This window comes from Ruminococcus sp. RTP21358st1_G6_RTP21358_211008, from assembly GCF_040908885.1.
Lineage (GTDB): Bacteria > Bacillota > Clostridia > Lachnospirales > Lachnospiraceae > Blautia_A > Blautia_A faecis.
Genome location: NZ_JBDGDM010000031.1, coordinates 1 through 50420, shown reverse-complemented (window position 1 = coordinate 50420; position 50420 = coordinate 1). Strand labels below are relative to the sequence as shown.

Sequence of the window (50420 nt, the reverse complement as noted above, 5' to 3'; positions counted from 1 at the left end):
TTTTTCCAAAACAGAATATTTTTTTATTTGAAAGAAAAGTTCATAATCACCGGTATCTGGTTCAAAACGATCCTTTATAAAGACACGCAGAAAGCGGTATGCCGAAGCAGCCGTATTTTCATTTTTTTGATTGATGCATGCCAAAAGAGCATTCAGGTATTCTGCATCGATATCGTCAACCGCCCGCTCCTTATCCGGAAGGCTGGGTTCAATGACATTGAAGATCATCCAGTAGTAGTAAGCAGCCGTACTGCTGCTGGTTGAATTCGAAAGACATTTGTTCTGGTACCAGCTCTCCAGGTAATTAACAAAAGTAGTTGCAGCAGGTTCGTTCCTTTTCTCTTTTTTCATTGTTGCGGCTGTAACAGCCATTTCTTTTGATTCTTTTCTCATTCTTTTTTCCTTTCTGCCATCATTGGCTAAGCATTTAACTATATTTCAGTTATATATTGTCCGATTTTCGCTCAGAATCCGATCTTTTATGAAAATTTTTGACAAAATTCTAAAAAAATGACATATTAATCCTGTAAGGTGGATGTCCATACAAAGAAATATATTTATAGAATACTTACACATTTAGTATGTAATATTTTTAAGAATGGTTATTTAAGAAAGGGTTTTCCAGGAAAGCAGATAACCACAAAGAAACAAGTACCCCGACATTTTTTGACAGAAACAAAAAATATGACATATTAGTATTGAAAAAAAGAATCTTGTAAAAAAGGAGTGACAGCAGACTATTTTCACCAATTTTCACCATTTCCACAAAAGCACACGATTTCTCTTGAATTTCTGAAATGACCTGTATTATAATAGGATAATTAACGGCATATACCACAGCCGGTACCGCAGTGACCAAATGCCGTTTTCGGGGTAAAAATAGGTTCAAAAATGAGCATTATTTTTCCCACTTATTCAGAAAAAAAGTCACTATCCAAATCTAAACAGAAGAAGTTCTGTATTTGGCAAATAGTGACAAATTGCGAAAGGAAAAGAATGAGAAAATTAGCACTTAGTGATGAAATATTGCTCAGTGTTGACAAAGCAGCCCGCTATATCGGCGGGGAGGTCAACTCTGTGATGAAAAATTTAGACGGGATAGATGTCCGTGTGGCGTTTTGTTTTCCGGATGTCTACGAGATCGGCATGTCCAACCTTGGTATGATGCTTCTTTATAATATGTTCAATAAACGCCCTGATGTCTGGTGTGAGCGAGTTTATTCCCCATGGCTTGATCTTGATAAGCTTATGAGAGAACAGAATATCCCGTTATTTGCCCTGGAGTCCCAGGATCCTGTCAGGGATTTTGATTTTCTGTGCATCACACTTGGATATGAAATGTGTTATACTAACGTACTCCAGACACTGGATCTTTCCCAGATTCCACTGAAAGCAGCTGACCGTGACGAATCATGTCCTATTGTAATCGGAGGCGGTGCGTGTGCATATAATCCAGAGCCATTAGCAGCCTTTTTTGACCTGTTTTATATTGGCGAAGGAGAAACTGTGTATGATGCGCTTTTTGATGCATACAAGGCCAATAAGGAAGCCGGAGGCAGCAGGGAGGAGTTCCTTCTGAAGGCAGCTCAGATTCCGGGAATTTATGTTCCGGCATTTTATGATGTCACATACAAAGAAGACGGTACAATTGCATCCTTTGCACCAAATCGTCCGGGAGTTCCCGAGAAAGTCCAAAAGCAGCTGATCGTAGATATGGATAAAGGATATTGCCCGATTGAAAAACCGGTTGTTCCTTTTATTAAAGCTACACAGGATCGTGTCACTTTGGAAATCCAGCGTGGATGTATCCGTGGCTGTCGTTTCTGCCAGGCTGGTATGATCTACAGACCTCTCCGTGAACGTGATGTAGAAGAACTGAAGGAATCTGCAAGAGCTATGCTGAAGAATTCCGGTCATGAGGAAATTTCCCTCAGTTCCTTAAGTTCCAGTGATTACACCCATCTGGAAGAGCTGGTAAACTTCCTGATCGACGAATTTAAATCTGCAGGTGTTAATATTTCCCTGCCGTCACTTCGTATTGATGCTTTTGCCCTGGATGTTATGAGCAAGGTTCAGGATATTAAGAAAAGCAGCCTTACTTTTGCCCCGGAAGCTGGTTCCCAGAGACTTCGTGATGTAATTAACAAAGGACTTACCGAAGAAGTGATCCTTCACGGTGCGCATGAGGCATTTGTTGGAGGATGGAACCGTGTGAAGCTTTATTTCATGCTTGGGCTTCCTACTGAAACAGAAAAAGACATGAAGGGAATTGCTCATCTTGCAGAGCGTATTGCAGAAGAATATTACGATACCGTTCCAAAGGAAAAACGCCATGGAAAGGTTCAGATCGTAGTCAGCACATCCTTCTTTGTGCCAAAGCCATTTACCCCATTCCAGTGGGCTCCAATGTATACAGAACAGGATTTTATTGACAAGGCAAAAGTAGTAAAAGAAGAAATCCGTGCACAGCTGAACCAGAAGAGTATTAAATACAACTGGCATGAACCGGATGTAACCACACTGGAAGGCTTCCTTGCAAGAGGTGACCGCCGTGCTTCTGAAGTTATCTTAAAAGCCTATGAAAAAGGCGCCCTTTACGATGCCTGGTCAGAAAGCTTCCGCTACGACATCTGGAAAGAGGCTTTTGCAGAAACAGGAATTGACATTGAATTCTACACACTCCGAGAGAGAAGCACAGATGAAATCCTCCCATGGGATTTCATAGATGCAGGTGTTACCAAGGAGTTTCTGATCCGTGAGTGGAAACAGGCAAAAGGCGAAGTGGTTACACCAAACTGCCGTCAGAAATGTGCAGGCTGCGGAGCAAGACGTTATGAAGGAGGCGTATGTTATGAAGGTAAGAATTAAATTTACGAAAGAAGGGCCTATGAAATTTGTAGGACATCTTGACACCATGCGCTACTTCCAGAAAGCCATCCGCCGCGCAGAGCTTCCAATTGCTTTTTCTGGAGGTTACAGCCCTCATATGATCATGTCCTTTGCTGCCCCTCTTGGAGTTGGCGTTACCAGTACAGGGGAATATTTCGATATGGAGCTTACCGCTACGATTCCTACTGATGAAATCTGTCAACGTCTTAACAGCCAGATGGTAGATGGTATTCATGTTTTAAGTGCCCGCCAGGTGGAAGATGGAAAAGCGAGCAAGGCAATGTCCCTGGTGGCAGCAGCTGATTATCTGGTGGAATTTCGTCCTGGAAAAGCACCGGCAGATGGATGGCAGACAAGAATTACGGAGTTTTTAAAGCAGCCTGAGATCCTTGTTACAAAAGAAACCAAAAAAGGCGAAAAACAGGTAGATATCCGACCTTTTATTTACAAAATGAATTTACAGAATGACAACCGCATTTTCTTAAGTCTTGCTTCTGCAAGTGCCAACTATACCAAACCAGATGCTGTAATGGATGCATTTACCAGCTGGCTTGGACAGGAGCTTCCGGAATTTGCCTGCATGATTCATCGTCTGGAAGTATATGCAGATCTTGGAAATGAGAAAAAACATAAATTTGTATCGTTGGAATCCCTTGGCGTGGAAGTTCAATAAACTTAAAACAGGTGAATCAAGTGACGAAATTAATTCTAACAACCATGGAACTTTGCGGTAACAAATGTCATGCCTGTGCAATCGAGGAAGAAGGTCAGATTATGGAGCTTCGCCTGGAGGCAGCCGCCCGACAGTCCATTCTCGGAAATATTTATGTAGGACAGGTGGAAAATATTGCTTCTAATATCCAGGCAGCATTTGTTCTTATTGCACCTGGAGTACGCGGTTATTTTCCTCTTCAGGAAGCAGAGCAGGTTATCTATGCCTCCGGGAAAGCACCTGGCAGTCCCTTGCGTCCGGGTGACCAGATTCTGGTGCAGGTAAGCCGTGATGCCATGAAGGGCAAGCTGCCCGCACTGACTGCAAACTTAAATTTTACCGGTAAGTATCTGGTGCTCACCACAGGAGAAAAAAAGTTCGGACTATCCGGTAAGCTCTCTGGTTCAGAACGCCACACTTTATCCGGCTGGCTGGAAGCAGAGGCTGCACGTCCGGATAAGGAATATGGCCTGATTGTCCGCACCAACGCAGCCCAGGCTGAAAAGGCTGAAATCCTTCAGGAACTTTCTTATCTGAAATCACTGTATGAAAAAGTTGCTGTCAACGGCAAAAGCCGCAACTGTTTCAGCCTTCTCTACGAAACAGAACCGGTTTACCTTACCACTCTCCGTGATATTTACAGCGAAAATCTCACAGACATTGTAACAGATGATCCTGAAATTTTTCAGCAGATCACTTCTTATTTGAAAGAAACAAGTCCGGAGGAAGAAAGCAAAGCCCGTTTTTATCAGGACAAGCTTCTTCCGTTATACAAGCTTTCCCGCATGGAAAACGCGCTGGATGAGGTTCAAAAGGAAAAAATCTGGCTGAACAGCGGCGGGTTTATTGTGATCCAGCAGACAGAAGCCTTTGTCTCCATCGATGTAAACAGCGGGAAATTTACCGGAAAGAAAAAAGCCGAAGAAACCTATCGCAAAATCAATCTGGAAGCAGCTAAGGAAATTTCACGACAACTGCGGCTTCGCAACCTGTCCGGAATTATTCTTATTGATTTTATCAATATGACAAACCCAGATCATAACAACGAGCTTTTTCATGTATTGCAGAAATATCTGAGGAAGGATCCGGTGAAATGTAAAGCCATAGATATTACACCGCTTCACATTCTGGAGATGACACGAAAGAAAGTCAGAAAACCGGTAATAGAGGAGATCAGGCAGATAAAGTCAGGAGATTTTTCAAACACTCTCTAAGTAAAACTATAAGAAATTTCTTTTTCGTATTTTCGAAATTATTATAAGCAGCAAACCCGAAATATGGATTTTCATTTTTATTTTTTTACAATTTTTTTCGCAAAACCTCTTGACGAAACCAAATCTCCCTGTTATTATAATCGAGTATGCCGCACAAAGAGGTTTAAGAGTCGAGAGACCACCATATTTGGCGAGTAAAGTCTATAGGAGGTGCCACAAATGTACGCAATTATTGCAACAGGTGGTAAACAGTACAAAGTTGCTGAAGGCGACGTAATCAGAGTTGAGAAGCTCGGAGTTGAAGCTGGTGAAACCGTTACTTTTGATTCTGTAATTGCAGTTAGCAATGACGGATTAAAGGTTGGAGAAGACGTTAAGGATGCCAGTGTTACCGCTTCTGTAGTTGAGAACGGAAAGGCTAAAAAAGTCATCGTTTACAAGTACAAGAGAAAAACTGGATATCACAAGAAAAACGGTCACAGACAGCAGTACACCAAAGTTAAAATCGAAAAGATCAACGCTTAATCAGGTGCTGTTATGATCAATATTACAGTTAAGAAGAGAAAAGGCTCTTATCTGGATTTTCTGTCCAAAGGACATGCAGGCTATGCCGAAGAGGGACAGGATATTGTATGTGCTGCCGTATCAGCCTTGATCATTACTACCGTGAATTCTCTTGAGGAATTTACGGAAGAGCAGATTGAAGCGGAAGCGGATGAGGGATATGTATCCATCCATTTTAAAACAAATCCGAATACTGAGCGTGGGAAACTGCTTATGGATTCCCTGATTCTTGGATTAACAGAAATTGAGCATAGTTATAACAATCGATATTTGACAGTAAGAGTCAAGGAGGTGTAACAACAATGATGAAGATGAACCTTCAGTTATTCGCACATAAAAAAGGAGTTGGTTCCACAAAGAACGGTCGTGATTCCGAGTCCAAGAGATTAGGTGCGAAGAGAGCAGACGGACAGTTTGTTAAAGCCGGCAACATCCTTTACAGACAGCGCGGAACTAAGATCCATGCAGGCGAGAACGTAGGATGCGGAAAAGACTATACATTATTTGCACTGACCGATGGTGTTGTAAGATTCACCAGAAAAGGCCGCGATAAGAAACAGGTTTCTATCGTACCAGTAGAGGCAGAGTAATTCGTAGAGCAGGAGGCTTCAAATCTATAAAGGTTTGGAGCCTTTTCTTATAAAGGAGATTTAATGTTCGCAGACAGAGCTACCATATATATCCGTTCCGGTAAGGGCGGCGACGGCCATGTAAGCTTCCGCAGGGAAAAATATGTACCTGACGGCGGTCCGGATGGCGGCGACGGCGGCAAGGGCGGAGACGTCATTTTTGAAGTTGACGAGGGACAGAATACCCTCGGTGATTACCGTCATAAAAGAAAATATAAGGCAGAAGACGGTCAGGAGGGCGGCAAAAAGCGCTGCCACGGTGCCGACGGTGCCGACATTATATTAAAGGTACCGGAAGGTACTGTTATCATGGAGGCTGAATCCCGTAAGGTAATTGCAGACATGTCCGGTGACAATCGTCGTCAGATCGTTCTGCGCGGTGGACGCGGCGGTAAGGGAAATCAGCATTATGCAACCCCTACCATGCAGGTTCCCAAATATGCCCAGCCTGGACAGCCTTTTCAGGAGCTTGAAGTGCTTCTGGAGCTAAAGGTGATCGCAGATGTAGGACTGGTAGGTTTTCCTAATGTTGGTAAATCTACATTTCTCTCACGTGTTACAAATGCGAAACCGAAAATTGCCAACTATCATTTCACAACCTTAAGCCCGAACCTTGGTGTTGTAGATACTGAGAATGGCGGTTTTATCATCGCAGATATCCCTGGACTGATCGAAGGTGCTTCTGAAGGAGTCGGTCTTGGTCATGAGTTCCTTCGCCATATTGAGCGTACCAGAGTTCTGGTGCACATTGTGGATGCAGCTTCCACAGAGGGACGAGATCCTATTGATGATATTTATAAGATTACCAAAGAACTGGAGAAATACAATCCGGAAATTGCAAAGCGTCCTCAGGTAATTGCAGCCAATAAAGTGGACTGTATTTTTGACGACGGTCAGGAGAATCCTGTAGACAGACTTCGCAAAGAATTTGAACCAAAAGGTATCAAAGTATATCCCATTTCTGCAGTTACCGGACAGGGTGTACGCGAGCTTCTTTTCCATATCAAGGAACTTCTGGACAGTTGTCCGAAGAAAGCAATCGTATTCGAGCAGGAATTCTTCCCGGAAGATATGCTGATCAATGAGAGCCTTCCATTTACCGTACAGGTTGATGAGGAAGATCCCTCTGTATTTATCGTAGAAGGACCACGTATCGAGAAAATGCTTGGTTATACCAATCTGGATTCTGAGAAAGGCTTCGCCTTTTTCCAGCGTTTCCTGAAAGAGGGCGGCATTCTGGATGAACTGGAAAACGCCGGTATTCAGGAGGGTGATACGGTTCGTATGTATGGATTTGAATTTGATTATTATAAATAAATAGCAGCTATTCAGCAGGTATTCAGGAGATAAATTATGACAAGTAAGCAAAGAGCATATTTAAAAAGTCTGGCAATGAAAATGGATGCCATTATCCAGCTTGGCAAGGGCGGTCTTACACCGGAGAACACCAAGGCTGTTGACGAAGCACTTGCAGCGAGAGAGCTGATTAAAATCAGTGTGCTTCAGAACTGTCTGGAGGATCCTAAGGAAATGGCACAGGTTCTTGCAGAGCGCACCCATTCCCAGGTTGTACAGGTGATCGGTAAGAAGATCGTATTATACCGCGAAGGTAAAAAAGAGAAAAAGAAAATTGAACTGCCAAAATAATCGAAAAAAAATCGGGATCATGGGCGGTACCTTTGATCCCATCCATATGGGACATCTGATCCTGGGTGAGCAGAGCTATGAGCAATTCCAGCTGGATAAGGTTCTGTTTATGCCTTCCGGCAACCCGCCTCATAAACGGGACCGTGCTGGCAGAGCCTCTGATAACCAGCGTGTGGATATGGTCCGGCTTGCAATTGAAGATAATCCCCATTTTGAGTTGTCTCTTGCAGAAATGCACGAGACCGGGTATACCTATACCTATCGCACTCTGGAAGAGCTAAAAGAATACAATCCGGACACAGACTATTATTTTATCATTGGTGCAGATTCTCTTTTTGCTTTTGACGAATGGATGGAACCAGAGCGGATCTGTCGGGCCTGTACTCTTGTGGTGGCTGTCCGGGATCATGCGTCCTACGCTGAACTGAATCGGGAAATCCAGCGTCTTTCTGCAAGGTACAACGGAAATTTTGCCCTTTTGGATACTATGAATATTGATGTGTCCAGTCATCAGATCCGTCAGTGGATTTCAGAAGAAAAAAGTCTGAAATATTACGTCCCGGATAAGGTGATTTCTTACATGAAAGAGAATGGAATTTACAGAAAGAAGGAAGTCTGACCATGGCAGATTACGATTTTGCAAAAATTGAAAAAAAACTTTCCAAATACCTGGATGAGGATCGTTTCCAGCATACCATGGGCGTTATGTACACCAGCGCATGTCTGGCTATGGTCCATGGATATGATATCAAAGATGCACAGGTGTCCGGTCTTCTTCACGATTGCGCCAAATGCATTCCCAATAAGAAAAAACTGAAGATGTGCAGCGAACACAATATTCCGGTTTCCGATTTTGAGAGAAGTCACCCGTTTCTTCTCCACTCCCGTCTTGGAGCTTATATTGCTCACGAGAAATATGGGATTGACGATCAGGAGATTCTTTCTGCCATCAATTATCACACAACTGGCAGACGTGAAATGAGTCTTCTTGAAAAGATTATTTATATTGCAGATTATATTGAGCCCATGCGTTATAAAGCAAGCCGTTTACCGGAAATTCGCAAACTTGCGTTTGAAGACCTGGATGAGTGTATGTATGAGATCCTAAAAGATACCCTGGAGTATCTGGAAGAAGATTCTGCCGATGATATTGAGCCAACTTCCAAGGAGGCTTATATTTATTATAAAGAATTGCATAATAAGCGTAATAACGTATCTGATAATTAATACTCCGCATATACTGGCGACTATTTTTACTATTTACAATTAACATTCTACGAGATGCGAGATATTTCGCACGAGCGAAGGCCAGGTACCACCTGACAGAGGATATTATTTCACTTTTAAAGCCTTTTGTTCTCGCAGGAATTTAAAATAATATTAGGTCAGTATAAGCATTATTAAGAAAGGAGCAGATCAGAATGAGTACAGTAAGTACAGAGAAAATGATGGCACAGATTGCCTGCAAGGCAATTGATGATAAAAAGGGACAGGATATTAAGATAATTGATATTCATAATGTTTCTGTAATTGCAGATTATTTCGTAATCGCAAGCGGTACAAACTCCAATCAGGTTCAGGCGATCGTCGATAATGTGGAGGAGCAGCTTGGACGCGCTGGCTTTGAGGCGAAGCAGATTGAGGGAAACCGCAATTCCAGCTGGATTCTCATGGATTACGGCGATGTGATCGTGCATGTGTTTGATGAGGAAAACCGACTTTTCTATGATCTGGAGAGAATCTGGAGAGATGGAAAGGTTCTGGAGATGGATGCGTTTTTAGAGAAATAAAAAAGTCCCCTTTGGTAAACAATTGTCTGGAAACAGCAATTGTTTGCTAAAGGGGAAATTTTTTATGACTATTGGTAAAAACGCATGACACCAAATACTTTACCCAGAATCTGGATTTCTCCTGTAATGATAATGGGATCCATAGTGTCATTCTCTGGCTGAAGGCGGTAGTAGCCCTTCTCCTTATAGAAGGTCTTCACTGTGGCAGAGTCCTCTACCAGGGCAACTACAATGTCGCCGTTATCTGCAGTTGGCTGCTGCTTTACCAGAACCTGATCACCATCGAAGATTCCTGCATTGATCATGCTGTCGCCTTTTACCTTCAGCATGAAGCTCTGTTCATTGGGCATAAATTCTGCCGGGATGGGGAAGTAGCCATCTACATTCTCTACAGCCAGAATAGGCTGTCCGGCGGCTACAGTACCTACAAGCGGAACATTGACCACTTCACGGCGGACAAGATTGAAATTGTCATCAATGATCTCTATGGCTCTTGGCTTCGTGGCATCGCGGCGGATGTATCCGTTCTTCTCAAGAGCTTCCAGATGGGCATGAACAGATGATGTAGACTTCAGATTTACAGCTTCACAAATCTCACGAACTGCTGGCGGGAATCCGCGGTTCAGAATCTCACTTTTAATATATTCTAAAATTTCCTGCTGTTTTTTGCTGATTTTACCATATGTCATAAGAGTTTTCCTCCGAAATTCATTCAACTTTTTCTTATCATACCATATTTTTCTTAATTAAGCAAACAGATATTCTGAAAATATGTTCGTTTTTTGATATGCAGGCTGTTCACAGCTTCCAGCTTTGTTCACACACTTTTCGTTTTCTTTTCCTTGTGTTCACCGGCAAAAAATGGTACAATTGTTTGGTATGAAAATTCAGAGCCCGACTCAAAAACAAAGGGGGAATCCGCTTGTCCGAGAAGAAATCTAACAAGCCTGGCAAAACGGCAGGACTTTTTGTCCAGTTAAAGAACATATTCGGACTGAATATTGCCACCGTTGCTTTTGGTGTATTGTTATTATATATGATTTTTACTGCATTTTTACTTGTAACCTCCACACATATCGAATCTTACCAGGTTACCACAGGTCCTTTGTCGCGAAACGAGACCTACACTGGTATTTCTCTTCGGGAAGAGAGTGTTTTTAAGGCAGAATCCTCCGGTTATGTGAATTATTATGCCCGGGAGGGAAGTAAGATCAATGCCAACGGTGCTGTTTACGGATTAAGTTCCGGAAAAATTGCAGAAACCAAGTCTGCATTGACTGCTGATGAACTGGAGAAGATCCGCAGTTCTATGCTCAGCTTTTCCAAAGGATTTTCCGGAAGTAAATTTAACAACACTTACAGTTTTAAGAACCAGCTGGAGGGAAGCATCCTTCAGTATGAGGGAATTTCCACTGACGGGAATGCAGATTCACAAGTAGTGACCATCGGCGGACAGAATATCTGTAAAGCCCAGGAAGACGGCATTATCCTCTATTCTATGGACGGCTATGAGAATAAGACTGTGGAAAACATTACAGCAGAAGATTTTGACCAGACTTCTTACCATGAAACGGATCTGAAGACATCCGAAAAGGTGCAGGCCGGAGATAACATTTATACAAATATTACCAGCGAATTATGGAGCCTGATCATTCCACTAAGCGACAAACAGGCCGCCAAGCTGGAGGGACGTTCCACCATTCGTGTGAAATTTCTCAAGGATGATATGACACAGAGCGGCGATTTTTCCATCATAAAAATCGATGGTGACAAATATGGAAAAATCGACTTCAGCCGCGGTCTGATCCGCTATGCATCTGACCGTTTTCTGGATATTGAACTGGTTACCAATACAGTAACCGGTCTTAAGATTCCCCTTTCCGCTATTGAATCCAAGGATTTTTACGTGATTCCGGCAGAATATGCCACAACTGATCCTGACAGCGGAAGTGTAGGCTTTAACAAGATTTCCAAAGATTCCAGCGGAAATAACGTAAGAACCTTTATCAATGCTACAATCTACGGTAAAGTTAAAATTGAATCAGATGATGATTCTGCTGATGAAGCTTACAATTATTACGTGGATAGAAGCGCTTTTAAAGAAGGAGATGCTATTGTAAAAGATGACTCCAACCAGTGCTTTATTGTAGGGGAAACAGATTCTCTGGAAGGCGTTTACTGCATCAATCAGGGGTATGCGGTATTCCGTCAGGTAGACATACTGGATCAGAATGAAGAATATGCCATTATTTCCAGTAATACATCCTACGGACTTTCCCGTTATGACCGTATTGCCAGAGACTCCTCCCAGGTAAAAGAACAGGATATTCTCTACTAAGTTTAACATATACTATTTTTAAGGAGGCTTATAAATGTTAGCTGAAAATTTACAGCAGGTAAATGCAAATATTGAAAAAGCCTGTGCTGCTGTTTCCCGTGACCCAGGTGAAGTCACACTGGTGGCAGTAAGCAAGACCAAACCGGTCTCCATGCTTCAGGAAGCGTATGATGCCGGTGCGCGTGTTTTTGGAGAAAATAAAGTCCAGGAGATCATGGATAAATATGACCAGCTACCATCAGATATCCAGTGGCACATGATCGGTCATCTGCAGCGCAATAAAGTAAAATATATTATTGACAAGGTTGCCATGATCCACTCTGTAGATTCCCTTCGCCTTGCCCAGACCATCGAGCAGGAAGCTGCAAAGAAAGATCTTGTTATGCCAATTCTGCTGGAAGTTAATGTAGCAGAGGAAGAAAGCAAATTCGGATTAACGACGAATGAAGTGCTTCCTCTTCTTGAGAAAATCAGCATATTTTCTCATATAAAAGTAATGGGGCTTATGACCATTGCCCCATTTGTGAAAAATCCAGAAGAAAATCGTGAAATTTTTCGCACATTGAAGAAATTAAGTGTTGACATTAATGCAAAAAACATTAATAATGTTAACATGAGTGTTCTGAGTATGGGTATGACCGGAGATTATCAGGTTGCTGTCCAGGAAGGCTCAACCATGGTACGTGTGGGAACCGGTATTTTTGGTGAACGAAATTATGCCACACGGCAAGAAGATTAAGATTGGAGATTGAAAATGAGCGTTTTTGATAAATTATTAGATTCTATTAAACTGAATGATGACGATTATGATGAAGATAATTATTTAGATGAGGATCTGATGGACGATGAAGAGGGAGATTTCTTTGATGACGATCCTATGGATGACAAGCCTAAGAAGAAATTCTTCGAGAAATTCGGTCGTAAGAAAGAGGACGATTTGGCTGACGAAGATACTTCCTTTGACGAAGAACCTGTACATACAGCAGCACCAAAGACTGCTGCCAAGGCTCCTGCGAAACAGCCAGCTGAGAAGCAGCGCCCTGTAGCTTCTTCCAAAATCACTCCGATGAGAAGCAGCCGTCGTGCGAATCAGGCTTCTTCTATGGAGGTTTGTGTGATCAAACCTGCTTCCATGGAGGACACCCGGGAGATTGCAGACACACTTCTTGACAATGCAACTGTAATTCTGAATCTGGAGGGTATTGATGTAGAACTTGCACAGCGTATTATTGATTTTGCATCTGGCGCATGTTATTCCCTGAATGGTTCCCTTCAGAAGATTTCCAGCTACATCTTCGTACTTGGTCCGTCTTCTGTAGATATCACTGGTGATCTTCAGAATATTCTTGGCGGCGCTACACCTTCTGTAAGAGCCGGTTATTGATTTTTATGGATAAGGATGAATTTTTACTTAAGAGAATCCGGGAGCTGGCAAATCTCTCTTACCAGAGAGATATTGTCACCTTTACGGATTTTCTTAACTTAAATGAACAAAATATGCTTGCTTCCCTTAAGCTTCACCAGATGGGCGTAGAGGTAAAGCTTTTCGGTGGCTATGAGCATGCAGAACGGCAGATGGCAGCTTTTTTCCCCGGAGGTCTTGGTTTTTCCTGGGATTATCCTATTGACTGCCTGAAAATAGAGCCCAAGGCTCTTCGTTTTTCTGAGGAGCTTGGACATAGAGATTATCTTGGAGCGCTCCTGAATCTTGGCGTTGACCGCAGTGTAGTTGGTGATATCCTCATCAAGGATAAAGAAGCCTGGTTTTTCTGCCTTCATAAAATGTCTGACTTTTTTATTGAAAATCTTATCCGGGTAAAACATACTACCGTGCTGGTTTCCAGAGTAGAGCAGGCAGAAGAGATTCCGGAACCTGAATTTGAAATGATAAATGGCACCTGCGCTTCTGTAAGGCTGGATGCTCTCATCGGGCTGGCTTTTCAGACGTCCAGAAGCAGCATGGTTTCTTTTATTGAAAGCGGTCTTGTGTTTGTAAACGGCAAACTGATCACCTCCAATGGATATGAGCCAAAAGAAGGCGATATTATTTCCGTTCGCAGCAAAGGACGCTTTATCTATGATGGTGTATCCAGACAGACAAAGAAAGGACGCCTTGGTGTCCGCATTCGAAAATACGTATAAACAATAATACATTTGGAGAGGATTTAACTATGGCAGAAGAAAAATTACTTGTAAAACGTGACGGGGAGTTCTGTTATCCCATTTATTTTGAAAATGACTTTTCTTTTCTTTCACAGGCCCTAACAGACGAAGGTCTTGCAGGGAAAAGCATGTGTATTGTTTCAGATTCCACAGTAGCACCTCTCTATGCAGACCAGGTGAAAGCAGAGCTTTTGAAAGTATCCGATCATGTATGCCAGTTCACTTTCCCCGCAGGAGAAGCACACAAGAATCTTGATACCGTACAGGATCTTTTCCAGTGCCTTATTGAGAATGGGCTTGACCGCAAAAGTCTGGTGGTTGCTCTTGGAGGCGGAGTAACAGGAGACTTATCCGGCTTCGGTGCTGCAGCCTATCTTCGCGGAATTGATTTTATCCAGATTCCTACCACGCTTCTGGCACAGGTTGACAGCAGCGTAGGCGGTAAGACCGGCGTTGATTTCAGACAGTTTAAAAATATGGTAGGCGCTTTTCATCAGCCCCGCCTGGTTTATATGAATATGGCCACCTTGCAATCCCTCCCTGAGCGCGAATTTGGCTGTGGAATGGGTGAAATCCTAAAGACCGGACTAATTTGCGATAAAGGCTTTTTCGACTTTGTATGCGCAAATTACAAGGTCATCCGCACTATGGATCCAGAAATGCTTGCCGTTATGATCCGAAAATGCTGTGCCATCAAAGCCGGGGTTGTAGAACGGGATCCCAAGGAGCAGGGCGAGCGCGCTCTTCTTAATCTTGGCCACACCATAGGACATGCAGTCGAGAAGCTGATGAACTTTAACCTTCTCCATGGTCAGTGTGTGGGAATCGGACTAGTTGCCGCAGCTGCCATTTCCAGGGAAAGAGGTCTCCTCACAAATGGTGAATACGAGCAGATCTGCCATAGCCTTGAGCTTTACAACCTGCCTTTGTATGTGGAAGGACTTTCTCCCATGGACATTCTTGCAGCTACCAAAAAGGACAAAAAAATGGAACAGGGACAGATTAAATTTATCCTTATGGATGGTCTTGGAAAGACTTTTATTGACAAGACAGTTACGGATCAGGAGCTTCTTGTGGGAATTCACGCCATCTGCAGGTAATCTATCATGGAAAATAAAACAGCTTCAGACTACAATGACCTTCCACTAAAAGCACCTAAATTAAAAGGAATTCTGCTTATCCTTTTTCTGGTGCTTCTGGATCAGGGAACAAAGTATCTTGCAATTAGATATCTGAAAGGAACCTCCGGGATTTCTCTTATTGATAGTGTGTTAAACCTTCGTTACCTTGAAAACAGAGGCATGGCATTTGGCCTTCTCCAGAATAAGATCCTTTTTCTGGTGCTTATCTGTATTGTGTTTTTTATGGCTATTATATATCTTTTTATAAAAACACCTGCAACTGTTTATTACAGACCACTGCTTTATACAGCGGCAATTGTGTTCGCTGGAGCAATGGGGAATTTTATAGACCGTGTTTTCCGTGGATATGTGGTAGATTTTATTTATTTTTCCCTGATTGATTTTCCCACGTTTAATGTGGCAGATATTTACGTGACCTGTGGGATCACAGTGATGGTATTTCTTATGTTTTTCCGTTATAAAGAAGAAAATGATTTTGACTTTCTGAAACCGGGGAACAGATCTGCCAGGTAAATTGATTTGTCTGATTTTTCATATACCGCGTAATTGAGAGAGGAGTTTTACTGATACATGGAGCAATTGGAATTTACAGCAACCGAAGATGAAGCAGGAGTGCGCATAGACCGCTGTCTTTCCGATAAATATGAGGAACTTTCCCGTTCTTATCTTCAGAAGCTTCTGAAAGAACAAGGTGTTACCGTCAATGGGAAAGCAGTAAAAGCAAACTACAAAATACAGGCAGGGGATCTGGTTCAGACAACCCTGCCTGATCTGACTGAACCGGATATTCTTCCGGAAAATATCCCTTTGGACATTTTGTACGAAGATGATGATGTACTGGTGATAAATAAGCCCAAAGGAATGGTAGTCCATCCTGCAAACGGCCACACCAGCGGAACTTTGGTAAATGCTATTATGTACCACTGTCAGGGCAATCTGTCCGGTATTAACGGCGTTATGCGCCCTGGAATCGTCCACCGTATTGATAAGGACACTACAGGAGCTCTTCTTGTATGCAAGAATGACACGGCTCACCGTGATCTGGCCAAGCAACTGAAAGCGCATACCATCAAGCGGCGTTACCGGGCTATTGTAGCAGGTAATCTTAAGGAAGATGAAGGTACTGTGGAAGGCCCGATTGGCCGTCACCCAATTGACCGGAAAAAAATGGCGATCAACTACAAAAATGGAAAAGACGCTGTCACCCATTATAAAGTCCTGGAACGTTTCGGGAATGCGACTTATATCGAGTGCCGCCTTGAAACCGGTCGTACCCATCAGATCCGTGTACATATGACCAGCCTTGGACATCCTCTTCTTGGCGACGAGATCTATGGCTCAGGCAAAAATCCCTATCATCTTCAGGGACAGACTCTTCATGCCATGGTTTTGGGCTTTGTTCACCCAAGAACAGGAGAGTATATGGAGTTTTCTGCACCTTTGCCAGAATATTTTCTCGATTTGTTAGAAAAATTAAGAAAATAGTTGTCAGTTTACCCTGATGTAGTGTATAATAATCTTACAAAATTCCTATGAATTGCCAGTCACGAAGTGAACAGTAACAAAGGAATTGCAGAAGGGAGTGGCAGATATGAACAATACAACAAGTTCAATTATTACCATCGGACGTGAATATGGAAGCGCCGGCAGGCAGATTGGTCAGGAAGTAGCCAGATATTTTGGAATCAAGTGTTACGACAAAGAGCTTCTGGAGCATGCTGCAAACGACAGCGGTATTTGCAAGGAATTATTTGAGAATCATGACGAGAGGCCAACTAACAGCTTCCTGTATTCTCTTGTAATGGATACTTATTCTTTTGGATATTCTTCTGCTGGATTTACAGACATGCCTATGAACCACAAGGTTTTCCTGGCACAGTTCGAAGCCATCAAGAAATTAGCTGCTGAAGGTCCCTGTGTTATGGTAGGGCGTTGTGCAGATTATGCTCTTGCAGATAATAAAAACTGCTTCAGTGTTTTTGTTCATGCTGATCTGGACTGGAGGATCAAGCGTATTGCAGGCAAATACAATAAGACACCTAAAGAAGCCAAAGATATGATCACCAAGACAGATAAGAGCCGTGCAAGCTACTATAATTACTACACCAATAAGAAATGGGGTGCAGCAGCGGGCTACAGCTTAAGCATTGACAGCAGTGTGCTTGGTATCGAAGGTGCTGCCCAGGCGATTATCAATACCATACATATTTTTGATGACCTTAAGAAATAATATACAGAATCATGTGTAAATAAGGAGTTCTCGAAAGAGAGCTCCTTTTGTAATTTGTTGCATCTCAATTCCTGTTTTCAAACGCCATCGCCACTTTATATTTTTTTAATAAGACATTGAGACAAAACTGTGTTATAATAGATGGAAATCGCTGTTAAATAAATAACAGTGCAGACACTTATTGGTTACTGTACAAACAGCAGGCAGTAACACATATTTTGCATTCATGTTTCAGGAGGACGATATTAGAATATGAAATTACGCTGGGACAATCAACATGTTCGCTGGGGAGTAACTTCTTTCCTTGTAATCGCAGCCAGTATGCTCTTTTATTATGGTGTTTTCCATATGAAGACACTGATTACAGGAATCCAGACATTTCTGGGGATTCTCACACCTATTGTTTATGGTGTCGTGATCGCCTTTTTACTGACCCCTGTATTAAATTTCCTGGAGAAAAAAATTATTTATCCGCTTCTTGCCAGGAAAGAAGTATCAGTAGGAAAGAAGGGGCGCAAGGCAATTCGGTGGGCATGCGTAATTTTATGTATGTTTCTCTTCCTTGCTCTTATTTATGCCCTTATTATGATGATTCTACCGGAACTGATCCGAAGTATTATGGGTCTGATCTACAGTTTTCCAGCCTATGTGAAGGTTATTCAGAAATGGCTGCAATCTTTCATTGAGAAATGGAATCTGAACAGTGATGCACTGGACACTTTGAATCAGTCCATCACCACAGCTCAGGACTACCTGACCACGAATATCCTTCCGCAGATGCAGGAAATGCTAAAAAATATTTCCGCGGGTGTGTTTGAATTAATTAATTTTCTGAAGAATTTCCTCATCGGAGCTATCGTTTCCCTGTACCTGATGGCAGATAAAGAGGGATTCATTGCCAAGGCAAAAATGCTCACCTACGCAATTTTTAATACCCAGCATGCGAATTTTATCATCCATTCCATGCGTTTTACCAATAAAACCTTTATCGGATTTTTCAGTGGTAAGATTTTGGATTCTGCCATCATTGGCGTATTGTGCTATATTGGTATGAACTTTTTGAATATGCCATATATACTTTTGATCAGTGTGATCATTGGTGTAACCAACGTAATTCCATTTTTTGGACCTTACCTCGGAGCAATCCCAAGTATTTTTCTCATCTTGTTGGTGGATCCGCTGCAGGCTATTTATTTTGCAATTTTTATTCTTGTTCTCCAGCAATTTGACGGCAATATTCTTGGACCGAAGATTCTTGGTGATTCCACAGGACTTTCCAGTTTTCTGGTCATTGTCGCCATCCTTATTGGCGGTGGAATCTTTGGAATCCCAGGTATGATTATTGGCGTTCCTGTTTTTGCAGTACTTTACGCAGCACTTGGCAGACTAGTCCATATCAGCCTGATTTATAAGCAGGTTCCAAATGAGGAGCAAAAATACACCAACATTGACTGTCTGGATCCGGAAACACATGAACCCGTTCTTTTCCCGGAAGAAGAGCCGAAGAAAAGGGAGACGCCCAGACGCACTGCAATGTTGAAATTTACCCTTACTTTGTTAAAAACGATCCAGAAAATTCTGACTACAATCTGGACCCTTATAAAAAAATATTCTGTGATAATTTATCAAAAAGTCAGACAATTGATAGAAGAGTACAGACAGAATCAAAACAGTAAAAAGGACGGAAATTAACATGCGGCTTTTAATACAACGTGTAAATCATGCAAGCGTAAAAGTAGATGGTGAAGTTATCGGAAATATTGGGAAGGGCTTTCTTGTACTGGTCGGCATAGGTCAGAATGATACCAGGGAAGTTGCAGACAAATATATGAAAAAAATGCTAGGACTTCGAATTTTTGAAGATGAAAATGGCAAAACAAACCTTTCCCTGGCAGATGTAAATGGGGAGCTTTTGATGGTTTCGCAATTCACATTATATGCCAACTGCAAAAAAGGAAACCGGCCAAGCTTTATTGAAGCCGGTGCGCCAGAACAGGCAAATGAACTTTATGAATACATGCTAAAGGAGGCTGCAAAAGTTGTTCCAGTTGTTCAGCATGGTATTTTTGGCGCTGATATGAAAATTTCACTGGAAAACGATGGACCGTTTACAGTGATGCTGGACGAATCGATCATGTAAAATTAACAGCAATTGTAACGAAACCGGCCAAGGCTATATTGAAGCCGGTGCGCCAGATGTTCAGAATCGTCTGTGACTGCATAATGAATGCAGTCGAACCATCAATTATATTTTAACATTTAATGAAACCAATTATATTTTAACATTTAATGAAACCTTGAAAAACGCCGAAAACAGCCAGAAGAAGTGGCTGATTCGGCGTTATACCACTCATCTAGATCTATACGACAAACCCGAGTTTTTCATATAGATTGGTATCATTATTACTTCTAAAGGAGAATCTTTCATGGATAAAAAAGTCACCTACCACGAACAGACTGACGTCGAAAATACCTTGCGGCTTCGTGATGTTCTAAAAACCTTGCCGCCATTTTGCAAGGATTTCTTTCGTGCCATTGAACCTCGTACCACAACTAAAACCAGAATTTCCTATGCATATGACATCCGCATTTTCTTCCAGTTTCTTCTGGAACAAAATCCAGCCTTCAGGGACTGGTCTATAGATGCCTTTACAGTGGATGTCCTGGATCAGATCACAGCTGTTGATCTTGAAGAATATGAAGAATATCTGAAAGTTTACCAGGCCGGGGATAAAACGGAAACCAATGGCGAACGTGGTCTGAAGCGAAAAATGTCCTCATTGCGAAGTTTTTATGCATATTATTTTAAACGTGAAATGATTCACACAAATCCTACCGTCCTTGTGGACGTTCCAAAGATTCATCAGAAAAGTATCATTCGCCTGGAAGCTGATGAAGTTGCCTTGCTGCTGGATTATATTGAGCACGGCGGGGACGACCTTACCGGTCAGAAAAAGGTATATTATGAAAAAAACAAAGACCGTGACCTCGCTCTCGTTACTCTTCTGCTCGGAACAGGTGTTCGTGTTTCTGAATGTGTAGGTCTTGACATAGAAGACGTAGATTTCAAAAACAATGGAATCAAGGTTACTCGAAAAGGTGGAAATGAAATGGTTGTATATTTCGGTCCTGAAGTAGAAAAAGCTCTGAAAAACTACCTGGAAGTACGCAAGAACATTATTCCTGTAGAAGGCCACGAACACGCTCTCTTCTACTCTACCCAGCGCAAACGAATTGGTGTCCAGGCCGTTGAAAACCTGGTCAAAAAATATGCCCGCCAGGTTACCACCACCAAGAAAATCACCCCTCATAAACTCCGCAGTACCTACGGCACCGCCCTCTACCAGGAAACAGGCGATATTTACCTTGTAGCGGACGTTTTAGGCCATAAGGACGTGAATACTACCAAGAAGCATTATGCAGCCTTAGACGATTCCAGACGGCGTCAGGCAGCCACTGCTGTAAAGCTGCGTGAAGATTAACATCTGCTTCACACGTACAATTGTTGTAATCACCGCATTTAATTCACATAATATTATTATTGTAAATCAATTCAAAACTTTCTGCAAAATCTCCCTCAAAGTGGAGCGTGCAGATTGTAGGAATGATTTTTCAAACACGCTCTAAGGCGCAGCTCAAAAAAGGACATGACCCACAGTCGAGTCATGTCCTTATGTACCTCTAATTTGGTTTTACTGAATTTATAGCTGCAATATCATATTATCCGAGATTATAATGCTACTGCAATCTTATCCTGTAATGCTTCCGGAATCTCTTCTTTGTCAAGCGAAATACTTACAACTATTGAAATTCCATATTTCTCACCGATCTTGTCCAGCTGATCAAGTGTATCTGTAACATCAGCGTCTTCCAACTTGGAAACCTTGAGGAAACTGTCCAGATAAATCTGCTCAAGATCATGATCCTGAGAAATAATACCACAGATGAAACCTACGAATTCATCTGCATTCTTCAATGGATAAGAGGAGACGTCGATAAGACGTACCTTATTGTTAAGCTCATACATATGTTTGGTACTCTTGTCAAGGTAAACAATGCTTCCGTTGGCTTCTTTCACCGCACCGTTTACTCTGTCTAAGAGCACTTTTGTTTTGCCTTTGCCTTTCTTTCCTACGATCAGTTCAACCATGATGTTTTCCTCCTTAGACAATATGATATTAAATTTTTACCAAAACCTTGTTTAATATGTTTCATATTATAGTATAATTTTTCTAAATTTTCAAGAGTTTTTTTAATATTTCTGTCTATTTTTCTCAATTGTGGCTACGATTCATAAACAGACTGACTAGTTTATATTCTGCAAAAGGGACGACATCTGCTCATAAAGCTCGTCTTTTGTGGAGGCACCCATTACAATGGAAATGTACGGCTTTCCATAAGCATTCTGGCTCAGCAACGCCAGACAGTTGCCTGCATTGTCCGTAGTACCTGTCTTTCCACCTAGAATAGTCACATTCTTAGGAGGGGTAGCTTCTCCTGTGAGATAATGGTCTGTGGCAAGTAATGTGGTACTTGCACTGCTTCCGTCCGCATGAGTATATTCTACGGTATAAGATCCGGACTGTGTGATCTGAGTAAACTCCGGATAATTCAAAGCTTCCTTTAGCATCAGATAGATATCATAGGGAGTGGTATAATGGTTTTCGTCCTGCAGACCATGAGGATTGGTAAAATGAGTTCCGGTACAGCCAAGTTCCCTGGCATAACTGTTCATCATCTCCACAAACCCCTCTGTAGAACCACCCACATGCTCTGCAATAGCCGCTGCTGCATCATTACCCGAATAAACCAACAGACAATGAAGAAGCTGATCAAGAGTCACCTGGTCACCTGCCCAAAAGCCGCAAACCTGTGAACCCTCCTCCAGATTCAGATTCTCCTGTGTAATGGTTACTACATCATCCATATTTCCATATTTCAGTGCCAGCATAGCTGTCATGATCTTGGTGATACTTGCTGGATATACCTTTTGAAGTGCCTGCTTGGAATAAAGCACCTTTCTGTCATCCAGATCCAGAAGAAGTCCTTTCTGGTTTTCCCCAAGGGAAACACCATCCATCGGAACATCTGATACGACCACACACAGATTCTTGGCAAAACCATCAGCTCTCAGGCTGTCTAAGTCTGTAATTCCACCAGAAAACTCTCTGGAAGCTACATATGCCTCCTCCAGCTTATCAAAAACAGTTCCATTTCGGAGAACATAAATTGCACCGATCCCAGTACCGCCAAGTACAACCAAAAGCAACAGCAAAAGAACAGTATTTCTGATCCTCTTTCTTCTGGAACTTCGAAATCTTGCCTGTTTACGTCTTGAGTTCTTCTTTTTTGCGGCTGTCATAAATATTCCTCTTTCTTATCAATTTCTTTTCTCTTAAGTTCTTTATTATAAGTACTGCTCTGCAGACCTACATTCATCACAAGCCCCATACCAATAAACAAGCTGACCAGGGAAGTCAGACCATAACTTACAAAAGGAAGAGGCGTACCAGTATTAGGTGCCAGTCCAGTAGCAACGCAGATATTTAAAAAACTCTGTATAGCTACGACACTTCCAATTCCGCAGCAGATAATCTTCCCGGCCAGATCCTTTGCCCTAAGGCTCATCCTGATACATTCAACTGAAATCAACAGCAATAATACGACCAAAGTTGTACATCCTATAAATCCATACTCCTCTCCGGCAACCGCGAAGATAAAGTCAGTCTGGTTCTCTGCAACAAAGTTTCCAGCATTTACAGAAGAAACCTGGTCATCCCCGGTAAGTTTTTTTCCAACCAGTTCTCCGGAGGCAATCGCCGTCTTCGAGTTATTCTGCTGTTCAATATCCTCCTGGTATTCCTCGTTTTCCGGGTAAAGGAAAGACATAATACGCGTTCTCTGATAATCCTTGATCAGGGTCTGATCCGGCTGTACAACAATGGACAAAAATATGATCAAAAGGGGAACCGCGATCAGAATCGCACCTCCGATGATCTTGTAACTCAGTCCTGCTATATACAGCAGAATACAGAAAATAATGGTTACCGTAATGGTATTTTTCATATCCGGCTGTGCATAAATAAGAGCCAATGGAACAGCCAGAAGGAGCACTGATTCTGCCAACACCCTGAAAGTATTGATATCATCTTCATGATCCATAAAAAACTTGGCAAAAAACAGAATAATAATAACCTTGGAAAGCTCGGTAGGCTGAAAACGGAAACCACCGATATCCAGCCATCTGGACGCACCTCCTGCCTCACTTCCGAACAATCGTACACCAATAAGCATAAGCAGATTAAAACCATACATGATCCACTGGAAATTCAATATCCAGGAATAATCCATTAACGATAAGATCACCAGCAACACAAGCCCCATCACAACGCCCAAAAGCTGTTTGTTTCGAAGATCTGGAGACGCACTTGCTACCAGCTGCACTCCAAACAGACTGATCGCAGTCAGAAGGATCACTAGTTTAAAATTGTAAAAACGTAGCTTATACTGTTTAATCATAAATTTATCTGTCCTTTTTCGTCAACACAGGAATATACGCCATTAAAACAGGCGGTTCCTGTGATATCTGTATTTTCACTTTAGTTTCCTCTATGGTCACATACTTCTTTACTGTATGTACCAGGTCACTTTTTAACATTTTCATCATCTGTGGAGAGCATTCTATGCGTTCTGAGATAAGAAGAAGTTTCATCCTGTCGCGAGCATATCCTGCTGAACGCCTTCTTTCATTTAAAAAGGTCTTCATGCAAAATCCCTCCATTCCAGAGCATTAGTTGACATAACATTATTACAAACAACCAACATGCTATTTTGCGTAACTAATTATTACCTGAATATCAATGTCTTTTAAACAGTCTTGAAAACATACCTTTCTTCTGTCTGAGTTCTGCAAAGGGAACTTCCTCTCCCATAAGCCGTTTGCAAATATTTTGGTATTCCTCCTCCGCCTGAGAATTTTTACCAGAAAGAGGCTCACCCTGATTGGTTGCTATCACAATCTGTTCGTCATCTAAAAGAGTTCCAATCAGATCTACAGCCAGAATCTCTGTCACATCATCCACAGACATCATATCTCCCCTGGCGATCATGTCAGGACGAAGACGGTTGATGATCAGATGGATATCCCGCAGATCATTTGCTTCCAAAAGCCCAATGATACGATCCGCATCGCGAATTGCAGATACCTCCGGTGTCGTCACTACAAGAGCTTTATCTGCACCTGCAATGGCATTCTTAAATCCCTGCTCAATTCCAGCCGGACAATCCAGCAATATATAATCAAACTCTTCTCGCAGATCATCCGTCAGTTTGATCATCTGTTCCGGTGATACGGCAGTTTTATCCTTGGTTTGCGCAGATGGCAGCAGATAGAGCTCCGGATGGCGCTTGTCTTTGATCAGAGCCTGTTTCAGACGGCAGCTTCCATTCACCACATCTACCAGATTATACACGATCCGGTTCTCCAACCCAAGCACAACATCCAGATTACGAAGACCAATATCCGTATCCACAACCACGGTTTTCTTTCCCATCATAGCCAGACCAGTTCCTATATTGGCAACTGTAGTGGTTTTTCCTACACCGCCTTTTCCGGATGTAATGACAATGACTTCACCCATTTCTTCTGATTCCTCCTAAACAAAATGTTCCAAAATCCTGGTATTTCTCTTATGGATATGCCTGCCGGAACACTCCCGGCAGGCATATCCAGTACTGCTGATCAGACTATGAACAGCAGCAAAATCGTTTTTAGTCATTCGATGTATCACTGGTATCTGTAGAAGCAATACCTGTGAGAATAGAATCTTTATCTGCAAGATTGTACATATATTTAAAAATATCATTAGCAATCAGACATGCATTACCGGAGCTGTAACCATTGGCAATACGGATTGCCACTGCATACTCCGGATCAGAGGCCGGCGCATAACCGATAAACAGACCATGGTTTGGATGACGAAGATCCAGCTCTGCTGTACCGGTTTTACCTGCCACTTCTACTCCAAGACCATCAAACTGGGAATGAGTCTGGATCACACGACGCATACCATCATGGATCACATCCCAGATATTTGAAGATATATTTACCACATCCTCAATTTCCGGCTCATACTCCTGGATCACTTCTCCCTTCGGGTTCATTACTTTGTCCAGAAGGGTCAGTTTAAATACATTTCCGGAAGTAGCCATAACAGTAGCATAACGAGCCAGTTCTGATGTGGTAAACAGGTTATTTCCCTGTCCCATATAAGATGGAACTGCTTTGGCATCGGAAACCTTCGGAGTTGCCTCTGAAAGCTCGATTCCAGTCTTCCGGTCCAGACCGATCAAAGAGGCATATTCCTGAAGCTTATTCAGACTCTGCACCTCGGAGAACTCATTATCCCCAACTTTTCCTAGCTGAAAACCGATCATGTTAAAGAAATAGTTACAGGACTGCTCGATTGCAGTACGGATATCCAGACTTCCATGACCATTCTTATACCAGCAATTAATAGGCGGATCTACATAGTCAAAAGTTCCGGTACATTCAATATATGTACCTTCGTCAATAATTCCTTCTTCCATTCCTGCAATTGTTGAAAGAAGCTTCAGTGTGGAACCTGGTGCAGTGGTTTGCTGGGTCGCTTTATTGAAGAACGGACTGGACTGGTCAAGTGCCAGCTTTGCGTAATAATCTGTATCCATATCATTGGTCAGACGATTATTGTCATATCCGGGATAGGAAACAAGTGCAACCACATCTCCAGTCTTTACATCTACAACTACAGCGGACGCTGAGCATGGCATTAATGCCAGCTGTGCAGGCTCTATCTCCAGAGTGTATATCTTATTGATCATAAAATCATAAGCTCCCATTGCTCCGGAAGCCAGATTCTCATAATCATCATCATTTTTGTCAAGGACTCCCTGCTCATAAAGCACCAGGCAGATTTCCTGTCCGGAAATTGTATCTTCCTGCAGCATATATTTGTAAAGGAGCTTGGAAAATCCAGTATCCGTACTGAGATAGTCAATAATATATTCTGTCAGTGCCTGATAAATTTCCTCAGAATCCAGATACTCTCCTTCCGGTGAAAAGCTGCTGATGTCGATCCAGCCCTGGCTTGTGGCATAAGTCAGGTAATCCTTCAGGCTGATGGTTTCATCTGTTGTCCATGCTTTGTAAGTAGCATCTGATGTATCGATGGCATCTTTGGAAATAATTCCAAGCGTGTCTCTAAGAAGGTCATTACAGATGTAAGACAAATATTCCTGTGTTTCTTCATCTTCATCCTTATAGGCTGGCGGGTTTGAGCCATTCAGCTTCGTGCTTATTGTATCAAAAACTCTCTGCTGCTTTTGTTGAAATTTGGCATATAAATTTTTTTCTATGTCAGAGGCATCCTCATTGCTGAATTTGGTGATATCAATCACACTGTTGGAAATCAGGGCATTGTATACATCATAAATAGGAATACGGATCTGACTGGCATCTGTGACATACGTGTAATCAAAAGTCTTTGCCGCATCAATTTTCGTCAGAAGAACACCAGCCACACGCTGTTTGAGGATCTGATAGATTGCCGATTGCCAGTCAGTTTCAATAGTAAGCTGCACATCATCTCCTGCAACCGGCTCTACTTTGGTGTCCTCGTCAATTTTTAGAACCTTTCCAAGGTTATCAACAGAAACCGTCTCCTTACCGTCTGTTCCCTGAAGGGTAAGTTCCATATACTGCTCAATTCCTGCTTTACCTACGATCGCATCATTGGAATAATCCGGATTCTGTTTCCGAAGCTCTGTCAGCTCCTCGGAGGAAGCCTTACCAGTATAGCCAAGGATTGGTGCCATGCTTTCATCATCAATATACTGGCGGATGGAATCCTCAACCACATCAATTCCCTGCAGTCCGGTCTTATTCTCCATGATCGCAGCTACCGACTTTTCACTGACATTGGTAGCAATGGTAACCTGCATGTATTTCTTAAAACTGTTGGTATTCAGTTCGTAGCGGATAGTTGCAATATCAAGCATTTCCTGCTTGGTCAAAGTAAGAGGCAGACCATGGGAGATCAGCTCGTCCTCTGTATAAGCACGATCACCGCTAAGAACAATAGAAAATTTCTCGGAACCAGTGAGAAACTCCATCATCTGATCCGCAGTCGCCGTCTTCTGTTCATCTTTCAGATCATCGATCAATGCCTGTCCATAAATATCGGCACGGAAGCGATTCAGGGTAAAGCCCTCAACAACATCAAAAGCATACTCTCCATTCTTATCTACCACAATATGGAAGGAATGGGTAATATCATCTCCGTTGCTGTGAAGGATCTGAAGTACCTGATAGGCTACACCATTTAATGTAAGATTCTTCTCCCTTGTAGAAGTGTAAGTTCCATTATCTTCCAGCGTCAGAGAATAGGATAGCACATTAGATGCAAGAATATCTCCGTTTCTGTCCAGAATATTTCCGCGGGTGCTCTTGAGCACACGCTCTTTGGTTGTCCTGGCCTGGAATTTGCTGATGTAATCCTCTCCCTGAATAATCTGCAGATCAAATAATCTACGCACCAGAACAACTGACATTATCACAAATACCAAGATCAGGACTGTTGTTCGTTTTAAACTGATTTTCTTGAAAATTCGTTTTATTTTAGTACCCAAATTGACTCACTTTCTTTCCTGGTTATGTTCATGTAGTGATAGTTTATGTAACGGAAAATCCGGTATACAATCAAGGTAATAAATACCGTGTAAAACATTTCCGGGATAATGATCCTGTACAGATAAGTCCCAAGTCCCAGTCTGCCTCTTAAAAGGAACTGCAGCCCATAAACAGACAGATTATATAAAAGATCTGCAACTGCAGTCAGAAATATAGGAACCTTCACATCATCATCGTAATAAATCCTGTGCGCATATCCACTTAAATAACCAATATACATATAGATCAAAGCATAAAATCCAAATACTGATCCAAAGAACAGATCCACAAAAAGCCCTGAAAAAAATCCTGCCCAAAGGCCGCTTTTGCGCCCGCGCATAAGCCCCATGGATACACAGAAAACCAGCATCAGATTAGGAGTTACAGAGCCAATAGAAATCAGATCCATAACCGTACACTGCAGAAGAAAACATATTACGATCGTAAGAAAATAGACAATCTTACCCTTCATCTGCGCCCTCCTGTCCGTCTGCCGCACTGCTGTCAGTACTGCCGCTACTCTCCTGACTGCTGTCGCCAGAAGTACTGTCAGAACTGCCGCTGTCAGAATTGCCTTCCACCTGCGCAGTTCCGTCTACCAGATCCTGCTTATTCACAGTAATAACAAATACATCTTTCAAATGAAGGAAATCCACAGGTGTTACAATGGTTCCTGTCTTAGTCAGATTATTGCTGTCTACCTGCACTTCGCTTACATATCCGATAAACAATCCTTCTACAAATTTCTCACTGATATTGGAAGTAACAATACGTTCCCCGACAGTCACCTTGTTCTCCTGATCATAAAGCTGCTCAAAGCGAAGCTTTCCTTCATCAATCAGTTCCAGGTCTCCGTTTACAATACAGTTATCAGAAGTGCTTACAGTCATTGCACTTACGCTGCTGCTGTCATCAATAATGGAGCGGACAGTAGCCCAGGAGGAACCAACTTCTGTGACAATTCCAACAAGCCCCTTGCCTGCGATCACATTATTATCGACCCTTATCCCATCATCAGAACCTTTGTTGATCATAAAGGTATCGTACCAGTTTCCAGGATCTTTGGAAATGATAGTCGCAGCCACCTTCGGATAGTCCTCATAGGTCTGATCCAGATTGTAAAGTTCTTTCAGTCTCTGATATTCCCCCTGATCCTGGATCAGTTTGTTATTCTGTGTAGTCAGACTGTCCAGTTCTGCCTTCAGCTCTTCATTTTCAAAAAGCAGATCCTGTTTGTCCTTGAAACTGTCCCTAATAGAACGGACCATACTGCCGATCTTTTCAATGCTTTTTTCAAAAGGGACTATGACAATTCCCGCTGTTTCCTGCAAAGGAGCTGTGGAAATACCTGAAGCAAATGTAGCCACAATACAGCTCAGACAGAAAAGTGTCATAATCGCCAGCAAATGTTTACTTTTCAGATTTATGCGAAATCGAAATTTTTTCTTAAGGTTTTTCATAAAATGGCACCCCTAAAAATTTATGATTTATAACTGTTCAGTACCTTCACAGTTACTATAATTTTCTTTGTGTGATGGGCTGAGCCCATTTACGAAGTTCTCTGTCGTGGATGATCTTCTCCAGACCTTTTACAGCTGAAGTTTCGTAAAGATCTGACAGGTTAAAAGAATAGCCTGTGTAACTTGCCAGATATGTATCTATATGAGGGATTCTGGTGCTCCCTCCGGTAAGGAAAATGCCTTCTTTCGCAATGTGGTAGGATATCTGCGGCGGGATACGTTCCAGAAAAACCTTCATCTGGGCACCGATCTCATTGACACAGTTCATGATTCCCGCATTGACTACATAGGCAGAAATAACCTCTTCCCTTGGAAGACCGGAAACACTGTCAATTCCTACAACCTTACGTGCCTGCTTATGCTGGTCTGCAAGCCGTCCCATTACCAGCTTCAGCCGCTTCCCGGTACGGGTACCGATCTGAAGATTATAACGCTTGCGTACTTCGCTGCACACGGCCTCATTCATCTGACGTCCGCCAATTGGAATCTTCTTGTTTATGATAATACGGCCTCCCGTAATAATGGAAAAATTCGTACTCTGGGCACCAATATTTACGATCATGCTTCCTGCATTGTTCTCCAGATCCACACCCATAGCTATGGCATCTGCAATAGGAGCCTCTACCATGTAAACCCTGTTCTTCCGCAGCCAATGTCCATTCGCCACCTGATAATAAGCTCTTTTTTCAATAGCAGTCATGTCCAGAGGAACTGCAAAGTACATGACAGAGCCTATTCCCAGAATTTTATCAATTTTTTTCATCATACTGTAAAGTACAATTTCCTGCAGTTCCAGATTGGCTATCATACCAAAAGCCATCGGCGAACTTACGGAAATATCAGAGGGTGCTTTCTCAAACATTTCATACGCTTCGTTGCCCACGGCTATGATTTTGCGGCCCTTGGCCGCAATCATGTTCTTCTCAATGTAGCTTTTATTTCGAATCATGGAATAGACCTTGACGGAACTGCTTCCAAGGTCTATTCCATATGTTTTTTCAAACAGCATATATCTGTCCCTTCATCCTTACTATGCCCTGCAAAAACAAATACCCGCCACTGGTTTACAGACGGCGTCAGCACTTCCGGCGGATCATTCCTCCGGCATCATTCCCTGTTCTTTAAAGCTAATGTATCTCTGGTCACCGATCACAACGTGATCCAGAAGCTTCACCCCAAGAATCTCCCCAGACCGGTAAATACGCTCTGTAATTTTCTTATCACATTCACTGGGCGTAGGATCTCCGCTTGGATGGTTATGAACCAGGATCACACTTACAGCGTGAAACTTCAATGCTTCCATAAAAACCTCCCTTGGAGTGATCAGAGTTGAATTCACGGTTCCCCGGGAAAGCATCTGCTCACCAAGAAAATGGTTTTTTCCATCCAGCAGCATAACGATCAATACTTCCTGCTCTTCGTGCCGGAGACGTTCCATATAGTATTTTGCTATCGTGATGGGTTCGTTAAAAGAAAGTCTTGGTCTGGCAACAGCAGACGCCATCCGCTTGGAAAGCTCCCCGATACATTTCAGCTGGACGGCCTTGACTTTCCCGATTCCGTTCACCTTCATCAGATCCGGAATGGACATATGTAAAAGTCCCAGAAGTCCCGGATAGGAGGTATCTTTCGTAAGACTTAAGATTTGATTGGCGAGTACAAGAGAATTGCAGCCTTGTACACCGCTTCTCAGGATCACTGCCAGAAGCTCGCTGTCGCTGAGCACGGATGGTCCCCACTGCAGACATTTCTCATAAGGACGTGACGACTCCGGCAGTTCTCTGATGGTCTGTTTCATTTCATTCATATCTTTCACCTGCAGTTCTCCAGGACTGACAGGATACTGCTCACACCATACCCAAAGCATACTTCGCGCAGCTTTGCCAATGAACAGTAATGGGACTGTTCTTCATGCCATAATAAGCAGATTCTTCTTATTCCCCGAGACACAAAGACAGTTTTCCCCGCATTGTGTTTCACAATGCAGACTCATTTTAGCATAAAAAAGGAGAGATGTACACTCTCTCCTAAAAATTTCTAAACTTTTTAGAAACAGCTTCCGCTACTTTTATGCCATCCATAGCAGCAGAAGTAATCCCGCCTGCATATCCAGCGCCTTCCCCACATGGGTAAATCCCCTCATAGTTTGCTTCCAGGGAATCCTTATCACGGACAATACGCACCGGAGATGATGTTCTGCTTTCCACGCCGGACAACACTGCATCAGGACGGTCAAAGCCTTTGATTTTTTTTCCAAAGGCAAGAACACCCTCTTCTATGGAATCACCGATCTCTTTTGGAAAAATACTGCGCACATCACCTGGAACACAGTCACCCTTAATACAAGGTTCTACATCTTTAAGTCTTGTACTTGGCTTATGATTCTGATAATCTTCAAACAACTGTACCGGAACCTTACCATTTCCAGCTTTCCACGCTGCGCGTTCCAGACTGCGCTGGAATGCTACACCGCCCAGTGGACCCTCTTCTGGAAAATCAGCCGGAGTCACCGATACGATCAGCGCACTGTTTGCATTGCGGCTGTCCCTGGCCTGATAGCTCATACCATTTACAGCAAGCATCTCCGGTTCCGAAGAAGCGTTCACCACATAACCTCCCGGACACATGCAAAAGGAATAAACACCACGGCCATTTTCACATGTGTGAGTGACTTTATAAGCAGCTGCTCCAAGTTTCTCGTTTTCCTCTTCCCCATAAAGAGCCAGATTGATCATGGACTGTGGATGTTCCATACGTACACCTACTGCAAAAGATTTTGGTTCCATATAGATTCCTTTTTTCTCAAACATGGAAAAAGAATCTCTTGCGCTGTGTCCAACTGCCAGCACACATACCTGGGCAGGAATCCTTTTTTCCCCATTTATCTCAATTTCTTTTAACTGACTGTTTTCAAAAAAAAGATCTGTCACTTTGGAACGGAACTGGAATTCCCCGCCCATTTCCTCAATTTCATGGCGAAGAGTCTCCACCACACCAACCAGCACGTCTGTACCAAGATGTGGTTTCTGCTGATAGATAATTTCTGACGGTGCACCCGCCTGCACGAAACGCTTCAGTACTTCATGATTTCTTCCTGAAGGGTCCTTTACCAGAGTATTTAGTTTTCCGTCGGAAAAAGTACCAGCCCCACCTTCACCAAACTGCACATTGGAATCCGGATCCAGTATGCCATTTTTCCAGAAATTCTCGACAGTCTTCTGACGGATATGCGCTTCCTCTCCCCGTTCCAGAACCAGAGGCCGATAACCTGCCCTTGCCAGATACCAGGCACAAAAAATTCCGGCAGGTCCGCTTCCTACAATGACTGGCGGATATTTCAGTTCCTCTTCACCAGGAGATGGAAATATGTATTCCTTTTTCTTGGTTGACATAATGTTATTATCATGAACCTTTCGTAAGATCTTGTTTTCCTGATTTATATCCTGCAAAGACACGTCTACTGTATAAACAAATTTCTTATCCTCTTTATGCCGGCAATCCAGTGACTGCTTCACTATTTCGTAAGTGAAGCCTTCATTTTTCAGACGAAGCTCCTTACGGATCTTTTGGCTTAACTCTTCCGGGGTATGATTGATTGAAAGTTTCAGCTGGGTAATTCGAATCATGTTATTCTCCTTTTTCAAACACGCTCTGACATTTTGCTGGCATTCACTCCTGCAACATAACCGCTGGACCAGGCCCACTGCAGATTGTAACCGCCACATTTCCCATCAATGTCCAATAGTTCTCCTGCGAAATATAGGCCTGAATTTCGTGTGGATTCCAAGGTCCGGGCGTTAACCTGCGTAGTATCAACGCCGCCTGAGCACACCTGTGCCTGTTCAAAAGACTGATAACCAGTCACTTTAAGCGGATAGCTGCTGATTGCTTCTTCCAGATCATTTGCTGACAAAAGCACTTTTGCAAGCTTATCCGGGAAAAGTCCGGTCAAAAAGTCTTTTTTTCCTTTATAGGGGCAGTTTTCCTTTCGTATTTTCAGAAAAGCTTTTAACTGTTCCCGGGAAAATTCTGGCAGAAAATTTAAAATCAGAGTCACATTTTTTCCCTGTTTCAGTGCACGGATTCCGTATCGGCTGACCTGAAACACCGGAATTCCGGATACGCCATAATCAGTAAGCTGTAGTTCTCCTGTTTCCTCTGTGACTTTTTCCCCATCCACAAGCAGCGTAATTCTGCCTTCTGTTCGAACACCTGCCCAGCCGGAAAAGCCTGTATTCCTGCATTTCAGGGCAGTTAAAGCTGGGAGAGGCTCTATAAGCCTGTGCCCCAGTGCTGCGGCAAGCTCATAACCGCTGCCATCTGAACCGGAAATTGCAGAAGCTTTGGAACCATTGGCAAGAATAACAGCCTCACCCTCGTATATCCAGCCTTCTACCTGAACCTTCCAGATATCCTGTTCCTTAAAAACACGTTGTACTTTTTGGTTGGTCTTGATCTTTACCCCAAGATTCCGTGCTTCCATACACAATACCTCGGCAACGCTTGCTGCCTGTCCGCTGTGAGGATAGAGATAGCCGCCGTTTTTATTTACAGGATAAATTCCAAGCCGGGTAAAAAATTTCACCGTGTCTTCTACCGGAAACTGGTTCAGAACTGCCTGTTCAAAGCCTGGATTTTTGCTTCGATATGCATCAGACGGCACCTGGATATTGGTAAAATTACATTTGCCGTTTCCTGTAGCGCAGATCTTTTTGCCTGGTTTTTCATTTTGTTCCAATATGGTTACAGCGGCCCCGTTTTCTGCAGCTGCAATGGCCGCCATCAGCCCGGACGCCCCGCCGCCTGTAACGATAACACGTTTTTTCTCCATATAAACTCCCGTTTTTTACATCTGTTTTAAAGAACTTATGGTAACGGTTCAGCGCCTCCCTGTTACACGCCTGGCGTTGCACGAAAATTCATGTTTTTCATGATTTCACTGTAATTTTACCAAATCCTGCTCCACAAGTTTCTGCAAGGACATCATAACACCTAGTTTTGCATGCTCCCAGGTAAGTCCTCCCTGGAAATATACGGCATATGGCTCTTTCACAGGTCCATCTGCGGAAAGCTCAATAGAAGAGCCCTGTACAAATGCGCCAGCTGCCATAATGACCTGACTGTCATAACCTGGCATATCCCATGGCTCCGGATCAACATAACTGTCAACCGGGGCAGCAGCCTGAATCCCCTTACAGAATGCGATCAGACGCTCCGGACTTTTTAAAGTCACTGCCTGAATAATATCCTGCCTTGGCTCTGTGGAATTTGGAACCACGTCAAATCCAAGCTTTTCATAAATATTGGCTGCAAAAACAGCGCCCTTTAACGCACCCTTTGTCACCATCGGTGCAAGGAAAAATCCCTGATAGAAGGAACGGTTTACGCCAAGTGAAGCTCCCACCTCAGCACCAAGCCCCGGACAGGTCATACGGTAAGAAGCATTTTCCACGCACTCTTTGGTTCCCGCAATGTAACCGCCAATTGGAGCAAGTCCGCCGCCCGGGTTTTTGATCAAAGAACCAACCACCATATCTGCACCAACATCACTGGGCTCAATAGTGTCAACAAATTCGCCGTAGCAATTGTCTACCATACAGATCACATCAGGCTTAATGCTCTTTACAAATGCAATCAGCTCACCAATCTGCTTTACTGAAAAAGAGGGGCGTGTCATATAGCCTTTGGAGCGCTGAATCTCAACCAGTTTTGTCTTCTCATTGATTGCTTTGCGGATATTTTCATAATCGAAAGTTCCATCCTCAAGAAGATCCACCTGACGATAAGTTACTCCGTATTCTGCCAGGGAGCCCTTGGATGGACGGATACCGATCACCTCTTCAAGAGTATCATATGGCTTTCCGGCTGGTGCCAGCATTTCATCGCCTGGACGCAGGTTTCCAAAAAGAGCAATGGCCAGGGCATGTGTTCCACACGCAATCTGCGGACGCACCAGACATGCTTCTGTGTGGAATGTATCCGCATAAACCTTTTCCAGAGTATCACGACCGTAATCGTTGTAGCCGTAACCGGAAGAAGAGCCGAAGCACTCCTCGCTGACGCGGTTTTTCTGCATAGCCAGAAGAACTTTCATCTGGTTATATTCTGCAGTTTTGTCAAACTGTTCAAAACGCTCCTTTAAGGATTCTTCTATTTCATGGCAAAAATCGTAAACCTGGGAAGAAATTCCCAGCTGCTCGTATAATTCTTTCATAATAAATTTTCCGTCTGTCTGACGGTATTCCTCCATTTTTTTGTTTTCAAAGCGGGCGATTACCCCCTGTGGAAAATCTGATTATCGAAATAACTACTCTCCAGTTATTCCTTTTTCATGGCAAACGCTCAGCATATATTCCAGCATTTTATTCTCGTCATACCCGAACTCATCTTTATTCACCCACACTGTTTCCGGTTCTCTGTGGAACCAGGTGAGCTGGCGTTTGGCAAAGTGCCGGGTGTCGCGCTTCAAGATCCGCACAGCCTCTTCCAGCGGCATTTCTCCATCCAGATAGGCCAGGATTTCTTTATATCCAAGACCCTGCATGGAAACCATACCTCTGTGATAGCCCATGTCCTTCAGCTTCTGGACTTCTGCCACAAGACCGCTGGTCATCATTTCATCCACCCGCTTATCAATGCGTTTATATAAAAGCTCCCGTGGTGCATTCAGCACAAAGTATGCCAGATTATAGGGGCTGGTTCGTTCCTGCTGCTCCTCATTGTGTGCGGAAATAGGGCTATGGTTCTGATGATAAAATTCCAGTGCGCGGATTACACGCTTCGTGTTGTTTTCGTGGATCACTTCGGCGCTTTTGGGATCCACCTCTGCCAGCATCTGATGAAGATATGCAGGACCTTTTTCCTGGACAATCGCCTCCAGATCGGCCCGGTATCCATCGTCCTGCTCAGCCTGGGTAAAATCAATATCTCTGGTCACCGCCTGAATATAAAAGCCGGTTCCCCCCACCAGAATGGGAATATGTCCCCTGGTGTAAATCTTTTCCATGGCATCCTTTGCCATCTGTTGAAAACGCACAATGTGAAATTCATCCTCTGGCGTCAGCTCATCCACCAGGTAATGGGGAACTCCCTGCATTTCTTCTGGCATGATCTTCGCAGAGCCAATATCCATATATTTATAAACCTGCATGGAATCTGCAGATATGATCTCGCCGCCAATGGCTTTTGCCAGAGAAATAGACAGCCTGGTTTTTCCAACTGCAGTAGGACCGGTAAGGACAATAAGAGGTTTTTTCATAATCTCTCCTGTTTATACAATTCGCTTAAATTTCTTTTCAATTTCTGTCTTTGTCATCGCAATGATAGTGGGACGGCCATGAGGACAATTATATGGATTGTCCAGAGTAAGAAGCTCGTCGATCAGCTTATCTGCCTCCAGAGCAGACATCTGATGATTTCCTTTGACAGCAGATTTGCATGCCATTGTGGCAAGTCTTGCTGTGAAAAGGTCAAAAGCATCCTTTGCACCTTCTCCTCCCAGATTGTCAAGCATTTCCAGAAAGAGTTCTTCTTCATGGAATCCGTACAAATTTGTCGGAACTGCACTGATACAGTATTCCCTTCCACCAAAGGGTTCAATCTCAAAACCGTATTTCCTGAAATATTCTTCGTTGGCTTTTAATTTCGCCTGTTCATCCATGTTCAAGGTCACCACAAGCGGAGGATTCAGATATTGCGATTCAATGGACTGTTCTTTAAAACGTTTTACAAAGCGCTCATAATTTACCTTTTCGTGAGCTGCATGCTGGTCGATAATGTAAAACTGGTTTTCAAATTCCACCAGCCAGTAGGTGTCAAACAACTGGCCAATCAGCTTATGGCGGTTTCGGGATTCTGGTGCCAGAAGTTTCTCCTGAAAAAGCTCAAGCTGCTTTCCCCCAACGGATGGATATTCTGTACCTGGATCACTCTGTCCAGGCTCAGATTTATCTGGTATCTCATAGTTTACGGATACAGCAGTCTCTGCCTGATTATCGGCTTCATTCATTCTCTCAACCGATATGTTATCTTCTGCCGCTTTTTCATCTGCACTTTTATCCGCTTTTTCTTCTGCTTTTTCTTCTGCTTTTTCATCCGCTCTTTTATCTGCCTCCGCAGCCTCTTTTAAAGTTCCTGCAAAAAGAGCTTCCTCTTCCTTGCTAAATGGCTTCGCCTGATAAATTGCCTGCTCACGAAGCACACTGCTGGCCTGACAGCCAGAGCTGTTTACAAGGCTTCCAGATGAATTTATTTTTCCAGTTGGAGCTGTTTTTTCAGTTAGAGCTGTTTTTCCAGTTAGAACTGTTTTTTCAGCAGCCTGTAAATAGCAGCTTTCATTATTCCCTGCGCTGCTTCGACCAGCTTTTTCAGCAGCACCTTCACAATGAAGTTCCGTCCTGCGACTTTTCTCAAATGGCTCCGGAACTGCTCCGCGGCTTACTGCTGCCACCTTTGATTCCCGCTCCTCTTTTCCCACTGGAACAACCGGTATCAGTTCTCTGTGAAGAAGCGCATTGTGAACAGCCTCGTAAATGGCATCATACACCTCCGCCCCTCTTGCAAAACGAACCTCCAGTTTCCGGGGATGAACATTTACATCCAGATCATTTCCTGTCATCTGGATCTGCAATGACACAAAAGGAAATTTATGCTGCATGACAAAGCCCTTATATGCATCCTCAATGGCCTTCGTAATAATATTGTTTTTCACAAATCTGCCATTTACATAGTAGTTCTCAAAGCTTCGGTTTCCTCTGGAAACCTCCGGTTTGCCGGCGTATCCCTCAATTTTCATAAAATCATTTTCGTAGAAGACTTCCAGAAGTGCTTTCGCCATATCCCGGCCATATACATTATAAATAACATCCTTCACATTATAATTGCCGGAAGTATGCAGTTTCACCTGTTTGTTCTGAATATATTTAAAAGAAATCTCCGGATGGGAAAGAGCAAGCTGTTCCATCATAGTTCCAATATAATTTGCTTCTGAAGAATCAGATTTCAGGAACTTGCTCCGGGCCGGTGTGTTGTAAAAAAGATTCCGAACCAGGAAAGTAGTTCCATCTGGAGCTCCCATTTCCTCAAGGCTTTGTTCTACGCCGCCTTCGATCACATAACGCACGCCGCTGATAGCAGAAGGAGTTTTTGTGATCAGCTCCACCTGGGAAACTGCGGCAATACTGGATAAAGCCTCACCACGGAATCCCAGTGAGGCTATGTTTTCCAGATCTTCTACTTTTTCAATTTTGCTGGTAGCATGACTTAAGAATGCCGTAGGTACCTGAGCAGCCTCAATTCCCCCTCCGTTGTCTGTAATACGGATCAGCTTCTTTCCTCCATCTGTAATCTCTACTGTTACAGCAGTAGCACCAGCATCAATGGAATTTTCTACAAGCTCCTTTACAACAGAAGAAGGGCGCTCTACCACCTCACCTGCTGCAATTTTATCAATGGTATGTTTATCTAAAACTGCTATTTTTCTCAAGTTTTTCTCTCCATATAAAAGCAGGTTGACCGCTTCGGTTCACAATACGGACATGTCGCCTGCCGGTGACAGCACCATATATGAAAGTCAGCTGTCAGTTACCATCTGTTCTTTATCTTATTCTGAAGATTGTATAACGTATTTAAGGCTTCCATGGGAGTCAGATTTCCAATGTCAATGCCTTTTAATTCTTCAATAATGTCATTGTCCTGTACAGTGTCAAATAATGACATCTGCGCCATATCCATTTCTACCTTCGGCTTCTTCTTCGGTGAAGCCAGATCTTTTACAGCAGCAGTAATGTCTGCATCGCTTAATTCCTCAACCAGCTCTTTTGCACGGTTAATAACAGAATCCGGAACACCTGCCAGCTTGGCGACCTGAATTCCATAGCTCTTATCTGCGCCGCCTTTTACAATCTTGCGGAGAAAAACAATATCGTCACCTTTTTCCTTAACTGCAATGCAGTAGTTGGTAACGCCAGATAGTTTTCCTTCCAGTTCAGTCAGTTCATGATAATGTGTGGCAAATAATGTCTTGGCTCCACAAAGCTTTGTATTACTGATATGTTCAATCACTGCCCAGGCAATGGCAAGACCATCAAAGGTACTGGTTCCACGGCCGATCTCATCCAGGATCAGAAGGCTCTTGGCAGTGGCATTTCTAAGGATATTGGCAACCTCAGTCATTTCTACCATGAAAGTACTCTGTCCGCTGGCAAGGTCATCTGATGCACCTACACGAGTAAAGATTCTGTCTACAATTCCAACCACAGCCTTATCTGCCGGAACAAAGCTTCCAATCTGCGCCATAAGTACGATCAACGCAGTCTGACGCATGTATGTAGATTTACCTGCCATATTGGGGCCTGTAATAATGGAAATTCTTTTTTTAGTATTGTCAAGGTATGTATCGTTGGCAATGAACATATCATTATCGATCATCTGCTCTACAACCGGATGACGGCCACCTTTGATATCTATAATTCCGCCTTCATTTACCTTCGGGCGTACATAATGATTGCGCTCAGCAACAAGCGCCAGGGATGCAAACACATCCAGACCTGCAATTGCCTTGGCTGTACGCTGGATTCTTATCACTTCCTGGCCAACTTTATCACGGACATTGGAAAACAGCTCGTATTCCAGGGCATAAAGTTTATCTTCAGCGCCAAGGATCATATTTTCAAGGTTTTTCAACTCCTCGGTAATATAACGTTCTGCATTTGCAAGAGTCTGTTTACGGATGTAGTTCTCCGGCACCAGTTCTTTAAACGTATTGGTTACCTCAAGGGCATAGCCGAATACACGGTTATATTTGATCTTCAGGGATTTGATTCCGGTACGCTCACGTTCCTTTGTTTCCAGCTCTGTAAGCCATTTTTTTCCATCTGTGCGGGCACTGCGGAATTTATCCACATCTTCGTTAAAGCCTTCACGAATAATGCCTCCATCCTTCTGGGCAAGGGGCGGTTCATCTACAATGGCGTGCTTGATCAGATCTGTAATATCTTCAAGACTGTCCATGTCCTCGTAGATTTCTTTCAGAATCGGTGCCTGAAAGTCCTTGAGAACCTGTTTAATATAAGGAATCATTTCCAGAGAGGACGCAAATGCTACCATATCTCTTGGATTTGCAGACTTAAAGCTGATGCGGCTGACCAGACGCTCCAGGTCATACACTGGATTGAGATATTCCCGGATCTCATCGCGGAGCATCGGTTTCTCATTCAGCTCTTCAAGAGCTTCCAGTCTGCGATTGATCTCTTCTGCATCGATCAGTGGCTGTTCCACAAAGGAGCGAAGAGTACGGGCACCCATGGCTGTTTTAGTCTTATCCAGTACCCAGAGAAGAGAACCTCTTTTCTGCTTTTCACGGAGGGTCTCCACCAACTCCAGATTTCGTCGGCTGGAGCTGTCAATCAGCATATAACGCTCTGCCGTATAAGGACGGATGGTAGTCATCTGAGAAAGTGCAGTCTTCTGCGTTTCCTTAAGATACAAAAACAGCGCTCCGGCAGCTATGATTCCACTGTCATAATCGCTGATTCCAAGGCCTTCCAGATTGGTTACGTGAAAATGTTCCCTTAATTCTTTTCTGCAGGTATCATCATCGAAATACCAGGCATCCAGGGAAAAAATACAAATTCCAAGACGTTCTTTCAAATCGTCTGTGTCAACCCCACTCATAAAAAAGGAATCATTACATATGATTTCAGCCGGACTGAATTTGTTGATCTCATCAACCAGTTTCTGGCTATTTGGTACTTCTGTAAGGAAACAGTCACCTGTGGTAATATCCGCTATTGCACAACCAAAGCGGTCTGCTATGGAGACAATTGACATCAGATAATTGTTCTTTGACTCATCCAAAGAAGTTGCATCTAAAGTAGTTCCGGGAGTAACCACACGGATAACAGCACGCTTTACAAGTCCTTTTGCTTTTTTCGGATCCTCTACCTGTTCGCAGATTGCAACTTTATGTCCCCGTTCAATAAGACGGTTAATATAGGTATCAGCTGCATGAAAGGGAATTCCACACATAGGAGCACGTTCTTCCAGACCGCAGTCTTTACCGGTGAGCGTCAGTTCCAGCTCCTTGGATACCAGAAGTGCATCATCAAAAAACATCTCGTAGAAATCCCCGAGACGATAAAATAAGATGCAGTCTTTGTATTCTTCTTTTGTTTTGCAGTATTCCTGCATCATGGGCGACATGTTCATTCTTTTGCCAGAACCCCTTGATTTATCTACATTTGCGCCGCTTTTGGAAGTGTTACTGCACGGTTTCTGCACGGTATTTTCATTTTTTGTTTCATTTGTATTCATCTTATTCTTCTCTTACTATCATCATAAAATATCGTAGTTTTATTAAGTGTTTTGTAAATGCGGATTCGGTGTGCATGAAAATCAATGTCTTCCCACATAAGAGCTGCCAGTTCTCCAATACGCATCCCAGTGTTTAAAATAATATAAAACACCTCATAATATCTGGTTTTCATCCTTTCCCGACCAGATCACAAGTACATCAGAATATTAACACGTTCCAGAAAAATATTCAAGTCTCCTGTTTTTCCAACCATTTCTCAAATTTTTTCTTATGAACAAGGGTTCTTCGCCCAATCCGAACGGTAAAATCATTTTCTGCCATTAAAGTTCGCACTATCCTTTCAGACAATCCGGTAAGTCCGCAAGTTTCTTTTACTGAAAGAAGAAGTTTCTCATTTTCTTCTCGTCCGCCTCTACTTTTCAACATAACTGTTCTCCTTTCGAAATTGTGTTCTGTTTATATGGTTTTTTCAGACTCTCGTTGTGCTAATAGTTTTTCCATAGCTTCCTGTCTTGTGATTTTTTCCCGCTTTGCTTTTATCGCAACATATTCCTGTGCAAGATTATACGCAGTGCAGCAGGCATTGTAGCTTTTATAGATTTCTCTGCGAAATTCAAATTGTTTTTCCAGCTTTTTCTCATAGCAATATACGACAGCTTCTTCAAACATACAGGATGTTTTCTTCATATGATTTTGAACCGACTTTTTGGTTATTCCCAAACCTTTATAACAGCGTTCTTTTGATTCATATTTCTTTCCCAGAACATTAACAGGCTGTGGTTCAAGCATTTTGCCTTTGACAGGAACTTGCTTTTGAGCCTTTTGCAGCTTCTTTTCTTGTTTTCTTTTATAATATCTGACAGCGTCTTGGACAGAAACGCCTTCCTGCAGCATCTTATTGCATACCCAGCGATATGAAACTTTCTGGTCCTCGCAGCACTCACGGAAATCTGTATAGATTCGATCTCCTATTTGAGGAACTTCTTTTACAGACACCACTTGTCTGTCTGCGTAGTAGGTTGCCGCTTCCGTTGTTTCTCTCTCAGTTCACAATATACCGAAAGCTATGATTTTCCATATATCTGTAGATATTATTTATTGAAAAATGCCGTAATTCTGCAACAGCGCAATAATAGAAAAAAACTCCACTCGGTATATGAGTAGAGCTTTTTTATATATTCATTCATACTTAAAAGTCAGTTAATTGTTAATGTTCCATTAGCGGCACATTTTATTGAAAAAGTGCCACCCATTCCTTTTCCTGTTTTCACATGCGTACAATAAAAATATCCCAGTACAGTATTACCTGCTTTTTCAGCTCTATTTGTAATTACATTGTATACATTTGGAACAAATACTTTGCATTCGGTAGTTGCATCTGTGCACTGTGCACTTTTTCCATTGTATTTAAACGTACCCTTTAAAATATAACGTACAAATACAGTATTAGATTTTTTATTTATAATTCTATATGTTCTTGTTCCAGTTTTAGTTTTCCATGAAGATCTTGCAAATGAAGGAATACTTTTTTCATAAGTTGTAATTTCAATCATTGTGTCTTCATCCAGATCATAACATTCTTTTTGAAGCAATGTTGCATTTTCCATATCCTCATATGGAGCAACTTCTCCATCTGCTTTAACAGTTGTCATACTAACCAAAGATATAATTGTTGCAAGCAATACACACAATACATTCTTAATTCTTTTTACTTTTCTCATCGTAAATATCTCCTTTTCTTTTTTTATGTAAATTAGGTAATTACTTATTTCCTCCCTTCTTGTTGCTCTCATTTTTCTAATTCAATTTTGTAAATCTACTGTAAATTCATTTCCTACAGGAACAGCTAATTCTTCTGGTGACTGATTTTCATTGTATTCTTTTCCTATTTCCTCTGCATAAAAATCGCCATAATCTTCTTTTTTATATAAAATATTACTTTCTTCATTCTCTGTGTACTGATATAACTGTAGTGTCAATTTTTTTGCATTCCTCGCACTTCCAGGCTCTGCTAATTCAAATATCAGTTCTGGATTTCGGTAAGAAATGAGATTAAATGAAATTTCATTTCCCACATCATCTTTTCCACGAATCCATAGTTCAGTATTTTCATTCATATCTGGAAGTGTTCCATAAAGAGTACAGCTGAAGAGATTGTATTTTGCTTTTGAAATAGTTACAGTTTGCTTTTCGTCCAATTGTATAAATTGGTCAATGAATACTTCTTTTGTATCTCTTTCAAGTATTTTTGGATCAGCAGTAAAAGAAAAATTATATTTATCTTTTATGTAAAGCTGGTCCCCTTTTGTATTAAAATTACCGATTGTAATTTCAAAATTTTGTTTAGCTGAAGATGCCTTTAGAGAAAATCTTGCTACATAATCTTTTGATTTGGAGTCGGTATTATTATAATTAGAATATTGTCTTTCCAATTCTAATTTGACTCCATCAACACTGGCTTCAATGCTGCTCATAGATACGTCATTATTTCCATTTTCATCTGTCATGGAATATGCTATCCATAAATTCTCATCATCCACTGCTACTTCTTCTAAAGAAACCTTAACTCCATTCTTTGTGATTTTATTTTGAATCTGTTTTATATATTCTCCAGTATCTTCAGAGATTCCCAGAATCTGTCCAATTAGAGAAGTCATTTTCTCCCAGGCTGCTTTTACTTCATTCTGATGTGTCAGTCCCAATCCGACAATCATTACGATTACTGCACATGCAATTACTTTTTTTAATGGCATCTTAAATGTTTTTATTTTATTTTCTTTCCATGGTTTTGAAGCCTGGTATATATAATTATCATTAATGTCTGCAAATGTTGTTAAAAAATCCCAGCCTTTATTATTCTGCATACCCAGCCTCCGTCAATAAATAATAAAGTTTCTTTCTACTACGGGCTAAAATTGACTTAATCCTGCTTTCCCCACAGTTGTGTCTATCCGCTATCCTTTTGATAGAATCCATGTACCAGTATCGCCTTACAAAAATATCCCGGTCACGTTCTGAAAGTGTACCTAAAAAAGCATCAAAAATATCTATGATTTCTTTTTTTCTTAAATACGTTTCAATATCCGAGGCAATTATGTTCCCTATTTTTTCAACTTCACCAGCTATGTCCTCCATATGAGAATCCGTCCGCTTCTGCGCATTCTTCTTACGGTATCGATCAATTGCGGTATTCCTTGTTATTTTAGATACAAAAGAAGCTAAAATGGATGGTCTTTTGGGTGGGATGCTGTTCCAAGTAAAAAACCAGGTATCATTTACGCATTCTTCAGAATCTTCCCGGTTATATAAAATATTATGGGCAACGGAATAACACATGTTTTCATACTTATTTTTTGTTTCAGCAATGGCATTTTCATCTCTTGCAAAATATAAATTTATGATCTGTACATCATCCATTTTTTTAATTTTCTCCTTCTACTTTATATGACGTATTTTATTATAATTGGTCGCATAAAAAATAGAAATAATTTATTATTTTTTTGTCAGCAGAAAAAGAAAACATATCATGCTTTCTTTTCCTGCCCGTTTTTTTATTGCTCCAGTACTTCTGTTACATAACTTCCCTGTTCATCAACAGCAATTACTTTTTCCGGTCCATCTTCCGTCTGAATAATCTGTCCAACATACACTTGATCCTGAGGACCGTCATAATTCAGATCTGGATTTTCTATTGATTCCCATGGATAAATTACTTTTTCACCTTTTTCATTGAAAAATTCATGTAACTCAATACCAGAACTGGCAGCTACGGAAACAGTTCCAATCAGCATACTGGCAATTACACTTATCCATATTTTTTTTCGTTTCATTTTGATATTCCCCCAAATTACTATTTTTTCGTGTATCCACATATTTTACAGGTCTTTTTTAATGCAGGATAAGAATGCTTGCTACAATAAGACCATGGGCTGTACGTTTTTATTCCTATACGATTACATTTTTTACATTTGTTTGATATGATCAATCGTTCTTTATAACATATTCCCGCTGTTCCCACAGTCTGAAAATCTGTTTTTTTACCGCGTGCTTCCAAATATCTCGCTGGATGTTCACAAGGAGTATTCGTTGCGTACGTTCTGATATCATTAATTGGCTCTGTTACAAAAGAACCATCTTCATAAACTCTAATTACTCTTTCCAAAGAACCATTTTCTGGCATATAAACATCCACACCGGATAAAGATTCCTGCGTTTCATTTTTAGAAGCTATAACTGTCGTACCCATTCCAATTACATTTCCCATAAGTGTAACACCTGTCATTAATACTACCATCCATTTTTTTAATCCATTCATAACCTTCCAACTCCTTTTCTTTTTGGCATTTTAAATACTCAGTGTTGCTATCCCCCTTCCTGCATTATTTCATTTTTGTTTCTTACTATATATCACGCAAAAATTTGTTTTCCGTCGCATAAAGGAATTAATATTATTCATCTATTACATCTGATTCATTTCGCACTAATCAAAATCCAATATTTCAATATCTTTTATGTTTTCTTCCGTCATTTCTTCTTCCTCCTGCGGCAGTTCACACCATACCACCAGCCTTTTGGACGAATCAGCACCACAGGTAGACAATAGAAGCTGTGACGTTTCCACTGGCTCTCCCAGCCAGAAAGTATCACTATCCGCTTTTACATATCCACATTTCGTTACCGTATATACCAGTTCTCTATTATCTGGAAGATATAAATATACCTGATTATGTTCTTTTAAATATGATTCCTCTTGAAAGCGGTGCAGTCCTTGGAACATACTGCCATCTTTCATATTGTGTCCGTACAGGATGCTCTTCCGGTTGGAAAAATCAGCTTCATTATCCATATCCAGAAAAATGCTTCCTGCTGCATGCTCCGTCTTTTGAAACGTGTGCTTTAAATAGTAGGCATTGTCTTTTCCTTGTACCACCGGATAATCGATTTTTGTATCCGGAATCCGAATCCAGGCAATGATGTCCGAATTAATTTTCTTTAAGGCTTGAAAATCAACGGTCGTCTTATTTGCCGGTGTCGGAGCTTGCACCTCACTTTCATTCTCTTTTCTTTCTTCCTCTTTTACATATTCCCGTAGGGTCTCGTATTCTTGTTCGCCCTCCCGGTACATAAAAAAGGTACTGACTGCCATGCAGATTCCAAATCCTAACAAAAAAAGACTGACCGATGCAATCAGAATCTCTTTAATCTGCTTCATAACATCCTCCGTTTCTTATTTTTCTGCAAGAAAAAAGGACCGCCACCGAAGTGACAGCCCAGTTTTTCTCAATCGTGATTTTTCCGTTTGGTATACCAGATGATTCCAGCAATTCCTCCTACTGACAGGAGCAGTAAGAAGAACGGCAGCCAGATATTGGTATCATCCTCAGTCTTTGGACTGTTGGAATAGCCGCCTGTTGGAATCCGTTCATTGGTAAGCTCTTTGGTAATCTCAATCTCCTTGGTGTTTCCATCCTCATACGCAAAGATTACGGATTCCTCTTTTTCGCTTCTTACATAGCCTTCCGGTGCCTTGGTCTCTACCAAAACATACTTTGCGATCAAAGTCTCTGCAATCTGATCATTCAGTTTTTGTCTGCCAGCAAGGTCTCCCACCATTCGTTGTGCATAAAAATCCATGGGCAGATGAAGCATATGCCACATAAATGAGGCATTTGATACAATAGCAAGCTTTCCTTTAATTCTGTAAAGATATATCTCATTAAGAAAACCAACAATCATTCGGAATATAGCAGTGAAAAGCATTGCCACCAGAAGCATTTCAAGCCAATGCATATTATGTCCGGGCAAAATCTGATCCGTAAATATTCTGGCAAACACGGGAGTAACCAAGCCTACAAAAGCAACAAGGGCTGCCGTAATCATTACAAAAATCACAGAAGCCGTTGTATTGGCCAGTCTATCCTTCAAAAACTTAAATACACTTTCCGGCTTTCCACCCTTCTCAAAGTTTTCTCCTGGTGTGAACTCAATACATACTCCTGTAAAAGAATGATCAAATTCTTCCATTGTTACCTTGATTGTTCCACGTGCAGGATCATTAATTACAGCTGCATTTTTGGTAAAACCGCATAACACAACAAAATGATTAAAGTTCCAATGAATAATTGCAGGATAAGTAACATTCTCTTTTACTTCGTCTACCCCATATCGATGCGCTTTTACCTCCAGCCCATAACTTCTTCCAGCTTTTGCAATACTGGAAGCTTTGCTTCCATCTCTTGATACTCCACAATCACTACGAACTTGTTCAAGCGGTAACCACTTGCCATGATACGCAAGAATCATAGCAAGACTTGCTGCACCACATTCCAGGGCTTCCATCTGCATAATAACCGGAACTGTAATTCTTTTTTTTCTCTTTTTCATAGCACGCTCCTAATCCAAAATAAATTGAATTGGTTTCATTTCGGCTGTTGTAATGATAACTGTTGCCAGCATATTTGGGGTAATGTCTTCTTCAGCTATAACCCGAACTTCATAAGAATAGTTTCCATCAAGCACATTATCCGCAAACCAGTCTTCTGATATTTCAGCACGAATTTCTTCCTGTGAATAAGGATTCTGACTCACTGCTTCCACTTTGCCACTGATGTTTCTTCCATCAGGCAGTGTAATATTTGCCTTACATCCTATCAGGTTTGTGTTGGCATTTTCTACACATTCATAGCAGTTAATCACATTACCTCCAACAGTAACTCCTTTCACTGTCATCGTCTGTGGAAGACTTCCTACAACGCTCCATACAATCACAGATATTACTGCCACCAGAAGTGCCGCCATAATTAACCAAACCTTCGGATGAGACACCTTAATATATGCATCTAATTGTTCCGGAGATTCAACACGATCAAGACTTTCCCTTCTAAATATATTCTGTTTATCCACTTTTCCATCCTCCAGTATGCAATTTGTTTATCATATCATCTGACTGATGCTGTATTTTTATCATTTGTTTATTGTATCTGGTCTCTGACGCTTTGCATCAAAGATCTCTAGATAAAAATAATTTTTTCTTCATATAATGTGACAAATTCTCTTCTGATGTTTATAAACAGATAGGAAGCATTCGAATTCTTACAGGAAAGGAGAACTATTATGAGCGAAATCAAACAGAACATTACAAACGAATTATCTGAAGAAGAATTAGAAAATGTTGCCGGTGGTTTTGGCCGTCCTACTATGGATGATCCCAGATATAGGGAGCAGATGAGGATAAACAATATGTTAAAACGAGGCATGAATATGGAGGAAATTCAAAAAGCGTTGAAGTCCTATTCGTAAATAACTATATCAATCCTTCCGGGCAGCCTTAGGGCTGCCCCTGTTTTTCTCTGGTCACCTTATCACTTCCACGATTAGTCAGAGTTCCTGCCAGTACCACCGTTCCTGGCACCAGCACCATGATATATATGATTCCAAGCCCAAATCTGAGGAACTTGCCAAGGCTTCGGCTTATTTCTTCTATTATATATGGGCACCCTGTATTTATCCACCAGTACAAAGGAATTAATGCAAAAATACCGATAAACAACCTTAGCTTTTGCGAAATTCTGTCAAAATCTAATTGTCTTTTTTCCAGTATCCTGCAGATGACAAAGGATGCAATAAATCCGACTCCTTCATATGCATCTCCCCGCATTTTAGCAGGATCAACCAGAAGTGATCCATCCGGCAGATAATCAAGTGGATATGGTTTGTATTCATAGTACAGCACAGCAGCAATACAGATCAAAAGCCCTGCCACAAGAATCATGAGGTCTCTTTTTTTGTCTTTTTCACTCCACAATTCCAACCACCCGGTCAGATACATCATAACTGCTGTTGATATAAATCCCACCAGAACATCCTGCGGAGTATGCACTCCCAGATAATTTCGTGAAAACATAGTCAGAAATACCAGCACAAACAACAGACCTGCAACGACACTGTGCTTTTTTTCCATGAACCAAAGTCCACTTCCACCGAACATAGCCGTTGCCCGCGTTGTATGCCCACTTGGAAATGAATATCCGGTAGCTGCTGTTTTAGAATCACCATAGGGTAAAATCCGTGTATCCCGTATCCATGGGCGATAGACACAGAAAGTAAGCTTTAAAAATCCGTTGATAAACAGACCGCCCCCAAGTCCTGCCAGGATTTTTCGTCCCGCCTTCCGGTCAAATGCCCAGTAAATCATACACATCATTGCAATAGGTAAAAATCCTGCGGACAGCTTTGTTACTGCATTCATAAGCGGTGTCAGAATACTGCCAACCGTCTCGCGAAATTGTTGCAGGTACAATAAATACTCAATATCCATAGCTTTCCTCTTTCTGCTGTTCTTTCAGGCGAAAATAAAGCTGTGACTGTGTTAAATACTGATATGGTCCGGCAAAGAATATATTAACCAACCCGAATGTTATAATCCCCAGAAGGCTCCATCCTATAAAAGACAGATCTAATACAAATGCAGCCCACTTATTTCCCTTGAACCGCTCCCCGTCAAGTAGACAATTGAAAAAATATAAATTTTTCCTGCCAGCAGAAATTTATCTGCTGGCAGT

The 50420-nt window shown here is 42.0% G+C and carries 55 protein-coding genes; 24 read left to right on the top strand and 31 right to left on the bottom strand.

Annotation, left to right across the window (positions count from 1 at the left end):
* Positions 1 to 393: hypothetical protein (locus AB5Z12_RS13080; RefSeq protein WP_368366374.1), on the bottom strand; the 393-nt coding region annotated here is incomplete at its 3' end.
* A 603-nt stretch (positions 394 to 996) separates the two neighbouring features.
* Here AB5Z12_RS13080 and AB5Z12_RS13075 point away from each other — a divergent pair.
* From AB5Z12_RS13075 to rsfS, 11 genes are all read left to right on the top strand, one after another.
* Positions 997 to 2868, top strand: coding sequence for a TIGR03960 family B12-binding radical SAM protein (locus tag AB5Z12_RS13075; protein WP_148463024.1), 1872 nt, complete (start codon positions 997 to 999; stop codon positions 2866 to 2868).
* Positions 2852 to 3562, top strand: coding sequence for a TIGR03936 family radical SAM-associated protein (locus AB5Z12_RS13070; RefSeq protein WP_118580164.1), 711 nt, complete (start codon positions 2852 to 2854; stop codon positions 3560 to 3562). Before AB5Z12_RS13075 ends, AB5Z12_RS13070 begins: the two co-directional genes overlap by 17 nt.
* A 20-nt stretch (positions 3563 to 3582) precedes the next feature.
* Positions 3583 to 4815 carry a ribonuclease E/G gene (locus tag AB5Z12_RS13065; RefSeq protein WP_256143996.1) on the top strand — a complete coding sequence of 411 codons (1233 nt, stop codon included), beginning with the start codon at positions 3583 to 3585 and terminating at the stop codon, positions 4813 to 4815.
* 219 nt (positions 4816 to 5034) lie between these two features.
* Positions 5035 to 5340, top strand: a complete 306-nt coding sequence (rplU, locus tag AB5Z12_RS13060; protein ID WP_118580170.1) for a 50S ribosomal protein L21 — start codon at positions 5035 to 5037, stop codon at positions 5338 to 5340.
* 12 nt (positions 5341 to 5352) lie between these two features.
* Positions 5353 to 5676 carry a ribosomal-processing cysteine protease Prp gene (locus AB5Z12_RS13055; RefSeq protein ID WP_148463023.1) on the top strand — a complete coding sequence of 108 codons (324 nt, stop codon included), beginning with the start codon at positions 5353 to 5355 and terminating at the stop codon, positions 5674 to 5676.
* Positions 5677 to 5681: 5 nt separating this feature from the next.
* On the top strand, positions 5682 to 5969 hold the full coding sequence (rpmA, locus tag AB5Z12_RS13050) for a 50S ribosomal protein L27 (protein ID WP_015542711.1): 288 nt from the start codon (positions 5682 to 5684) through the stop codon (positions 5967 to 5969).
* 63 nt (positions 5970 to 6032) lie between these two features.
* A complete protein-coding gene (gene obgE, locus AB5Z12_RS13045; RefSeq protein ID WP_118580176.1) occupies positions 6033 to 7325 on the top strand; it encodes a GTPase ObgE in 1293 nt (430 codons plus the stop codon).
* Positions 7326 to 7361: 36 nt separating this feature from the next.
* A complete protein-coding gene (gene yhbY, locus AB5Z12_RS13040; RefSeq protein ID WP_118580179.1) occupies positions 7362 to 7655 on the top strand; it encodes a ribosome assembly RNA-binding protein YhbY in 294 nt (97 codons plus the stop codon).
* A gap of 19 nt (positions 7656 to 7674) precedes the next feature.
* Positions 7675 to 8274, top strand: a complete 600-nt coding sequence (nadD, locus tag AB5Z12_RS13035) for a nicotinate-nucleotide adenylyltransferase (protein WP_118580325.1) — start codon at positions 7675 to 7677, stop codon at positions 8272 to 8274.
* A gap of 2 nt (positions 8275 to 8276) precedes the next feature.
* On the top strand, positions 8277 to 8882 hold the full coding sequence (gene yqeK, locus AB5Z12_RS13030; RefSeq protein ID WP_118580182.1) for a bis(5'-nucleosyl)-tetraphosphatase (symmetrical) YqeK: 606 nt from the start codon (positions 8277 to 8279) through the stop codon (positions 8880 to 8882).
* A 194-nt stretch (positions 8883 to 9076) separates the two neighbouring features.
* Positions 9077 to 9445, top strand: coding sequence for a ribosome silencing factor (gene rsfS, locus AB5Z12_RS13025; protein WP_118580185.1), 369 nt, complete (start codon positions 9077 to 9079; stop codon positions 9443 to 9445).
* Positions 9446 to 9513: 68 nt separating this feature from the next.
* On the opposite strand, the gene lexA is transcribed toward rsfS, so the two are convergent.
* Positions 9514 to 10134: a transcriptional repressor LexA gene (gene lexA, locus AB5Z12_RS13020; RefSeq protein WP_148463022.1), complete on the bottom strand. Its 621-nt coding sequence runs from the start codon at positions 10132 to 10134 to the stop codon at positions 9514 to 9516.
* A gap of 233 nt (positions 10135 to 10367) precedes the next feature.
* Here lexA and AB5Z12_RS13015 point away from each other — a divergent pair, with 233 nt between their 5' ends.
* The 12 genes from AB5Z12_RS13015 (at position 10368) to AB5Z12_RS12960 (ending at position 21003) form a co-directional block, all read left to right on the top strand.
* Positions 10368 to 11783 carry an HlyD family efflux transporter periplasmic adaptor subunit gene (locus tag AB5Z12_RS13015; protein ID WP_368357284.1) on the top strand — a complete coding sequence of 472 codons (1416 nt, stop codon included), beginning with the start codon at positions 10368 to 10370 and terminating at the stop codon, positions 11781 to 11783.
* A gap of 34 nt (positions 11784 to 11817) precedes the next feature.
* Complete coding sequence (locus AB5Z12_RS13010) at positions 11818 to 12522, top strand: YggS family pyridoxal phosphate-dependent enzyme (protein ID WP_173735553.1); 705 nt, start codon at positions 11818 to 11820, stop codon at positions 12520 to 12522.
* A gap of 15 nt (positions 12523 to 12537) precedes the next feature.
* Positions 12538 to 13167, top strand: a complete 630-nt coding sequence (locus AB5Z12_RS13005; RefSeq protein ID WP_173718928.1) for a cell division protein SepF — start codon at positions 12538 to 12540, stop codon at positions 13165 to 13167.
* 5 nt (positions 13168 to 13172) lie between these two features.
* Positions 13173 to 13925: an RNA-binding protein gene (locus tag AB5Z12_RS13000; RefSeq protein WP_173718938.1), complete on the top strand. Its 753-nt coding sequence runs from the start codon at positions 13173 to 13175 to the stop codon at positions 13923 to 13925.
* A gap of 29 nt (positions 13926 to 13954) precedes the next feature.
* The gene (gene aroB / locus AB5Z12_RS12995; RefSeq protein ID WP_173718927.1) at positions 13955 to 15046 is read left to right on the top strand and encodes a 3-dehydroquinate synthase; all 1092 of its coding nucleotides are present in this window, start codon (positions 13955 to 13957) and stop codon (positions 15044 to 15046) included.
* 6 nt (positions 15047 to 15052) lie between these two features.
* A complete protein-coding gene (gene lspA / locus AB5Z12_RS12990; RefSeq protein ID WP_173735554.1) occupies positions 15053 to 15601 on the top strand; it encodes a signal peptidase II in 549 nt (182 codons plus the stop codon).
* A 57-nt stretch (positions 15602 to 15658) separates the two neighbouring features.
* Positions 15659 to 16573, top strand: a complete 915-nt coding sequence (locus AB5Z12_RS12985; protein WP_173735555.1) for an RluA family pseudouridine synthase — start codon at positions 15659 to 15661, stop codon at positions 16571 to 16573.
* A 106-nt stretch (positions 16574 to 16679) separates the two neighbouring features.
* Positions 16680 to 17318, top strand: a complete 639-nt coding sequence (locus AB5Z12_RS12980) for an AAA family ATPase (RefSeq protein WP_173718924.1) — start codon at positions 16680 to 16682, stop codon at positions 17316 to 17318.
* A 252-nt stretch (positions 17319 to 17570) separates the two neighbouring features.
* On the top strand, positions 17571 to 19010 hold the full coding sequence (locus AB5Z12_RS12975) for an AI-2E family transporter (RefSeq protein WP_173735556.1): 1440 nt from the start codon (positions 17571 to 17573) through the stop codon (positions 19008 to 19010).
* 1 nt (position 19011) lies between these two features.
* Positions 19012 to 19458 (top strand): D-aminoacyl-tRNA deacylase, encoded by a 447-nt coding sequence (gene dtd, locus AB5Z12_RS12970; protein WP_173735557.1) that lies wholly within the window; start codon positions 19012 to 19014, stop codon positions 19456 to 19458.
* Between the two features lie 286 nt (positions 19459 to 19744).
* Positions 19745 to 20800, top strand: coding sequence for a tyrosine-type recombinase/integrase (locus AB5Z12_RS12965; protein ID WP_148463018.1), 1056 nt, complete (start codon positions 19745 to 19747; stop codon positions 20798 to 20800).
* Between the two features lie 65 nt (positions 20801 to 20865).
* The gene (locus AB5Z12_RS12960) at positions 20866 to 21003 is read left to right on the top strand and encodes a DUF6783 domain-containing protein (protein WP_368357286.1); all 138 of its coding nucleotides are present in this window, start codon (positions 20866 to 20868) and stop codon (positions 21001 to 21003) included.
* Positions 21004 to 21048: 45 nt separating this feature from the next.
* Here AB5Z12_RS12960 and AB5Z12_RS12955 read toward each other — a convergent pair whose 3' ends face one another.
* The 27 genes from AB5Z12_RS12955 to AB5Z12_RS12825 all read right to left on the bottom strand — a co-directional run bounded on the left by AB5Z12_RS12955 (position 21049) and on the right by AB5Z12_RS12825 (position 48762).
* Complete coding sequence (locus AB5Z12_RS12955; RefSeq protein WP_118580215.1) at positions 21049 to 21468, bottom strand: twitching motility protein PilT; 420 nt, start codon at positions 21466 to 21468, stop codon at positions 21049 to 21051.
* A 156-nt stretch (positions 21469 to 21624) separates the two neighbouring features.
* Positions 21625 to 22680 (bottom strand): D-alanyl-D-alanine carboxypeptidase family protein, encoded by a 1056-nt coding sequence (locus tag AB5Z12_RS12950; protein WP_227200939.1) that lies wholly within the window; start codon positions 22678 to 22680, stop codon positions 21625 to 21627.
* Entirely contained in the window at positions 22677 to 23837 is a 1161-nt protein-coding gene (locus AB5Z12_RS12945; protein ID WP_148463016.1) for an FtsW/RodA/SpoVE family cell cycle protein, read from the bottom strand. The genes AB5Z12_RS12950 and AB5Z12_RS12945 overlap by 4 nt, the downstream gene beginning before the upstream one ends.
* Positions 23838 to 23841: 4 nt before the next feature.
* Positions 23842 to 24084: a cell division topological specificity factor MinE gene (gene minE, locus AB5Z12_RS12940; protein ID WP_118580224.1), complete on the bottom strand. Its 243-nt coding sequence runs from the start codon at positions 24082 to 24084 to the stop codon at positions 23842 to 23844.
* Positions 24085 to 24175: 91 nt separating this feature from the next.
* On the bottom strand, positions 24176 to 24958 hold the full coding sequence (gene minD / locus AB5Z12_RS12935) for a septum site-determining protein MinD (RefSeq protein WP_148463014.1): 783 nt from the start codon (positions 24956 to 24958) through the stop codon (positions 24176 to 24178).
* 130 nt (positions 24959 to 25088) lie between these two features.
* Positions 25089 to 27914 carry a penicillin-binding transpeptidase domain-containing protein gene (locus tag AB5Z12_RS12930; RefSeq protein WP_308768469.1) on the bottom strand — a complete coding sequence of 942 codons (2826 nt, stop codon included), beginning with the start codon at positions 27912 to 27914 and terminating at the stop codon, positions 25089 to 25091.
* 56 nt (positions 27915 to 27970) lie between these two features.
* Positions 27971 to 28498: a rod shape-determining protein MreD gene (mreD, locus tag AB5Z12_RS12925; protein WP_313718431.1), complete on the bottom strand. Its 528-nt coding sequence runs from the start codon at positions 28496 to 28498 to the stop codon at positions 27971 to 27973.
* Positions 28488 to 29486 (bottom strand): rod shape-determining protein MreC, encoded by a 999-nt coding sequence (gene mreC, locus AB5Z12_RS12920; protein ID WP_148463011.1) that lies wholly within the window; start codon positions 29484 to 29486, stop codon positions 28488 to 28490. Before mreC ends, mreD begins: the two co-directional genes overlap by 11 nt.
* Positions 29487 to 29541: 55 nt before the next feature.
* The gene (locus AB5Z12_RS12915) at positions 29542 to 30555 is read right to left on the bottom strand and encodes a rod shape-determining protein (RefSeq protein WP_148463010.1); all 1014 of its coding nucleotides are present in this window, start codon (positions 30553 to 30555) and stop codon (positions 29542 to 29544) included.
* 84 nt (positions 30556 to 30639) lie between these two features.
* Positions 30640 to 31353 (bottom strand): DNA repair protein RadC, encoded by a 714-nt coding sequence (gene radC, locus AB5Z12_RS12910; protein ID WP_330590270.1) that lies wholly within the window; start codon positions 31351 to 31353, stop codon positions 30640 to 30642.
* Between the two features lie 220 nt (positions 31354 to 31573).
* Positions 31574 to 33172 carry an NAD(P)/FAD-dependent oxidoreductase gene (locus tag AB5Z12_RS12905; protein WP_173735558.1) on the bottom strand — a complete coding sequence of 533 codons (1599 nt, stop codon included), beginning with the start codon at positions 33170 to 33172 and terminating at the stop codon, positions 31574 to 31576.
* A 14-nt stretch (positions 33173 to 33186) separates the two neighbouring features.
* Positions 33187 to 34377: an NAD(P)/FAD-dependent oxidoreductase gene (locus AB5Z12_RS12900; protein ID WP_368357283.1), complete on the bottom strand. Its 1191-nt coding sequence runs from the start codon at positions 34375 to 34377 to the stop codon at positions 33187 to 33189.
* 105 nt (positions 34378 to 34482) lie between these two features.
* Positions 34483 to 35760 (bottom strand): methionine gamma-lyase family protein, encoded by a 1278-nt coding sequence (locus AB5Z12_RS12895; RefSeq protein ID WP_204453112.1) that lies wholly within the window; start codon positions 35758 to 35760, stop codon positions 34483 to 34485.
* 93 nt (positions 35761 to 35853) lie between these two features.
* Positions 35854 to 36804, bottom strand: coding sequence for a tRNA (adenosine(37)-N6)-dimethylallyltransferase MiaA (gene miaA, locus AB5Z12_RS12890; RefSeq protein ID WP_173769981.1), 951 nt, complete (start codon positions 36802 to 36804; stop codon positions 35854 to 35856).
* Positions 36805 to 36816: 12 nt separating this feature from the next.
* A complete protein-coding gene (gene mutL, locus AB5Z12_RS12885) occupies positions 36817 to 39030 on the bottom strand; it encodes a DNA mismatch repair endonuclease MutL (protein ID WP_368357282.1) in 2214 nt (737 codons plus the stop codon).
* A gap of 98 nt (positions 39031 to 39128) precedes the next feature.
* Entirely contained in the window at positions 39129 to 41753 is a 2625-nt protein-coding gene (mutS, locus tag AB5Z12_RS12880) for a DNA mismatch repair protein MutS (protein WP_256143999.1), read from the bottom strand.
* A 101-nt stretch (positions 41754 to 41854) separates the two neighbouring features.
* On the bottom strand, positions 41855 to 42031 hold the full coding sequence (locus AB5Z12_RS12875; RefSeq protein ID WP_148462081.1) for a tyrosine-type recombinase/integrase: 177 nt from the start codon (positions 42029 to 42031) through the stop codon (positions 41855 to 41857).
* Positions 42032 to 42087: 56 nt separating this feature from the next.
* Positions 42088 to 42285 (bottom strand): helix-turn-helix domain-containing protein, encoded by a 198-nt coding sequence (locus AB5Z12_RS12870; protein ID WP_148462080.1) that lies wholly within the window; start codon positions 42283 to 42285, stop codon positions 42088 to 42090.
* A 30-nt stretch (positions 42286 to 42315) separates the two neighbouring features.
* Complete coding sequence (locus AB5Z12_RS12865) at positions 42316 to 42528, bottom strand: hypothetical protein (protein WP_173717337.1); 213 nt, start codon at positions 42526 to 42528, stop codon at positions 42316 to 42318.
* 527 nt (positions 42529 to 43055) lie between these two features.
* Positions 43056 to 43652, bottom strand: a complete 597-nt coding sequence (locus AB5Z12_RS12860; protein ID WP_195590834.1) for a hypothetical protein — start codon at positions 43650 to 43652, stop codon at positions 43056 to 43058.
* 9 nt (positions 43653 to 43661) lie between these two features.
* Entirely contained in the window at positions 43662 to 44723 is a 1062-nt protein-coding gene (locus AB5Z12_RS12855; RefSeq protein WP_148462077.1) for a DUF4179 domain-containing protein, read from the bottom strand.
* A complete protein-coding gene (locus AB5Z12_RS12850; protein ID WP_148462076.1) occupies positions 44713 to 45276 on the bottom strand; it encodes an RNA polymerase sigma factor in 564 nt (187 codons plus the stop codon). The genes AB5Z12_RS12855 and AB5Z12_RS12850 overlap by 11 nt, the downstream gene beginning before the upstream one ends.
* Before the next feature lie 134 nt (positions 45277 to 45410).
* Positions 45411 to 45689: a hypothetical protein gene (locus tag AB5Z12_RS12845; RefSeq protein WP_148462075.1), complete on the bottom strand. Its 279-nt coding sequence runs from the start codon at positions 45687 to 45689 to the stop codon at positions 45411 to 45413.
* 20 nt (positions 45690 to 45709) lie between these two features.
* On the bottom strand, positions 45710 to 46174 hold the full coding sequence (locus tag AB5Z12_RS12840) for a hypothetical protein (RefSeq protein WP_148462074.1): 465 nt from the start codon (positions 46172 to 46174) through the stop codon (positions 45710 to 45712).
* 165 nt (positions 46175 to 46339) lie between these two features.
* Complete coding sequence (srtB, locus tag AB5Z12_RS12835; RefSeq protein WP_148462073.1) at positions 46340 to 47071, bottom strand: class B sortase; 732 nt, start codon at positions 47069 to 47071, stop codon at positions 46340 to 46342.
* 68 nt (positions 47072 to 47139) lie between these two features.
* Complete coding sequence (locus AB5Z12_RS12830) at positions 47140 to 48243, bottom strand: cysteine peptidase family C39 domain-containing protein (RefSeq protein WP_226815538.1); 1104 nt, start codon at positions 48241 to 48243, stop codon at positions 47140 to 47142.
* Between the two features lie 9 nt (positions 48244 to 48252).
* Positions 48253 to 48762, bottom strand: a complete 510-nt coding sequence (locus tag AB5Z12_RS12825; protein ID WP_148462072.1) for a hypothetical protein — start codon at positions 48760 to 48762, stop codon at positions 48253 to 48255.
* Between the two features lie 210 nt (positions 48763 to 48972).
* On the opposite strand from AB5Z12_RS12825, the gene AB5Z12_RS12820 reads away from it, so the two are divergent.
* Positions 48973 to 49158: a hypothetical protein gene (locus tag AB5Z12_RS12820; protein WP_148462071.1), complete on the top strand. Its 186-nt coding sequence runs from the start codon at positions 48973 to 48975 to the stop codon at positions 49156 to 49158.
* A gap of 28 nt (positions 49159 to 49186) precedes the next feature.
* Here the strand turns inward: AB5Z12_RS12820 and AB5Z12_RS12815 are convergent, their stop codons facing one another.
* On the bottom strand, positions 49187 to 50176 hold the full coding sequence (locus AB5Z12_RS12815) for a phosphatase PAP2 family protein (protein WP_148462070.1): 990 nt from the start codon (positions 50174 to 50176) through the stop codon (positions 49187 to 49189).
* Positions 50166 to 50405: a DUF975 family protein gene (locus AB5Z12_RS12810; protein WP_368357285.1), complete on the bottom strand. Its 240-nt coding sequence runs from the start codon at positions 50403 to 50405 to the stop codon at positions 50166 to 50168. The genes AB5Z12_RS12815 and AB5Z12_RS12810 overlap by 11 nt, the downstream gene beginning before the upstream one ends.
* Positions 50406 to 50420: the final 15 nt, after the last annotated feature.

What these genes read in the sequence shown, in the direction of transcription:
- rplU (WP_118580170.1), top strand. Translation starts at nt 5,035, where the DNA reads ATGTACGCAATTATTGCAACAGGTGGTAAACAGTACAAAGTTGCTGAA.
- aroB (WP_173718927.1), top strand. Translation starts at nt 13,955, where the DNA reads ATGGCAGAAGAAAAATTACTTGTAAAACGTGACGGGGAGTTCTGTTAT.
- AB5Z12_RS12830 (WP_226815538.1), bottom strand. Translation starts at nt 48,243, where the DNA reads ATGAAAAAGAGAAAAAAAAGAATTACAGTTCCGGTTATTATGCAGATG.
- rsfS (WP_118580185.1), top strand. Translation starts at nt 9,077, where the DNA reads ATGAGTACAGTAAGTACAGAGAAAATGATGGCACAGATTGCCTGCAAG.
- mreC (WP_148463011.1), bottom strand. Translation starts at nt 29,486, where the DNA reads ATGAAAAACCTTAAGAAAAAATTTCGATTTCGCATAAATCTGAAAAGT.
- AB5Z12_RS12815 (WP_148462070.1), bottom strand. Translation starts at nt 50,176, where the DNA reads ATGGATATTGAGTATTTATTGTACCTGCAACAATTTCGCGAGACGGTT.
- lspA (WP_173735554.1), top strand. Translation starts at nt 15,053, where the DNA reads ATGGAAAATAAAACAGCTTCAGACTACAATGACCTTCCACTAAAAGCA.
- minD (WP_148463014.1), bottom strand. Translation starts at nt 24,958, where the DNA reads ATGGGTGAAGTCATTGTCATTACATCCGGAAAAGGCGGTGTAGGAAAA.
- AB5Z12_RS13070 (WP_118580164.1), top strand. Translation starts at nt 2,852, where the DNA reads ATGAAGGTAAGAATTAAATTTACGAAAGAAGGGCCTATGAAATTTGTA.
- AB5Z12_RS13055 (WP_148463023.1), top strand. Translation starts at nt 5,353, where the DNA reads ATGATCAATATTACAGTTAAGAAGAGAAAAGGCTCTTATCTGGATTTT.
- minE (WP_118580224.1), bottom strand. Translation starts at nt 24,084, where the DNA reads ATGAAGACCTTTTTAAATGAAAGAAGGCGTTCAGCAGGATATGCTCGC.
- AB5Z12_RS12915 (WP_148463010.1), bottom strand. Translation starts at nt 30,555, where the DNA reads ATGCTGTTTGAAAAAACATATGGAATAGACCTTGGAAGCAGTTCCGTC.
- AB5Z12_RS12820 (WP_148462071.1), top strand. Translation starts at nt 48,973, where the DNA reads ATGAGCGAAATCAAACAGAACATTACAAACGAATTATCTGAAGAAGAA.
- AB5Z12_RS12865 (WP_173717337.1), bottom strand. Translation starts at nt 42,528, where the DNA reads ATGTTTGAAGAAGCTGTCGTATATTGCTATGAGAAAAAGCTGGAAAAA.
- AB5Z12_RS12965 (WP_148463018.1), top strand. Translation starts at nt 19,745, where the DNA reads ATGGATAAAAAAGTCACCTACCACGAACAGACTGACGTCGAAAATACC.
- AB5Z12_RS13000 (WP_173718938.1), top strand. Translation starts at nt 13,173, where the DNA reads ATGGATAAGGATGAATTTTTACTTAAGAGAATCCGGGAGCTGGCAAAT.
- dtd (WP_173735557.1), top strand. Translation starts at nt 19,012, where the DNA reads ATGCGGCTTTTAATACAACGTGTAAATCATGCAAGCGTAAAAGTAGAT.
- obgE (WP_118580176.1), top strand. Translation starts at nt 6,033, where the DNA reads ATGTTCGCAGACAGAGCTACCATATATATCCGTTCCGGTAAGGGCGGC.
- AB5Z12_RS12875 (WP_148462081.1), bottom strand. Translation starts at nt 42,031, where the DNA reads ATGAAAACCAGATATTATGAGGTGTTTTATATTATTTTAAACACTGGG.
- srtB (WP_148462073.1), bottom strand. Translation starts at nt 47,071, where the DNA reads ATGAAGCAGATTAAAGAGATTCTGATTGCATCGGTCAGTCTTTTTTTG.
- AB5Z12_RS12900 (WP_368357283.1), bottom strand. Translation starts at nt 34,377, where the DNA reads ATGGAGAAAAAACGTGTTATCGTTACAGGCGGCGGGGCGTCCGGGCTG.
- AB5Z12_RS13005 (WP_173718928.1), top strand. Translation starts at nt 12,538, where the DNA reads ATGAGCGTTTTTGATAAATTATTAGATTCTATTAAACTGAATGATGAC.
- rpmA (WP_015542711.1), top strand. Translation starts at nt 5,682, where the DNA reads ATGATGAAGATGAACCTTCAGTTATTCGCACATAAAAAAGGAGTTGGT.
- AB5Z12_RS13075 (WP_148463024.1), top strand. Translation starts at nt 997, where the DNA reads ATGAGAAAATTAGCACTTAGTGATGAAATATTGCTCAGTGTTGACAAA.
- AB5Z12_RS12985 (WP_173735555.1), top strand. Translation starts at nt 15,659, where the DNA reads ATGGAGCAATTGGAATTTACAGCAACCGAAGATGAAGCAGGAGTGCGC.
- AB5Z12_RS12950 (WP_227200939.1), bottom strand. Translation starts at nt 22,680, where the DNA reads ATGACAGCCGCAAAAAAGAAGAACTCAAGACGTAAACAGGCAAGATTT.
- AB5Z12_RS12955 (WP_118580215.1), bottom strand. Translation starts at nt 21,468, where the DNA reads ATGGTTGAACTGATCGTAGGAAAGAAAGGCAAAGGCAAAACAAAAGTG.
- mutS (WP_256143999.1), bottom strand. Translation starts at nt 41,753, where the DNA reads ATGAACATGTCGCCCATGATGCAGGAATACTGCAAAACAAAAGAAGAA.
- mreD (WP_313718431.1), bottom strand. Translation starts at nt 28,498, where the DNA reads ATGAAGGGTAAGATTGTCTATTTTCTTACGATCGTAATATGTTTTCTT.
- AB5Z12_RS12855 (WP_148462077.1), bottom strand. Translation starts at nt 44,723, where the DNA reads ATGCAGAATAATAAAGGCTGGGATTTTTTAACAACATTTGCAGACATT.
- AB5Z12_RS12845 (WP_148462075.1), bottom strand. Translation starts at nt 45,689, where the DNA reads ATGAAACGAAAAAAAATATGGATAAGTGTAATTGCCAGTATGCTGATT.
- AB5Z12_RS12945 (WP_148463016.1), bottom strand. Translation starts at nt 23,837, where the DNA reads ATGATTAAACAGTATAAGCTACGTTTTTACAATTTTAAACTAGTGATC.
- nadD (WP_118580325.1), top strand. Translation starts at nt 7,675, where the DNA reads ATGGGCGGTACCTTTGATCCCATCCATATGGGACATCTGATCCTGGGT.
- AB5Z12_RS13010 (WP_173735553.1), top strand. Translation starts at nt 11,818, where the DNA reads ATGTTAGCTGAAAATTTACAGCAGGTAAATGCAAATATTGAAAAAGCC.
- yhbY (WP_118580179.1), top strand. Translation starts at nt 7,362, where the DNA reads ATGACAAGTAAGCAAAGAGCATATTTAAAAAGTCTGGCAATGAAAATG.
- radC (WP_330590270.1), bottom strand. Translation starts at nt 31,353, where the DNA reads ATGAATGAAATGAAACAGACCATCAGAGAACTGCCGGAGTCGTCACGT.
- AB5Z12_RS12905 (WP_173735558.1), bottom strand. Translation starts at nt 33,172, where the DNA reads ATGATTCGAATTACCCAGCTGAAACTTTCAATCAATCATACCCCGGAA.
- AB5Z12_RS12860 (WP_195590834.1), bottom strand. Translation starts at nt 43,652, where the DNA reads ATGAGAGCAACAAGAAGGGAGGAAATAAGTAATTACCTAATTTACATA.
- AB5Z12_RS12850 (WP_148462076.1), bottom strand. Translation starts at nt 45,276, where the DNA reads ATGGATGATGTACAGATCATAAATTTATATTTTGCAAGAGATGAAAAT.
- AB5Z12_RS12870 (WP_148462080.1), bottom strand. Translation starts at nt 42,285, where the DNA reads ATGTTGAAAAGTAGAGGCGGACGAGAAGAAAATGAGAAACTTCTTCTT.
- yqeK (WP_118580182.1), top strand. Translation starts at nt 8,277, where the DNA reads ATGGCAGATTACGATTTTGCAAAAATTGAAAAAAAACTTTCCAAATAC.
- AB5Z12_RS12895 (WP_204453112.1), bottom strand. Translation starts at nt 35,760, where the DNA reads ATGAAAGAATTATACGAGCAGCTGGGAATTTCTTCCCAGGTTTACGAT.
- AB5Z12_RS12840 (WP_148462074.1), bottom strand. Translation starts at nt 46,174, where the DNA reads ATGAATGGATTAAAAAAATGGATGGTAGTATTAATGACAGGTGTTACA.
- lexA (WP_148463022.1), bottom strand. Translation starts at nt 10,134, where the DNA reads ATGACATATGGTAAAATCAGCAAAAAACAGCAGGAAATTTTAGAATAT.
- miaA (WP_173769981.1), bottom strand. Translation starts at nt 36,804, where the DNA reads ATGAAAAAACCTCTTATTGTCCTTACCGGTCCTACTGCAGTTGGAAAA.
- AB5Z12_RS12975 (WP_173735556.1), top strand. Translation starts at nt 17,571, where the DNA reads ATGAAATTACGCTGGGACAATCAACATGTTCGCTGGGGAGTAACTTCT.
- AB5Z12_RS12980 (WP_173718924.1), top strand. Translation starts at nt 16,680, where the DNA reads ATGAACAATACAACAAGTTCAATTATTACCATCGGACGTGAATATGGA.